Source organism: Synechococcus sp. RedBA-s (assembly GCF_024345495.1).
Taxonomy (GTDB): Bacteria; Cyanobacteriota; Cyanobacteriia; order PCC-6307; family Cyanobiaceae; genus Regnicoccus_A.
Map to the genome: position 1 here is coordinate 53,261 of NZ_JAGQBF010000008.1, position 48,342 is coordinate 101,602.

Annotated in this window: 72 protein-coding genes, 1 tRNA gene and 3 pseudogenes (1 of these 76 running past the window's edge); 45 read left to right on the forward strand and 31 right to left on the reverse strand. The window is 64.1% G+C overall.

Going from position 1 to position 48,342, the window contains the following annotated elements:
• The 3 genes in view from trpA to KBY67_RS04720 are tightly spaced (at most 42 nt apart) and all read right to left on the reverse strand, a layout consistent with a single transcriptional unit that may run on beyond the window.
• Positions 1-95: the beginning of a tryptophan synthase subunit alpha gene (gene trpA, locus KBY67_RS04710; RefSeq protein ID WP_255109273.1), read on the reverse strand. Its footprint begins 736 nt before the window's first position; 95 of the gene's 831 nt are visible here — the first part of the coding sequence; it begins with the start codon at positions 93-95; its stop codon lies beyond the left edge, outside the window.
• 42 nt (positions 96-137) lie between these two features.
• Positions 138-473 (reverse strand): DUF3007 family protein, encoded by a 336-nt coding sequence (locus KBY67_RS04715; protein WP_255109275.1) that lies wholly within the window; start codon positions 471-473, stop codon positions 138-140.
• Positions 470-706 (reverse strand): NAD(P)H-quinone oxidoreductase subunit L, encoded by a 237-nt coding sequence (locus KBY67_RS04720; protein WP_255109393.1) that lies wholly within the window; start codon positions 704-706, stop codon positions 470-472. The genes KBY67_RS04715 and KBY67_RS04720 overlap by 4 nt, the downstream gene beginning before the upstream one ends.
• A gap of 75 nt (positions 707-781) precedes the next feature.
• Between KBY67_RS04720 and KBY67_RS04725 the strand changes: the two genes are divergently transcribed.
• From KBY67_RS04725 to KBY67_RS04735, 3 genes and pseudogenes are all read left to right on the forward strand, one after another.
• Positions 782-865 (forward strand) — tRNA-Leu (locus KBY67_RS04725).
• Positions 866-1,324: 459 nt separating this feature from the next.
• Positions 1,325-1,594: a potassium channel family protein gene (locus KBY67_RS04730; protein WP_255109277.1), complete on the forward strand. Its 270-nt coding sequence runs from the start codon at positions 1,325-1,327 to the stop codon at positions 1,592-1,594.
• A gap of 125 nt (positions 1,595-1,719) precedes the next feature.
• Positions 1,720-2,406 (forward strand): annotated as a pseudogene (locus KBY67_RS04735) (transposase); the annotation flags it as partial.
• 140 nt (positions 2,407-2,546) lie between these two features.
• Here the strand turns inward: KBY67_RS04735 and KBY67_RS04740 are convergent.
• Positions 2,547-2,948: a hypothetical protein gene (locus tag KBY67_RS04740; RefSeq protein WP_315855550.1), complete on the reverse strand. Its 402-nt coding sequence runs from the start codon at positions 2,946-2,948 to the stop codon at positions 2,547-2,549.
• Between the two features lie 118 nt (positions 2,949-3,066).
• Between KBY67_RS04740 and KBY67_RS04745 the strand changes: the two genes are divergently transcribed.
• Positions 3,067-3,468, forward strand: a complete 402-nt coding sequence (locus tag KBY67_RS04745; RefSeq protein WP_255109279.1) for an SOS response-associated peptidase — start codon at positions 3,067-3,069, stop codon at positions 3,466-3,468.
• Positions 3,469-3,646: 178 nt separating this feature from the next.
• On the opposite strand, the gene KBY67_RS04750 is transcribed toward KBY67_RS04745, so the two are convergent.
• Positions 3,647-3,799 carry a hypothetical protein gene (locus KBY67_RS04750; RefSeq protein WP_255109281.1) on the reverse strand — a complete coding sequence of 51 codons (153 nt, stop codon included), beginning with the start codon at positions 3,797-3,799 and terminating at the stop codon, positions 3,647-3,649.
• A gap of 39 nt (positions 3,800-3,838) precedes the next feature.
• Here KBY67_RS04750 and KBY67_RS04755 point away from each other — a divergent pair, with 39 nt between their 5' ends.
• From KBY67_RS04755 to KBY67_RS04765, 3 genes are all read left to right on the forward strand, one after another.
• On the forward strand, positions 3,839-4,261 hold the full coding sequence (locus KBY67_RS04755; RefSeq protein ID WP_255109397.1) for an ATP-binding protein: 423 nt from the start codon (positions 3,839-3,841) through the stop codon (positions 4,259-4,261).
• A 151-nt stretch (positions 4,262-4,412) separates the two neighbouring features.
• Positions 4,413-4,595, forward strand: a complete 183-nt coding sequence (locus KBY67_RS04760; protein ID WP_255109283.1) for a metallothionein — start codon at positions 4,413-4,415, stop codon at positions 4,593-4,595.
• On the forward strand, positions 4,588-4,857 hold the full coding sequence (locus tag KBY67_RS04765) for a CDGSH iron-sulfur domain-containing protein (RefSeq protein ID WP_255109284.1): 270 nt from the start codon (positions 4,588-4,590) through the stop codon (positions 4,855-4,857). The genes KBY67_RS04760 and KBY67_RS04765 overlap by 8 nt, the downstream gene beginning before the upstream one ends.
• Positions 4,858-4,887: 30 nt before the next feature.
• Here the strand turns inward: KBY67_RS04765 and KBY67_RS04770 are convergent, their stop codons facing one another.
• A complete protein-coding gene (locus KBY67_RS04770) occupies positions 4,888-7,167 on the reverse strand; it encodes an ATP-dependent RecD-like DNA helicase (protein ID WP_255109285.1) in 2,280 nt (759 codons plus the stop codon).
• 136 nt (positions 7,168-7,303) lie between these two features.
• Here KBY67_RS04770 and KBY67_RS04775 point away from each other — a divergent pair, with 136 nt between their 5' ends.
• Positions 7,304-8,692 carry a cytochrome P450 gene (locus KBY67_RS04775; protein ID WP_255109286.1) on the forward strand — a complete coding sequence of 463 codons (1,389 nt, stop codon included), beginning with the start codon at positions 7,304-7,306 and terminating at the stop codon, positions 8,690-8,692.
• Between the two features lie 24 nt (positions 8,693-8,716).
• Positions 8,717-8,983: a class I SAM-dependent methyltransferase gene (locus KBY67_RS04780; RefSeq protein ID WP_255109287.1), complete on the forward strand. Its 267-nt coding sequence runs from the start codon at positions 8,717-8,719 to the stop codon at positions 8,981-8,983.
• 629 nt (positions 8,984-9,612) lie between these two features.
• On the opposite strand, the gene KBY67_RS04785 is transcribed toward KBY67_RS04780, so the two are convergent.
• Entirely contained in the window at positions 9,613-9,792 is a 180-nt protein-coding gene (locus tag KBY67_RS04785; RefSeq protein WP_255109288.1) for a hypothetical protein, read from the reverse strand.
• Between the two features lie 226 nt (positions 9,793-10,018).
• On the opposite strand from KBY67_RS04785, the gene KBY67_RS04790 reads away from it, so the two are divergent.
• A complete protein-coding gene (locus tag KBY67_RS04790; protein WP_255109289.1) occupies positions 10,019-10,288 on the forward strand; it encodes a high light inducible protein in 270 nt (89 codons plus the stop codon).
• A gap of 452 nt (positions 10,289-10,740) precedes the next feature.
• Here the strand turns inward: KBY67_RS04790 and KBY67_RS04795 are convergent, their stop codons facing one another.
• The 3 genes from KBY67_RS04795 to KBY67_RS04805 all read right to left on the reverse strand — a co-directional run bounded on the left by KBY67_RS04795 (position 10,741) and on the right by KBY67_RS04805 (position 12,706).
• Positions 10,741-11,520, reverse strand: a complete 780-nt coding sequence (locus KBY67_RS04795) for a hypothetical protein (protein WP_255109290.1) — start codon at positions 11,518-11,520, stop codon at positions 10,741-10,743.
• A 117-nt stretch (positions 11,521-11,637) separates the two neighbouring features.
• Complete coding sequence (locus KBY67_RS14740) at positions 11,638-12,327, reverse strand: DUF1214 domain-containing protein (RefSeq protein ID WP_255109291.1); 690 nt, start codon at positions 12,325-12,327, stop codon at positions 11,638-11,640.
• Positions 12,248-12,706: a DUF1254 domain-containing protein gene (locus KBY67_RS04805; protein ID WP_255109292.1), complete on the reverse strand. Its 459-nt coding sequence runs from the start codon at positions 12,704-12,706 to the stop codon at positions 12,248-12,250. The genes KBY67_RS14740 and KBY67_RS04805 overlap by 80 nt, the downstream gene beginning before the upstream one ends.
• Before the next feature lie 508 nt (positions 12,707-13,214).
• Here KBY67_RS04805 and KBY67_RS04810 point away from each other — a divergent pair.
• Complete coding sequence (locus KBY67_RS04810; RefSeq protein ID WP_255109293.1) at positions 13,215-13,580, forward strand: AbrB family transcriptional regulator; 366 nt, start codon at positions 13,215-13,217, stop codon at positions 13,578-13,580.
• Between the two features lie 129 nt (positions 13,581-13,709).
• Here KBY67_RS04810 and KBY67_RS04815 read toward each other — a convergent pair whose 3' ends face one another.
• Positions 13,710-14,159: a CopD family protein gene (locus tag KBY67_RS04815; protein WP_255109294.1), complete on the reverse strand. Its 450-nt coding sequence runs from the start codon at positions 14,157-14,159 to the stop codon at positions 13,710-13,712.
• Between the two features lie 109 nt (positions 14,160-14,268).
• Between KBY67_RS04815 and KBY67_RS04820 the strand changes: the two genes are divergently transcribed.
• The 3 genes and pseudogenes from KBY67_RS04820 (at position 14,269) to KBY67_RS04830 (ending at position 16,055) form a co-directional block, all read left to right on the forward strand.
• Positions 14,269-15,069 (forward strand): alpha/beta hydrolase, encoded by an 801-nt coding sequence (locus tag KBY67_RS04820; protein WP_255109295.1) that lies wholly within the window; start codon positions 14,269-14,271, stop codon positions 15,067-15,069.
• Positions 15,070-15,303, forward strand: a pseudogene (locus KBY67_RS04825) (AbrB-like transcriptional regulator); the annotation flags it as partial. It lies immediately after the preceding gene.
• A gap of 86 nt (positions 15,304-15,389) precedes the next feature.
• A complete protein-coding gene (locus KBY67_RS04830) occupies positions 15,390-16,055 on the forward strand; it encodes an alpha/beta family hydrolase (RefSeq protein ID WP_255109296.1) in 666 nt (221 codons plus the stop codon).
• A 12-nt stretch (positions 16,056-16,067) separates the two neighbouring features.
• Here KBY67_RS04830 and KBY67_RS04835 read toward each other — a convergent pair whose 3' ends face one another.
• Positions 16,068-16,637: a DUF4236 domain-containing protein gene (locus tag KBY67_RS04835; protein ID WP_255109297.1), complete on the reverse strand. Its 570-nt coding sequence runs from the start codon at positions 16,635-16,637 to the stop codon at positions 16,068-16,070.
• A 319-nt stretch (positions 16,638-16,956) separates the two neighbouring features.
• Here KBY67_RS04835 and KBY67_RS04840 point away from each other — a divergent pair, with 319 nt between their 5' ends.
• A complete protein-coding gene (locus tag KBY67_RS04840) occupies positions 16,957-17,136 on the forward strand; it encodes a hypothetical protein (RefSeq protein WP_255109298.1) in 180 nt (59 codons plus the stop codon).
• Positions 17,137-17,244: 108 nt separating this feature from the next.
• On the opposite strand, the gene KBY67_RS04845 is transcribed toward KBY67_RS04840, so the two are convergent.
• From KBY67_RS04845 to KBY67_RS04855, 3 genes are read right to left on the reverse strand one after another with little or no spacing between them, the layout of a single operon-like run.
• Entirely contained in the window at positions 17,245-17,532 is a 288-nt protein-coding gene (locus tag KBY67_RS04845; RefSeq protein WP_255109299.1) for a hypothetical protein, read from the reverse strand.
• A complete protein-coding gene (locus tag KBY67_RS04850; protein WP_255109301.1) occupies positions 17,529-17,783 on the reverse strand; it encodes a DUF3721 domain-containing protein in 255 nt (84 codons plus the stop codon). The genes KBY67_RS04845 and KBY67_RS04850 overlap by 4 nt, the downstream gene beginning before the upstream one ends.
• Positions 17,784-17,840: 57 nt before the next feature.
• A complete protein-coding gene (locus tag KBY67_RS04855; RefSeq protein ID WP_255109303.1) occupies positions 17,841-18,128 on the reverse strand; it encodes a DUF3721 domain-containing protein in 288 nt (95 codons plus the stop codon).
• On the opposite strand from KBY67_RS04855, the gene KBY67_RS04860 reads away from it, so the two are divergent.
• The 4 genes from KBY67_RS04860 (at position 18,127) to KBY67_RS14855 (ending at position 20,527) form a co-directional block, all read left to right on the forward strand.
• Positions 18,127-18,531 (forward strand): heavy metal-responsive transcriptional regulator, encoded by a 405-nt coding sequence (locus tag KBY67_RS04860; RefSeq protein WP_255109305.1) that lies wholly within the window; start codon positions 18,127-18,129, stop codon positions 18,529-18,531. The genes KBY67_RS04855 and KBY67_RS04860 overlap by 2 nt on opposite strands.
• A gap of 323 nt (positions 18,532-18,854) precedes the next feature.
• Positions 18,855-19,334, forward strand: coding sequence for a DUF305 domain-containing protein (locus KBY67_RS04865; RefSeq protein WP_255109307.1), 480 nt, complete (start codon positions 18,855-18,857; stop codon positions 19,332-19,334).
• 22 nt (positions 19,335-19,356) lie between these two features.
• Positions 19,357-19,581: a DUF302 domain-containing protein gene (locus KBY67_RS04870; protein ID WP_255109309.1), complete on the forward strand. Its 225-nt coding sequence runs from the start codon at positions 19,357-19,359 to the stop codon at positions 19,579-19,581.
• Between the two features lie 148 nt (positions 19,582-19,729).
• Positions 19,730-20,527, forward strand: coding sequence for a hypothetical protein (locus tag KBY67_RS14855; protein ID WP_399213934.1), 798 nt, complete (start codon positions 19,730-19,732; stop codon positions 20,525-20,527).
• Between the two features lie 61 nt (positions 20,528-20,588).
• Here KBY67_RS14855 and KBY67_RS04880 read toward each other — a convergent pair whose 3' ends face one another.
• Entirely contained in the window at positions 20,589-20,783 is a 195-nt protein-coding gene (locus tag KBY67_RS04880) for a hypothetical protein (RefSeq protein WP_255109311.1), read from the reverse strand.
• A 111-nt stretch (positions 20,784-20,894) separates the two neighbouring features.
• Here KBY67_RS04880 and KBY67_RS04885 point away from each other — a divergent pair, with 111 nt between their 5' ends.
• Positions 20,895-21,332 carry a PPC domain-containing DNA-binding protein gene (locus tag KBY67_RS04885; protein ID WP_255109313.1) on the forward strand — a complete coding sequence of 146 codons (438 nt, stop codon included), beginning with the start codon at positions 20,895-20,897 and terminating at the stop codon, positions 21,330-21,332.
• 9 nt (positions 21,333-21,341) lie between these two features.
• On the opposite strand, the gene KBY67_RS04890 is transcribed toward KBY67_RS04885, so the two are convergent.
• A complete protein-coding gene (locus KBY67_RS04890) occupies positions 21,342-21,530 on the reverse strand; it encodes a hypothetical protein (protein ID WP_255109315.1) in 189 nt (62 codons plus the stop codon).
• An 88-nt stretch (positions 21,531-21,618) separates the two neighbouring features.
• Here KBY67_RS04890 and KBY67_RS04895 point away from each other — a divergent pair, with 88 nt between their 5' ends.
• Positions 21,619-21,873, forward strand: coding sequence for a hypothetical protein (locus KBY67_RS04895; RefSeq protein ID WP_255109317.1), 255 nt, complete (start codon positions 21,619-21,621; stop codon positions 21,871-21,873).
• The gene (locus KBY67_RS04900; protein ID WP_255109319.1) at positions 21,870-22,529 is read left to right on the forward strand and encodes a pyridoxamine 5'-phosphate oxidase family protein; all 660 of its coding nucleotides are present in this window, start codon (positions 21,870-21,872) and stop codon (positions 22,527-22,529) included. Before KBY67_RS04895 ends, KBY67_RS04900 begins: the two co-directional genes overlap by 4 nt.
• A gap of 57 nt (positions 22,530-22,586) precedes the next feature.
• Here the strand turns inward: KBY67_RS04900 and KBY67_RS04905 are convergent, their stop codons facing one another.
• Together KBY67_RS04905 and KBY67_RS04910 are read right to left on the reverse strand one after the other, a co-directional pair.
• Positions 22,587-23,033 carry a nuclear transport factor 2 family protein gene (locus tag KBY67_RS04905; protein ID WP_255109321.1) on the reverse strand — a complete coding sequence of 149 codons (447 nt, stop codon included), beginning with the start codon at positions 23,031-23,033 and terminating at the stop codon, positions 22,587-22,589.
• Positions 23,034-23,127: 94 nt separating this feature from the next.
• Positions 23,128-23,691, reverse strand: a complete 564-nt coding sequence (locus KBY67_RS04910) for a DoxX family protein (protein ID WP_255109323.1) — start codon at positions 23,689-23,691, stop codon at positions 23,128-23,130.
• A 350-nt stretch (positions 23,692-24,041) separates the two neighbouring features.
• Between KBY67_RS04910 and KBY67_RS04915 the strand changes: the two genes are divergently transcribed.
• From KBY67_RS04915 to KBY67_RS04930, 4 genes are all read left to right on the forward strand, one after another.
• A complete protein-coding gene (locus KBY67_RS04915) occupies positions 24,042-25,388 on the forward strand; it encodes a DUF6880 family protein (RefSeq protein WP_255109325.1) in 1,347 nt (448 codons plus the stop codon).
• Between the two features lie 89 nt (positions 25,389-25,477).
• Positions 25,478-27,121 (forward strand): serine hydrolase, encoded by a 1,644-nt coding sequence (locus KBY67_RS04920; RefSeq protein ID WP_255109327.1) that lies wholly within the window; start codon positions 25,478-25,480, stop codon positions 27,119-27,121.
• Positions 27,118-28,164, forward strand: coding sequence for an SDR family NAD(P)-dependent oxidoreductase (locus tag KBY67_RS04925; protein ID WP_255109330.1), 1,047 nt, complete (start codon positions 27,118-27,120; stop codon positions 28,162-28,164). Before KBY67_RS04920 ends, KBY67_RS04925 begins: the two co-directional genes overlap by 4 nt.
• Positions 28,165-28,207: 43 nt before the next feature.
• Positions 28,208-28,468 carry a hypothetical protein gene (locus tag KBY67_RS04930; RefSeq protein WP_255109332.1) on the forward strand — a complete coding sequence of 87 codons (261 nt, stop codon included), beginning with the start codon at positions 28,208-28,210 and terminating at the stop codon, positions 28,466-28,468.
• Here the strand turns inward: KBY67_RS04930 and def are convergent.
• Positions 28,465-29,004, reverse strand: coding sequence for a peptide deformylase (gene def / locus KBY67_RS04935; RefSeq protein WP_255109334.1), 540 nt, complete (start codon positions 29,002-29,004; stop codon positions 28,465-28,467). The two genes, KBY67_RS04930 and def, sit on opposite strands and share 4 nt — an antisense overlap.
• A gap of 960 nt (positions 29,005-29,964) precedes the next feature.
• Between def and KBY67_RS04940 the strand changes: the two genes are divergently transcribed.
• Positions 29,965-30,147, forward strand: a complete 183-nt coding sequence (locus KBY67_RS04940; protein ID WP_255109336.1) for a metallothionein — start codon at positions 29,965-29,967, stop codon at positions 30,145-30,147.
• A gap of 54 nt (positions 30,148-30,201) precedes the next feature.
• On the opposite strand, the gene KBY67_RS14860 is transcribed toward KBY67_RS04940, so the two are convergent.
• Positions 30,202-30,843: an IS630 family transposase gene (locus tag KBY67_RS14860; protein ID WP_399213951.1), complete on the reverse strand. Its 642-nt coding sequence runs from the start codon at positions 30,841-30,843 to the stop codon at positions 30,202-30,204.
• On the opposite strand from KBY67_RS14860, the gene KBY67_RS14865 reads away from it, so the two are divergent.
• Complete coding sequence (locus KBY67_RS14865) at positions 30,809-30,961, forward strand: hypothetical protein (RefSeq protein ID WP_399213939.1); 153 nt, start codon at positions 30,809-30,811, stop codon at positions 30,959-30,961. The genes KBY67_RS14860 and KBY67_RS14865 overlap by 35 nt on opposite strands.
• Here the strand turns inward: KBY67_RS14865 and KBY67_RS14870 are convergent.
• Together KBY67_RS14870 and KBY67_RS14875 are read right to left on the reverse strand one after the other, a co-directional pair.
• Positions 30,958-31,122 carry a helix-turn-helix domain-containing protein gene (locus KBY67_RS14870; RefSeq protein WP_399213953.1) on the reverse strand — a complete coding sequence of 55 codons (165 nt, stop codon included), beginning with the start codon at positions 31,120-31,122 and terminating at the stop codon, positions 30,958-30,960. The genes KBY67_RS14865 and KBY67_RS14870 overlap by 4 nt on opposite strands.
• A gap of 12 nt (positions 31,123-31,134) precedes the next feature.
• A complete protein-coding gene (locus tag KBY67_RS14875; protein ID WP_399213941.1) occupies positions 31,135-31,257 on the reverse strand; it encodes a hypothetical protein in 123 nt (40 codons plus the stop codon).
• Between the two features lie 291 nt (positions 31,258-31,548).
• Here KBY67_RS14875 and KBY67_RS04950 point away from each other — a divergent pair, with 291 nt between their 5' ends.
• From KBY67_RS04950 to KBY67_RS04960, 3 genes are all read left to right on the forward strand, one after another.
• A complete protein-coding gene (locus KBY67_RS04950; RefSeq protein WP_255109338.1) occupies positions 31,549-31,860 on the forward strand; it encodes a hypothetical protein in 312 nt (103 codons plus the stop codon).
• Between the two features lie 101 nt (positions 31,861-31,961).
• Positions 31,962-32,312 carry a hypothetical protein gene (locus KBY67_RS04955; RefSeq protein ID WP_255109339.1) on the forward strand — a complete coding sequence of 117 codons (351 nt, stop codon included), beginning with the start codon at positions 31,962-31,964 and terminating at the stop codon, positions 32,310-32,312.
• A complete protein-coding gene (locus KBY67_RS04960) occupies positions 32,309-32,779 on the forward strand; it encodes a hypothetical protein (RefSeq protein ID WP_255109341.1) in 471 nt (156 codons plus the stop codon). Before KBY67_RS04955 ends, KBY67_RS04960 begins: the two co-directional genes overlap by 4 nt.
• Here the strand turns inward: KBY67_RS04960 and KBY67_RS04965 are convergent.
• Together KBY67_RS04965 and KBY67_RS04970 are read right to left on the reverse strand one after the other, a co-directional pair.
• The gene (locus KBY67_RS04965; RefSeq protein WP_255109343.1) at positions 32,765-32,959 is read right to left on the reverse strand and encodes a hypothetical protein; all 195 of its coding nucleotides are present in this window, start codon (positions 32,957-32,959) and stop codon (positions 32,765-32,767) included. The genes KBY67_RS04960 and KBY67_RS04965 overlap by 15 nt on opposite strands.
• Positions 32,960-33,606: 647 nt before the next feature.
• Positions 33,607-34,011 (reverse strand): secondary thiamine-phosphate synthase enzyme YjbQ, encoded by a 405-nt coding sequence (locus KBY67_RS04970; RefSeq protein WP_255109345.1) that lies wholly within the window; start codon positions 34,009-34,011, stop codon positions 33,607-33,609.
• Between the two features lie 56 nt (positions 34,012-34,067).
• Between KBY67_RS04970 and KBY67_RS04975 the strand changes: the two genes are divergently transcribed.
• The 4 genes and pseudogenes from KBY67_RS04975 (at position 34,068) to KBY67_RS04985 (ending at position 36,169) form a co-directional block, all read left to right on the forward strand.
• A complete protein-coding gene (locus tag KBY67_RS04975) occupies positions 34,068-34,583 on the forward strand; it encodes a GNAT family N-acetyltransferase (RefSeq protein ID WP_255109346.1) in 516 nt (171 codons plus the stop codon).
• Positions 34,584-34,613: 30 nt separating this feature from the next.
• Positions 34,614-34,667 (forward strand): annotated as a pseudogene (locus KBY67_RS14880) (hypothetical protein); the annotation flags it as partial.
• A gap of 342 nt (positions 34,668-35,009) precedes the next feature.
• Positions 35,010-35,444: a transglutaminase family protein gene (locus tag KBY67_RS04980; protein ID WP_255109348.1), complete on the forward strand. Its 435-nt coding sequence runs from the start codon at positions 35,010-35,012 to the stop codon at positions 35,442-35,444.
• Complete coding sequence (locus tag KBY67_RS04985) at positions 35,441-36,169, forward strand: peptidase (RefSeq protein WP_255109350.1); 729 nt, start codon at positions 35,441-35,443, stop codon at positions 36,167-36,169. Before KBY67_RS04980 ends, KBY67_RS04985 begins: the two co-directional genes overlap by 4 nt.
• A gap of 16 nt (positions 36,170-36,185) precedes the next feature.
• Here KBY67_RS04985 and KBY67_RS04990 read toward each other — a convergent pair whose 3' ends face one another.
• Genes KBY67_RS04990 through KBY67_RS05000 form a run of 3 tightly spaced genes read right to left on the reverse strand, consistent with a single transcriptional unit; the run spans position 36,186 to position 37,618 of the window.
• Positions 36,186-36,314: a DUF3050 domain-containing protein gene (locus tag KBY67_RS04990; RefSeq protein WP_255109351.1), complete on the reverse strand. Its 129-nt coding sequence runs from the start codon at positions 36,312-36,314 to the stop codon at positions 36,186-36,188.
• A gap of 45 nt (positions 36,315-36,359) precedes the next feature.
• Positions 36,360-36,998 (reverse strand): pyridoxamine 5'-phosphate oxidase family protein, encoded by a 639-nt coding sequence (locus tag KBY67_RS04995; RefSeq protein ID WP_255109359.1) that lies wholly within the window; start codon positions 36,996-36,998, stop codon positions 36,360-36,362.
• Positions 36,995-37,618 carry a glutathione S-transferase family protein gene (locus KBY67_RS05000; RefSeq protein WP_255109361.1) on the reverse strand — a complete coding sequence of 208 codons (624 nt, stop codon included), beginning with the start codon at positions 37,616-37,618 and terminating at the stop codon, positions 36,995-36,997. The genes KBY67_RS04995 and KBY67_RS05000 overlap by 4 nt, the downstream gene beginning before the upstream one ends.
• 156 nt (positions 37,619-37,774) lie before the next feature.
• Here KBY67_RS05000 and KBY67_RS05005 point away from each other — a divergent pair, with 156 nt between their 5' ends.
• Together KBY67_RS05005 and KBY67_RS05010 are read left to right on the forward strand one after the other, a co-directional pair.
• On the forward strand, positions 37,775-38,023 hold the full coding sequence (locus KBY67_RS05005) for a hypothetical protein (RefSeq protein ID WP_255109363.1): 249 nt from the start codon (positions 37,775-37,777) through the stop codon (positions 38,021-38,023).
• A 121-nt stretch (positions 38,024-38,144) separates the two neighbouring features.
• Complete coding sequence (locus tag KBY67_RS05010) at positions 38,145-38,753, forward strand: TetR/AcrR family transcriptional regulator (RefSeq protein ID WP_255109365.1); 609 nt, start codon at positions 38,145-38,147, stop codon at positions 38,751-38,753.
• A 998-nt stretch (positions 38,754-39,751) separates the two neighbouring features.
• On the opposite strand, the gene KBY67_RS05015 is transcribed toward KBY67_RS05010, so the two are convergent.
• Positions 39,752-40,021 carry a quinolinate synthetase gene (locus tag KBY67_RS05015; RefSeq protein WP_255109367.1) on the reverse strand — a complete coding sequence of 90 codons (270 nt, stop codon included), beginning with the start codon at positions 40,019-40,021 and terminating at the stop codon, positions 39,752-39,754.
• 295 nt (positions 40,022-40,316) lie between these two features.
• Between KBY67_RS05015 and KBY67_RS05020 the strand changes: the two genes are divergently transcribed.
• From KBY67_RS05020 to KBY67_RS05030, 3 genes are all read left to right on the forward strand, one after another.
• Positions 40,317-41,357 carry a ligase-associated DNA damage response exonuclease gene (locus KBY67_RS05020; protein ID WP_255109369.1) on the forward strand — a complete coding sequence of 347 codons (1,041 nt, stop codon included), beginning with the start codon at positions 40,317-40,319 and terminating at the stop codon, positions 41,355-41,357.
• Positions 41,354-41,542 (forward strand): hypothetical protein, encoded by a 189-nt coding sequence (locus tag KBY67_RS05025; protein ID WP_255109371.1) that lies wholly within the window; start codon positions 41,354-41,356, stop codon positions 41,540-41,542. The genes KBY67_RS05020 and KBY67_RS05025 overlap by 4 nt, the downstream gene beginning before the upstream one ends.
• Before the next feature lie 350 nt (positions 41,543-41,892).
• Positions 41,893-42,558 carry an SDR family oxidoreductase gene (locus KBY67_RS05030; protein WP_255109373.1) on the forward strand — a complete coding sequence of 222 codons (666 nt, stop codon included), beginning with the start codon at positions 41,893-41,895 and terminating at the stop codon, positions 42,556-42,558.
• Positions 42,559-42,579: 21 nt separating this feature from the next.
• Here KBY67_RS05030 and KBY67_RS05035 read toward each other — a convergent pair whose 3' ends face one another.
• On the reverse strand, positions 42,580-42,876 hold the full coding sequence (locus KBY67_RS05035) for a hypothetical protein (protein ID WP_255109375.1): 297 nt from the start codon (positions 42,874-42,876) through the stop codon (positions 42,580-42,582).
• A 482-nt stretch (positions 42,877-43,358) separates the two neighbouring features.
• Between KBY67_RS05035 and KBY67_RS05040 the strand changes: the two genes are divergently transcribed.
• Positions 43,359-43,820: a hypothetical protein gene (locus KBY67_RS05040; protein WP_255109377.1), complete on the forward strand. Its 462-nt coding sequence runs from the start codon at positions 43,359-43,361 to the stop codon at positions 43,818-43,820.
• A gap of 123 nt (positions 43,821-43,943) precedes the next feature.
• Positions 43,944-44,231, forward strand: a complete 288-nt coding sequence (locus tag KBY67_RS05045) for a hypothetical protein (protein WP_255109379.1) — start codon at positions 43,944-43,946, stop codon at positions 44,229-44,231.
• 85 nt (positions 44,232-44,316) lie between these two features.
• On the opposite strand, the gene KBY67_RS05050 is transcribed toward KBY67_RS05045, so the two are convergent.
• Positions 44,317-44,982 (reverse strand): Fe2+-dependent dioxygenase, encoded by a 666-nt coding sequence (locus tag KBY67_RS05050; RefSeq protein ID WP_255109381.1) that lies wholly within the window; start codon positions 44,980-44,982, stop codon positions 44,317-44,319.
• A gap of 90 nt (positions 44,983-45,072) precedes the next feature.
• Here KBY67_RS05050 and KBY67_RS05055 point away from each other — a divergent pair, with 90 nt between their 5' ends.
• From KBY67_RS05055 to KBY67_RS05065, 3 genes are all read left to right on the forward strand, one after another.
• Positions 45,073-45,276 (forward strand): hypothetical protein, encoded by a 204-nt coding sequence (locus KBY67_RS05055; RefSeq protein ID WP_255109383.1) that lies wholly within the window; start codon positions 45,073-45,075, stop codon positions 45,274-45,276.
• Positions 45,277-45,997: 721 nt separating this feature from the next.
• Positions 45,998-47,014, forward strand: a complete 1,017-nt coding sequence (locus KBY67_RS05060) for a phosphoribosyltransferase (protein WP_255109385.1) — start codon at positions 45,998-46,000, stop codon at positions 47,012-47,014.
• A gap of 120 nt (positions 47,015-47,134) precedes the next feature.
• Complete coding sequence (locus tag KBY67_RS05065) at positions 47,135-47,857, forward strand: triacylglycerol lipase (RefSeq protein WP_255109388.1); 723 nt, start codon at positions 47,135-47,137, stop codon at positions 47,855-47,857.
• Positions 47,858-48,342: the final 485 nt, after the last annotated feature.

The window sequence follows — 48,342 nt, forward strand, 5'->3', positions numbered from 1 at the left end:
AGGAAGGGCATCAGGGCGCAGCGCCCCTGCTGCTGGAGCCCAGCGAAGCGCCGCTGGATCGGGGTGATGGCGAGGGTGGCGGGAGCGGCGCTCATCGGGGCCGTGCGGCGGAGGCGGGCAGCCCTGAGCCTATGGGGTCAGGCTGTGGCGTCGTCCTGCCACTGGCCGATCTCCCGCAACAGCTTCTCCTGCTCCACAGGGGTGAGGGCGTCGAATTCCTTCTGCAGTTCCTCGGTGGTGAGGGCATCGAAGGCAGCGCGGTAGCGACGACGCTGCTCCATGAAACTCATCTTGCCGGTAACCACCCGCAGCAGGTAGGAGCCCGTCCAGCCCATGACCAGCAGGATCAGCAGGGCCTCGGCGGCAATGCCGGCTGAAAAACCCTCGAATCCCGCAGCCTTGAAGCCCGCGTAGCCCACTCCACCGGCGAGGAAAACCCCGAGCCCGATCAGCAGCGCCTGACCCCGCTTCATTCCCCCTGACCCGCCATGCGCAGGTTCAGGAAGGGCGCGAACAGGATCAGGCCGGGGAAGAACAGGAACACAAGGCCGTAGACCGCCGTGCGCTCGATCTTGCCCATCACGGTCCAGCGCTTGTGCATCCAGGCGTAGAGGGCCAGGGGCACCACCACCAGGTAGGCACCGCCCAGCAGCAGATAGGCGCCCAGCACCAGCAGAGTGTCAGGGGAGATCGACCCAAGATCCATGGTCAAGGAGCTCAGCAACCCGGGGAACGGCACGACCGTGGAGGCAATGTGACGCAAACCTAGGATCCCTTGGCCGGGGGCATGGCGAAATTGGTAGACGCAGCGGACTTAAAATCCGCAGACGGCAACGTTGTGGGGGTTCAAGTCCCCCTGCCCCCATCGCTCAGATCGCTCAGATTGCTTACAGGACAGAAGCCGCTGCAAAGTGGCCGATGGACAGGCTGCGGAACTTCCCCCTCACAGGAACGGATCCGGCTGAAGGGCACCTTTACCCAGCAGAACCAGCACGTCCCTGCGGCGTCGTTACGGGCTCAGAAGTTTCCTCAGCCCACTCCCTGCGCCTGGGCTGGTTCAGTTTCTCGCGTCCACGTCATCTGTTCAGACGCAACGCATCAAGCGGGCGTTGGCATGACCTGATGCAGGACTCGGAAGGGGCCTTTGTTCACCTCTACGATCAGATTCAGGCCTTCGTGATGGGGATCAACAACTCCGCCCGGCAGACCACACCAACCAGCTCTGGTGTACTGAATCAGCCCTGACTGACCCAGTGACCCTGAGGTCCGCCTCTCACCTGTTGGCTGCCCTTGCCGTTCTCCTCCAGCCGTCCGCTCCTCCGTCTTGCCATTGGGCTGGTCGGCCCTCTCCTCAGCCGGGGTGCTGCTGATCTGTCTGTTCACGGTGGGGACTCTGATCTGGCTGGCGGAGCACCGCACCAACCCGGACAATTTCCCCTGTCATTCCCTGCGCGGAGCGGGTAATGGCATGTGGTTCGCCCTCGTCACCCTCACCTCCGTGGGCTATAGCGACTGGGCCCCGGTGGCGCCGGCTCCACTCCCAAAACTGGCGCTGATGGATCGTGCGCAACTGTCATGCTTACTCAAAGTCTGAGATAACAGCCTATAAACCATGAAAGTGACTGTCGAGCTGTACGAAAAGGAGACTTGATTAGGTAGCAAGCTCCGTCAGCTGACTTTGTCGCCTAGCCTGGTATGTGCGTACCAGTGGTGACTGCCATGGCCATGAGTCGGATTCAGTTCCAGGCCGGCCTGTCGCTGCCAAGGTTCATCGAGCTCTACGGCACCGAGGAGAAATGCGTAGCCCTTGGGCTTCTGCGAAGCAGTAGCAGCCTTGGTTCAGGCGCGCTGGCCTGATGGCTTCCGTTGCCGCCGCTGTGAGGGCAAGGAGTACGGACTGATCCACGGCAGGCGCCACAAGCGATATCAATGCCGGAGCTGCCGTCATGAGGCCACCCTCACGGCCGGAACCATCCTGGGGGCGACCAAGTTGCCTTTGACCACCTGGTTTCTCGCTTTCTACCTGGTGGGCCAGGCCAAGACACTGGCATCTCCTCACTCGCTCTGAGGCGCCATCTCGGCGTGAACTACCGCACGGCATGGCTGGCTCACAACAAGATCATGCAGGCAATAGTCGGTTGCCTGCATCAATCTGTGGTAGGGAAAGGACGCTATCCCAATGAACTGCCAGAATTCCGTTGGATCAACACGGTGCAGAGCAACTTGAAAACCAGCTTCAGTGGCACCTTCCATGCCCTGAAATTTGGTAAGTACGCTGATCGCTACCTCGGTGCCTTAAACTACCGCTTCAACCGGCTCTTCAACTTGGCAGCGATGACCGATCGTGTGTTTCATGTCATCTGCAGCTGCGGAGCTCGGCCGAAACGTATCTTGAGGAGTGCGGAGCAGCTACCTAATCAAGACCATGGATGCCGCCTGTCGGCCAATGTAAATTCACAAAGTTTTTCTTACAATGTACTCGAGGCTGTTTAATACGATTAAGGAGTGGATATTCGAGTCGAGCTAGATATTCCTAATTCTCAAATCTAATAATTATCACCATACTTCACATCGGTTTTAGCATTCATAAGTTCAACGGTTGTTTGATAACCCTGAGCAACCGTATATTCGTGCTGTAGGCCTATGCTTCTGAGTGCTTCTACGTCGTAGCTTGGAGCAGTAATCCAACTAAAGCCTTTTCCAAAGGTATTGTCAGGGTTAACGACATACCAATGGCATGCAGTGTCGGGAACAGAGACTGAACATTTCGTCCAATCGTTATCCCACTGGGGCACCTGTACAAATGTAAGTATCGCAAATAAGAAACTGAAAATGGCGGGAAACACGGAAAACCAGCAATATTTCCAAATGTAACACGCCCTGGCCTGCCCCGTTTCCTCTTGGTCGGCGCTGATCAACCAGCCCTCAAGAAGCCTCAGACGCTCCAAGGGACCAGCTGCACCCGTACGTGGCTGGTCATGGCTTCCGGCAGGGTGGTTGCCCTGCCAGGGGGCAGTCCACGCAGATTGGGAGCAGCCCAGCCGGATCCACAGGCGTCGCTGATGTGTGGCCGCTACTCGCCTCACCTCCACGATCGATCAGTTGCTGCCAAGGCTCAAGGGTCCGCTGACGGGGGGGTTCCTCGAGCACTACCAGGCGCGTCAGCAAGTGCGGACCGGTGAACCGCTGCTGATCCAGCGGCTGCAGCAGGGGAGGCCTGAGGTGGGCTACGCCCAGTGGGGTCTGGTCCCCAGCTGGCTGAAGGACACAAGCGGCAAAAGCCGCCCGATCAATGCCCGCAGCGAAACCGTGAGTCAGAAGCCGTTCTTTCGCGGTCCGTGGCGCCATCACCGCTGCCTGCTGCCGGCCAATGGCTTCTACGAATGGATACCGTCACCAGAAGGGGAAGGCCATGGCCCCAAAGGGAAGAAGCAGCCCGATGGATGGGAAGAGGGCTGGAAGCGCTGATTGACCTGTGGGATCCCACCGGCTGGGAGGCTATTCCTGTCGACTGGTTGTGATCTGCCCGAGTGGTCAACTCTGCTGTTACCGAGGGGGTTGCATGCTTCAGGAGTTGGATCCGAACCGTTGTGCCGCCTCGGCATAGTCGGCCTCGAACTCAAACCCTCCCTGCTCCAACCCCAGTTCACAGCAGGCCGCTGATCTCGCTGAGGCAGGCCAGCTCGGGTGCCGTGAAGGTCTCGCTCAGCGTCTCCAGGCTGTAGGTCACCTCCGGCTGGTTCACCGGCAGGCCCTTCTGACCGATCGCGGCCACCGCCACCGCATCGAGCCCATCCACTGGCAGGAGCTGGAAGGCCTCGCCAGGGATCCGGACTGGCTGCAGCGAGGCGAGAACCTGCTGTTACTCGGCCCCAGCGGTGTCGGCAAGACCCACATGGCCAGCGGCATCGCCCTGGCCCGGATCGGCCTGGATCAGCCCTGCCGCTTCTATCCCGCCACCGCCCTGGTGCAGGAGTTGCAGAAGACCCGCTCCGACTACGCACTGCCGGCAGCACTGCAACGGCTGGATCGCTACCCCCTGCTGTTGATCGATGATGTCGGCTACGTGCGGCGCTCGATCCTGATCACCTCCAACCAGCCGTTCAGCGCCTGGGAGGAGATCTTTCCCAGCAGCTCCATGACAGTGGCAGCAGTGGGACGGCTGGTGCACCACTGCCGAATCGTGGAGATCAAAGGCGACAGCCACCTCCGAGCGCAGGCCGCCAGCCGGGCTCTGGTCAAAAGCCAGGGCGAGGAGTAATTGTCGCCCGGCGACAGGCTGGTGCCGAACTCGCCAGGTGCTGGTGGAGAAACGCCCGCTGCCGGCAGACCGTGGTGTTAGTTGGCAAGCCGATCCACCGCAGCGGCGCCGGCTCCAGAGTGGGTTCAGCTGCCCTGAGCAAGGAGACGCCATGACCACGACCCTGGAGAGACCAACCACGCTGCAGTGCGCCTGCCCGGGCTGTCACTGCACGGTGCATGGGGACACAGCAATCCGCAGCGACACCTTGCTCTTCTGCAGCGACGCCTGCGCCACGGGGCACCCCAACGGCGAGCCCTGCCACGCCGGCTGCGGCTGCGAATGCCATGGGTGAGCCTGCTTCGCCCTTTGTCGGTCCGATTCCCCTGGAGCTGCCAGCCGGCGTGCACCAGCTCTGCCGCTGCGGCCGCAGCCGCCATGGCTGGTTCTGTGATGGCGCCCACCTCGGCACCGGCTGGGTGTCGCGCGAGCTGCGGCTCGAGCAGGCCAGCACGGTGATGATCTGTGGCTGCGCCCATTCCCACCACTACCCGCTCTGCGATGGCTGCCACGCCAAGCCAGCGGTCAGCAGAACCTGGTGGAAATGGTGGGCCTGAGCGGGTCTCGATCGTCGGGACCGCTGCCGCTCAGCTGAGGCACTCCGCCAGCTTGGTGTAACGCCTACGGCCCAGGTGGTTCTTGACGGCCATTGCCAGGGCTTTCTTCTGGCCCACCAGCACCACCAGCTGCTTGCCTCTGGTGATGCCGGTGTACACCAGGTTGCGTTGCAGCATCGCGTAGTGCTGGGTCAGCAAGGGGATCACCACGGCGGGGTATTCGCTGCCCTGGCTCTTGTGGATCGTGCAGGCATAGGCGGGCACGAGGTTGTCGAGTTCGCCCCAGCCGTAGGTCACCTCCCGGCTGTCAAAACGCACCGTCAATTCACTGGCATCGGCGTCGATCGTTTCCACCCTGCCCACATCGCCGTTGAACACCTCCTTCTCGTAGTCGTTGGCCACCTGCATCACCTTGTCGGCCGGGGCAAAGCGCCAGCCGAATCGCTCCACCTGCTCTGTGGGGTCGGGGTTGAGCAGCTGCTGTAACTCGATGTTGAGCGACCTTGAGCCACAGCCACCGCGGGCCATCGGGCAGAGCACCTGCACCTGGGCGATTGGATCGAGGCCAAAGCGGGCCGGGATGCGTTCGCCCACCACCTTGAGGATCAAGGCCACCGCCTGCTCGGGCGTTTCGGCGGGAAGAAAATAGAAGTCGGTAGTGGCCTCAGCCGGCGGCGGCCGCAGATCGGGGATGGTGCCGGCGTTGATGGCGTGGGCGGTGGTGATGATGCGGCTGGAGGCCGCCTGGCGGAACACCTCCGTGAGCCGGGCCACCGGCAGGGCGCCGCTGTTGATCAGATCAGCCAGCACCTGGCCGGGCCCCACTGAGGGCAGCTGGTCCACATCACCCACCAACAGCAGGGCCGCCTCGGGCGGGAGGGCATCCAGCAGGGAGGCCATCAACGGCACATCCACCATCGAGGTCTCATCCACCACCAGCAGATCGCACTCCAGCGGTAGCTCGGCCTTGCGCTTGAAGCCAAAGGCCGCCGGATCGAACTCCAGCAGCCGATGGATCGTCTTGGCTTCCAGCCCGGTGGTTTCGCCCATCCGCTTGGCGGCCCGGCCGGTAGGGGCGCAGAGCAGGATGCGCAACTTCTTGGCGGCCAGGATGCGCAGGATGGCGTTGATCAAGGTGGTCTTGCCCACCCCCGGTCCGCCGGTGATCACCAGCACCTTGCTGGAGATGGCCTGCTCCACCGCTGCCTTCTGGCTGGCGGCGAGCTCCAGGCCCAGCCGTTGCTCCACCCACGGGACAGCTTTCGCTGCATCGATGGCTCCCCAGAGCGGAGCGCCCACCGCCAGCGCCTGGAGGGACAACGCGATCCGCCGTTCATCGCGGTGCAAGTTGGACAGGAAGATGGCCGGCTCACCGGCCAGGGTGTCGGCCACCACCGAGCCCTCGCTCAGCTCCAGATCCAGGGCGCACTCGATCAGGCCGCTCTCCAGGGGCACCCGCTTGGTGGCGCCGGTCTCATCAAGGGGCCCACTGGGCCGCTCGACGGCCAGCAGCTCACCGGCCAGCTTGAGCAGCTCGGCGGTGGGCAGGCCGCAGTGGCCATCACCGCTGGCCTCCAGCAGGGCATAGCTGACGCCAGCCCTCAGGCGGATCATCGCCTCGGGTTCGATACCCAGCCGGGCGGCGATCGCATCAGCAGTGCGGAAGCCGATGCCGCGGATGTCACGGGCCAGGCGGTAAGGGTTCTCCGCCATCACCTGCACGGCGTCATTGCCGTATGTCTTGAAGATCCGCACGGCCCGGGCGGTGCCGACGCCCTGGCTGTGCAGGAAGACCATGATTTCGCGCACCACCTTCTGATCCGCCCAGGCCTGGCTGATCCGCTGGCCCCGCACCGGGCCGATGCCGGGCACCTCCCGCAGCCGCTCGGGGGCCTGCTCGATCACCTCGAACACCTGATCGCCGAACACCGCCACGAGCTTGCTGGCGTAGATCGGGCCGATGCCGCGGATCATCCCCGAACCCAGGTACTTCTCGATGCCTTCTGCGGTGGTGGGCGCTGAGGCCTTGAGGAAGGAGGCCTTGAACTGCTGGCCATGCTCTCGGCTGTTCACCCAGGTGCCGCTCACCGTCACCCATTCACCGGCGCTGATCTCGGCGGCATGACCTACCACCGTCACCAGGTCGCGGTGGCCGCGCGCCTTGATGCGCAGCACGCAGAAGCCGTTCTCGGCGTTATGGAAGGTGACGCGCTCGATCGATCCGGCCAGCACCTCGGTGGGCTGCGGGCTGGCCGGGGCCGGATCGATAGGAGTCGGGCGTGCCAGAGCAGGGCCATCCGGTGGGTTCACCCTTGCAGAAGGCAAGACAATCAGGGCGCACCGTGTCGGCTGCCGTACTGGGACGCAGAAACAAGGGTTAGAGGCCCCTGGGCATCACGACGTCAGCGCATGGCTGCCAGCCTGGGCACCACTCGGCTGCGGTTGCTTGCCCCTCGTTTCCACCACCCTTCGGCCCCTGCCGTGCACGCCTGCGGTGAGCGGTGTGCTCGAGACCCTTGCCTTCCTGCGAGATCCTGATTTCGCCCGTTCACGCTTCGAGCGCTATGGGGATGTCTACGAAACCAGCCTGCTGGGGCAACGCACCGTGTTCATTCGCGGCGGACAGGCGATCGGCGACCTGTTCGCCCAGGGTGAGGCGGTCCAGGGCTGGTGGCCAGACAGTGTGCGGGAGCTGCTGGGGCCGCTGTCGCTGGCCAACCGCAACGGTGTCGATCACAAGGCCCGCCGTCGGGTGGTGGGGCAGCTGTTCGCCTCTGCTGCCCTGAGGCGGTATAGCCCGGCGATCGTGGCGCTGGTGGAGGCGCTCAACCAGGAGCTGCTAGGCGCGGATGCGCCCGTCGCCCTGGTGCCAAAGCTGCGGCGCTTTGCCTTCAGCGTGATCGCCAGCACGGTGCTGGGCCTCGATGCTGTTGATCGCGAGGCCCTGTTCGTGGATTTCGAGATCTGGTGCCAGGGCCTGTTCTCCCTCCCTTTCGCCTTGCCAGGCAGTCCATTCGCGAGAGCCCGTCAGGCTCGCAAGCGCCTGTTGCTGCGTCTGGGCTCTGTGCTCCAGAAGGCCGAGGCCGCCGCTGCCTCCGGAACGCCCCTCGCCGCCGGCGGCCTCGATCTGCTGGCCGGAGGACTGGATGAAGCCGGTCTCCCCCTGGCCGACGACGACGTGGCGGAGCAGCTGCTGCTGCTGCTGTTTGCTGGCTACGAAACCACCGCCTCCTCGCTGAGTTGTCTGCTTTTGACCCTGCTCCAGCATCCCGCTGAACTGGCTTGGCTGCAGGAAGAACTCGACAGCTTGGCTTGGCCAGCTCCGGAGGGGGAAGCGGTGACCGCCTACGACGCCCTGCGCGCCCCACGTCTTGATGCGGTGGTGAAGGAAGTGATGCGGCTGACCCCGCCGGTGGGGGGCTTCTTTCGCCGCACACGGGAGCCCATCGCCCTTGCCGGTGTGCTGGTGCCGGCCGATCGGGTCGTGCAGGTGAGCATTGCCGCCAGCCAGCGCCACGGCGCAGATCCGGAGGATCTGGCGGCCTTTCGGCCCCAGCGGCATCTGGACGGAGACGAAACAGTGACACTGCTGCCCTTTGGAGGGGGTGAGCGGGTCTGCCTGGGCAAGGCGCTGGCGGAGCTGGAAATCCGGCTGTTGGCGGTGGGGCTGCTCAAACAGCTCACCCTGGAGATGGAGCTGGATCAGGACCTGACGCTGGCCGTCATCCCCAGCCCTTCCCCGAAGGAAGGCCTGCTGGTGCGCCCACGCCGCAGAGTCACTGCTGCCGATCTCGTTCGCAGCGGTGGTGCTGGATCCGATGAGCAGCTGGGGTAGCCCTCAGCCAGAAACTTCCCACAATTGATTGGCCATGGGCTCAACGCCCTGGAGCAGGAAGCCAACCCATGGCTGGACCGCCATTGGCTGCAGAACCTCAACCTTGATCAGCACCTGCCTATGGAATCAGGCAGCGCTGATGCGGGAATGATCGTGGCCGGCTGGCAGTACCAGCAACAGCCGGAGGAGGTGGCCGCCGAACTGCTGCGGGTGCTGCGCCCCGGCGGCCAGCTGATCGTGGCGTTCTCCAACCGGATGCTCTTCCAGAAGGCCCCGGCCCTGGACCGATGACGACGACTGGCATCACTTCGTTCTCAGTTAATGACATGCACCTGGGAAACTGAGAACAACGAGTAACAGTTCTCTACACTAAGGTGGGGAAAAGAGCTTCCATCATTGAACGACCTCCTGGCTGCCGTCAATCTGATCTGTTTTGCGGTCATCGGAGGGGGAGCCTTTGCGTTGATGAGCCAGAATCTGCGCGGCTCCGCTCAGCTGGCTTCCTCTCAGACAAGTAGTTCCAAGCCTAGGCGCCACCCCGAAGCCCCCGAGCCCGGCGAGGAGATGTTGTACGTCGACCTCAGCCGGGAGCGGCTAGAAGATCTGTATCAGCAGGCGTCGTAAGCCGTCGGCAAGTCGGTTAATTGATCAAAAGACTTCCACCGATTTAATCATTTGAAAGCATAGATAAATAAGATTTGTACAGCATTGACTGTGCAAACTCTTTTCTAGCATTAGTTTATATTTAGCCTAAGCCGTCCTTCTATCAACTACCCAGCACGGAAGGCAGGTCAGTGCTGAGGCCAATCGAAAGCTTAAGCATGGCCTATTCCCTATCGGCCATTTCTCCCTCAAGCAAAGACAATGAAACCAATAGGGGGGCACTCAGGGAAAGGCGAGCAGAGTGACGTTTCTCAGTTTCATGTGGAGAGCCTGCAGCCCAGCTGGATTTCACCCTGATCGAGCAGTCGTCCGAGCCTCAGCGCCGTGGCCTCCTCCACTCGGGAGAAGCTGTCTTGCTGATGGGTGAGCCAGGAGAGCTCTTGGGGAGTGATGACCCCGCTGGAGAGAGATTTGAGAAAGAGCTGTCCGACCGTCATGGCTTTTGTAACGGAACGTAAAGAGTCTGCCTGATCCGTGGCCCCGCCCGTGGCCTCTGAAGCCAAAGGCTCTTTCCTCGTTGGCCACCTAACCAGGCTCCGCTTGCAGCTGGGGTCATCCAAGGTTGGCACTAGGGCCTGAGCCGCCCTGCTGGGGTGCAGAAGTTACATGCATCTACATTCCGCAATAATCTGTTACAGTTCTCTCATCTCCTGCGATCGCCTCATGGCCCAAGCCACCGCCACAGCCCCCAGCGCCCTTGATCGCGCCACCATTCGCGGAGCCACAGTCACCACCGAGGAAGGCGGTCGCCTCAATGCCTTCGCCACGGAGCCCCGCATGGAAGTGGTGGGTGCCGAGCGTGGTTGGGGCTTCCATGAGCGCGCCGAGAAGCTGAATGGCCGCATGGCCATGCTGGGTTTCATTGCACTACTGGCCACCGAATTCGCCCTGGGTGGTGAGGCCTTCACCCGCGGGCTGCTGGGCATCGGTTGAATCAACTGCCGAGATTTGTTCGACACAATCCAAAGAAGATTCTAATGGAAAGTTCCCTTTCGATCAGCAGAGAGTTCTTTGTCGAAGCCCATTCAAGGGCAATTGACAGCTGCACGGAACTTTAAGACCTCCGCAAAGTCTCCAAATCACTTCTGAGAGCTTGGCAGCTCCCTGCCCACCCCATTGACTGAGACCCATGCTTTTGCAAGGGTGCTCAGACTTGTGTCGGGCAGTCAGGGCGTCCGCACCGCCCGGGCGGCGCGGATCAAGCGAGAGTCGCGCATCTCCGCGTCCTGCAACATCTATGGCCCGGCCAGCATCAGCAAGCTTGAAGGCAGCCAGTAGGGACATTTCTATCTCTACTTTCTTCGCAGTTCGTGGTGAAAGAAATCACTTTGCTTGCATCAAAGTTGGCGACTGCCAGCTGCCCTCGCCGGGCGGCACACAGGCCACTACTTGGCGCCAGCGTTGTACTGATAGTTGCCCTCAAGCTGGTCGAGAACGACGGTGTTGGGCGGGTTGGAGTCTGCGGCGGCCGTCAGAACCATCTGCTTGTCCAGTTTGCGTGATCTGAACTGCCATCCCGTCGGCAAGGTCAGGCGCTTGCCCAGGGTGGGCAGGTTTTCGATCGTGTTCTTGGGGTCGGCTTTCAGGGACAGGCTGAACATGGTGTAGACGGAGCCCTCGGGAGTGATCAGCTCATACACCGTTTCGCCCGCATTGAAGATCATGCGACTGTCACGTTTGGAGACCAACGGCTTATAGGCTACCGGCGGTCCGGAAACGAACTTGTCGAAACTCGGGACTTCGAAGGTGCCGTCCAGGTTCAAGGGGATCCCGGCGATCACTCTTTGCTTGCAGCCATTCCAGGACATCGCGGTTATGGTGTTCGCCACCAGACGGCGCGGGCCATTGAAGAAGACCCCGTCGCCCCCGAACTCCTTCTTCAATGTATCCCCATTCAGGGCGCGGAAGCGCGCGTCCATCACGTCGTTGGGCGCGGGAAGGGCGTTGCTGAGAGAGTTGAAGTAGTTGCCGATCCCGCCGCTGTTGGGCTGGCGGAACATGAACAGAATCTCGTAGAAGGCTTTGCCGCGCCAGTTCTCAGCCTTGATCGGGCAGGGATCCGTCAGGTTGACGATCGGTTTGGATGCCGGTTTGGCTTGCGCTTGTACGGCGGGGTGCCAAGCCACCAAAGCGACCAGTGCGGCAGCGGCGAAGAAGGCAGGCAAGGCGTTCTGAATACTTTTCAAGATGGATCCTTTCGGTGAGTTCGGTGAGTTCGGTGAGGGTAATCGAGACTGCAATGGGGACGAGCGCTGATCAGAAACCGAGATTAACGAATCCGATCATTGCGCCTGCATCACCGCCGGCGGCTTCCAGCTGCCTTCGCCGGGCGGCAGGATCGACGGCGGCGTGTCCTTCGGCCAGTACAGGCGCATCACCATGTAGATCGGGCCATCCGGCGCGGGCAACCAGTTGGCTTCCTTGTCCTTGCCGGGCGAATCCTTCTGGATGAGCAGCGTGAGCGACCCGTCCGCGTTCTTCTTCATCTTCGGCAGCATTCCCGAGTTGATCAGGTAGCGGTTGATCGGGTTGTCGATCAGCAACTGCGTCTTGCCGTCGTACATCGTCACCGACCAGAACGAGTTCACAGGCGGCAGCTGGTCCTTCGCGAAGGTCAGGGTGTAGCGGTGCTTGCTGCCGTCCAGCGCGGTGCCGGTGCCGTCGGTCTTGGCCAACGGGTGCATGGCCTCGGCGGCGGCGTTGCCGTAAATGCCGGCCATCGCGGCGGCGGCGCGCAGCTCGTAGTCGCCCTTGAAGAAGGTGCGGTCGCCGAAGGCCGCGCCGACGAGCCAGCCGTTGATGTCCTTGCCGATCCTGTCGCGGCGCTTTTCGATCGCCTCGTATCCCTGCTTCACGGCCAGGCCCACCGCCGCCTTGTGCTCGAGCGAGAGGTCATTGAAGTTGAAGGTCTTGCCCAGGCCGATGCCGATGCTGGCGAACTTGGCGCGCAGCTCCTTTTCTTCCGCCACCACGGGCGCGAACTGCAGCAGGAAGTCGAGGGTGACCGCGAAGTCGGTCTTGAACGGGCCCTGGCCAACGAAAGGCGGGAACGCGATGCCGGTGCGGCGGGCGGCGGGCGGCGGGCGGCGCAGGCTGCTTCAGGAAGGCCGAAAGCGGCTCGGCGCGGATGCCGGCCTGCACCTTCTTCACGTTGTTGATATCGGCAGCGTTGAAGAGCTGGGTGCGGAAGATGATCAGGCTGAACTGCGTCTCTGAGCGGAACACCTTGGCGATGCCTTCGGGCTTGTTACCCTTCCATTTGGGGCCAGCGACCAAGTAACAGAGGCCAAGCGCAGCGGCCCCTGCTAAGCAGGAGGTCTTCTCCCCGCTCGTGCCATGAAAAGGATCCATGAACTCGCTTTGCTGGCCGTCTCTGGCGTGGCTTTCTCCCTGGCCGCAGGCAGTGTCTGCCTGGCACGACCGAACCCCGGGGGGATCGGGGGGCCGGCATCCGGGGCAGGTGTGGCTCCTGGGGCAGGGTTCGGTGCGGCAGGGCCTGGCCTCGATCGGGAGCCAGGGGTGGGCGCAGGTGGTGTCGGTGGCCCTGCCTCCGGCGCAGGGGTCCTGCCCGGTGCGGGAGTGGGAGAAGCAGGTGTCGGTGTGGAGGCACGGCCCGTGGAGAATCCAGGTGGTCTCGGTGGGCCTGCCTCCGGAGCCGGGGTTCGCCCTGGAGCGGGCTTCGGGGCACCAGGCGCGGGGATGTACCGGCGCTGATGTAATCAGGCGTATCGAACTGGCCTGCAACGGTGACAGGCGAGGCCTGCGAAAGCTTCTGTTGAAGGGACGGACACCCGCACCTTCATGGTCTGGCAGCCAACATCCTGATCGTTATTGTCAAGCTGATGGATGCAACAACACCATGGCTCTCACCGGATCTGAACTGCTCGCCAAAGTCAAGGAGCTGGGTGATGTCTCCAAGTCGGATCTGGTGCGAGCCGCCGGTTATGTGAGCAGCAAGAAGGACGGCAGCGATCGGTTGAACTTCACGGCCTTCTATGAGGCGCTGCTGGAAGCCAAAGGCGTCAGCTTGGGTGATGGCAACGGCAAAGGGAAGGCCGGCCGCAGCTTGAGTTACGTGGCCAAGGTGCAGTTCAACGGTAACCTGCTGGTAGGCATGGCCTACACCGGACTGCTTGGCCTCAAGCCCGGTGATGAGTTCGAGATCAAGCTCGGCAAGAAACAAATCCGTCTGATTCCTGCGGGCGCGGCTGACGACGAGGAGTGAAGGTAGCTGGGCTGGATCTCCAGCGCTGACAACGGCTTCAAGCTCACCCGTAGTTCCGGCGTCAGCAAGGAGAAGATCTGGGCCATCGGAGTGGCGGCTGGAAGGCCTGGCCGATGGGGAGCGAGCCTCTCAACCCAGCCCGCCCAGGCGGATGAGCGCGCCCACCACCACAAAAGCGATCGCCAGGGCTGTGATGCCACGGATGTGCCAGGCCAGGCCACTGAGGTTGGCGTCTGTGAGGTTGGGGATCAGCCGCAGGCGGGCATGCACGGCCAGTGCCGCGGTAGCGGCCAGCAGCAGCAGCTTGGTGCCCACCAGCATGCCGATCGGGTTCTGTGGGTTGAAGAGCCCCTGGAAGTGGGGAAGGTAGATCCAGCCCATCCACAGGCCGGTGACCACCTGGATGGCGAGAGCGGTGAGGCCCAGCGGCTCGAACGTCTCCTCGAAGGCGCGGATCGGCGCCGCATGGCCCTCGCGCAGGGCGCGGGGCAGCACGCCCAGATCCAGCACCAGATGGCCGCCGGTCCAGACCGTGGCGGCCAGGGCATGCACGATCACCAGCAGCGAGAACACAGCCATCTCAACGAGTGCACGGCAGCTTCCACGATGAAGCCCGTTCGGGCTGTCAGAGCATGAAGGTGATCGTCGATCTGTGTATGGTCCCGTCCAGCGTGGGCTGCTGAGGCCGATGGGCGTAGCACCGATGACTGTGGGTAGGTGGCTGGGCTGGGCCGGCTTGCTGGCGCTGGGCTATGGCGGCGTGTCCCTGCTGGTGTTCCTGACCCAGCGCTGGTTGATTTATTTCCCCCAGCCCGCCGCCGACCCATCCGGCCGGCTGGTGCTGCAGGTGGAGGGCAAGCGCCTGCTGGTGGCCCATCGCTCCCATCCGGGGCCCCGGGCGCTGATCTACTTCGGGGGCAACGCCGAGGACGTGTCCCTCACCCGCGCCGATCTGGCCGCCCTGCTGCCCGACACGGCCCTCTACCTGCTCCACTACCGCGGTTACGGCGGCAGCGAGGGCAGACCCAGCGAAGCGGCCCTGCGCGCCGACGCCCAGGCCCTCTATGCCCACGTGGCCGAGCGCCACAGCGCGGTGGCGGTGGTGGGCCGCAGCCTGGGCACAGGCCCGGCGGTGCATCTGGCCGCCACCCGCCCGGTGCAGCGCCTGGTGCTGCTGGTGCCCTTCGACAGCTTGCTGGCGGTGGCCCGCGGCGCCATGCCGTGGCTACTGGTGGATCTGCTGCTGCTCGATCGCTGGGATGCGGCCGCCGAGGCGCCCCTGGTGCGTGCCCCCACCACGATCGTGGCGGCGGCCGTCGATCGGGTGGTGCCCACGCGCCACGCCGTAGCCCTGCACCGCGCCTTCCTGCCCGGCGTGGCAGAGCTGGTGCTGGTGCCCGACCTCGAGCACAACACCCCGATCCTCAATTCGGCGGCCCTTCGCGCTGCCCTGCAAGGCCAGGAAACTGGCCGTCCCCACAGCCGCTAGCAGGTGCTGCTGGAGGCGAAGGGCGTCAGCCTCGGAGAGGGTGGTGGCAACGGCAAGGGCAGAGGTGGCCGCAGCCTGAGCGAAAGGCCCAAGGTGCGCTTCAACGGCATCCTGCTGGTGACCAAGGCCTACACCGACCTGCTCGATCTCAAGCCCGGAGATGAGTTCGAGATCAAGCTGGGCCGCAAGCAGATCCGCCTGGTGCCGGTGGATGGGGTCGACGAGGAGGAGTGAGAGGCAGCTGGGCTGATCGTTCCCGCTTGGGGATGCGGCGTTGAGGTGATCGGATTGACGCCGGCTGGTTCCGCGAGGATCGAGCCATGAACCCTGACCCTCCGCCCGCGCCCCGCTTGATCGATGGTCCCGATGTCGCGCCAGCCACCGTGCTGCTGGCCCATGGGGCCGGGGCACCGATGGACAGCCCGTTCATGGCGGCTATCGCCGGCGGACTGGCCGAGTCGGGCTGGCGGGTGGTGCGCTTTGAGTTCCCCTACATGGCCCGGATGCGCGAGACGGGCCGCCGCCAGGGCCCCGACCGGATGCCTGTGCTGCAGGAGGCATTCCGCCAGCAGGTGCGGTGGGAGAAGACGGAGCAGCCGGACCGACCGGTGTTCATCGGCGGCAAGTCCATGGGCGGCCGGGTGGCCAGCCTGCTGGTCGATGAGATGGCCGCCAGCGATGGGGTGCGCGGCTGTCTTTGCCTGGGCTACCCCTTCCACCCGCCTGGCAAGCCACTGCAGCTGCGCACCGAGCACCTGGCCGCCCTGAGGACTCCCACCTTGATTCTGCAGGGGGAGCGGGACAGCTTCGGCCGGCGGGAGGAGGTGGAGACCTACACCCTCTCGCCGCAGGTACAGCTGCGTTGGATCCCCAGCGGTGACCACAGCTTCAAGCCCACCCGCAGCTCCGGCCTCAGCGAGGCGGAGAACTGGGCCACGGCGGTGGCCTTGAGCGATCAGTTCCTACGGGAGTTGCTTAGCGGCTGAGCCACTGGCTGCCTACGCCTTGAGCCAGCCCCGCTCATTCACCAACCGCGCCGCTTCCTGGGCAGCCTCGACGCAGCGGTGTGCCCGGCGCTTGGCGTCGTCCTGGCTCTGGGCGCGGAGTAGGTAGCCCTCCATCGCTTCCGGCGTTTCGATCAAGGCCAGCAGGCCCTGGGTTCGGCTACCGATCGAGGGATCGGCCAGAAGCCGGGTGATCAGGTTGAGGTCCCACAGCAACCTGCCTTGGCAACCGGGAGCGAACAGCTGATCCTGCAACACCCCCAGGCACCCCTGCTTGAAGGTATCCAGCTGGCCAGGCCGGAAGCGGCGGCTGTTGGGCAGTCCCTCCGCCGGGTCAGTGGGGAGACTCGCCGGGGCTGGTTGATTCACCTCGGGGCTGTGTTCAACACTCCAGCTCAACCCCGTGCCGGGCAGACCCACTGTGGTGCGGGGGCCGCCTGAGCGGGCCACTGGGATGTTGAAGGAAGCTCCCCGACCCCCGAGCGAAATCAAACTGAGACCGCTCTTGCTGAAGTTGAAGCGCAGGGGGCCCAGGCGGGCAGAGCGGCGGAAGCGGAAGGGCATGGGACCGCACCGGCTCAGGAGCCAAGGGGTAAGCAGATCCTGCCGCCTGCTGCTCGTGCTGCGGTGACTCTTCTCCGAGATATCCCCAATTCGGCCATGGCCCGTTCAAACTAACTGCCCGTTAGTGGTCTCCTTAGCGTGCGCTTTGCAAGTGGCTGCCTGGTCCTTCGCATGAATGGAACGCTCTTGCCTGTGAAGGGGCTCGACACTGCCAGCCAGGAGCTGAGCCCCCTTTGAACCGTCTCGAACAGATTCAATCGTCGGACGATGTTCCCAGGCGGGCTGAACAAGGCCAATGCGTGGTGAGGAGGTCTGACCCATGAGCGCCGCCGTTCTCGCCCCAGGGGCCCGCATCGAGTGCCGCAGCGCCGAATGGATGGTGCGCAGCCTGGGCCGCAGCTCTGACGGCCAGCAGGTAGTGGATGTGGTGGGGGTGACATCTTTCCTGAACCCGGGGGATTATCAGAAGCTCATCTGCCACATTCTGGTCGGAGAATAGTCAGTCTGATTGCAAGCATTTCGAAGGGGTTATGGCCTGTGCGCTCTTCGTAGTTGTTGCGTGTCACCCTCAGATTCCTCGTTGACACCCTCTTGCCTGGCGTCCTGATCAGACGGGTGGCGGGCTGTGCTTCCTCCCGCTCCGGAGCCCCAGCAACAAACCAATCCCAGAGCCGGCGATGAACAGGGTGAGCATGCCGAGGACCGTGGAGTAGTAAGGCTGCAGATTGATGGCACCGAAGTTGCCCGTGTGCAGCTTGATCAGCCAGAAGGCTTCAATCCCGCGGGCCGAGAGGGCCCCATAGAGCGAACCGGAGAGGGCCGTGAGCAGGAGCGGCACTGCCGCCAGGGGCACGAGGCTGCGGTGCAGCCGGCGAAGCAGGTGATGGCGGCTCACTCGTTCTGAAGGGCCTTGTGCAGCACCTGCTCATTGGCGCAGGGCATCCACAGCGTGCCCATCGCAAAAGCGCCCTTGCATTTGAGTTCGGCGGCGCGTTGCTCAGCTTCCTGCTTGGTCTTGAACATGCCCTTCATGTGCGCCGCAGCGGGTGCGGCAACGAGCAGCGGGGCGAAGGCCACCGCTGCCAGAGCAGCCAGCAGGGTCCACTTGTAGGGCTGCTGGAGGGGACTGGTGTGGTGCCGGATCATCGGGTTGTCACGGGGATGGTCAGGGCAAGAATCAGAGGCGGAAAGGGAAGGGTGGAATCACTTCTCCTTGGAGACGGCCTTCTGGTAAACATCGAAGTTCTGGCAGGGCATCCACTCCTTGCCCATCGCAAAGGCGCCGCTGCACTTCAGTTCCTTGGCTCGTTTTTCCGCAGTGGCCTTGCTCGGGAACATGTCGTTGGCCTGGGCGCGGGCGGCACTGGGTGCCACGGCAACGCCTGCCGAGAGGAGGAGAGCCAGAGCGATGGGGTTCACGGAATTCCGGTGATGGCAGAAAGGACTGAAGTCCACTTTAGAGTCTCCCCATAGGTGGAGAGTCAAGTCCATGGAAGCCGTCGGCATGAAGATCGGGGCGCTGGCCGGCCGCAGCGGCCTGCCGGTGAAGACCCTGCGCTACTACGAGGACCTGGGCCTGCTGCCGGCGATCGGCCGCAGCGAAGGCGGGTACCGCCTGTTCGCTGAGGAGAGCCTGCGGCGCCTGGAGTTCATCCGCCGGCTCAAGACCCTCGGGCTCAGCCTGGAGGAGATCCAGGGCTGCCTGGCCGTGCACGACGCCGGCGTCCTGCCCTGTGACGACATCGCAATCCAGCTGGGGCGCCAGATCGAGCGGATCGATGGCCAGATCAAGGAGCTGCGGCAGCTCCGAAAGGAACTGCATGGCCTGCTGGCCGGCTGGCAGAGCGATCCCCCCAAGGAGGGGGATGTGATCTGTCCGAATCTTCAGGTCTGAAGGCTGATCGTGACGTTCGGCCAGCACGGAACGAATGGGCACCGATCCGATGAAGTCATGATCCGGAGCCGCGACCAGATCCCTGCTGCGTGCCCATGCTGAGGACAGGTAGAAGCAAGGGAGCAGAGCTGATGGGCCATCACCATGCCGCGTTGGACCAGACACCTTCGGTGGCGCTGAGGCTCGCGGCCACCGCAGGACTGGGAGCGCTCATTCTGTCGCTGGGAGCTCCAGCGCGCTCAGTGCCGCCCCAGGTGATGGCCCCAGCAGGAAGCGGGATGGGAAAGGGGCTGAGCGGTCCGGGGCGGATGGGTACCCAGACGATGGATCAGCACTTCATCGTCATGATGATTCCTCACCATGACGGGGCGATCGCCATGGCCGATCTCGCCCTCACCCGCGCGAAGCGACCCGAGATCAAGGCCCTGGCCCGCAGCATCAAGGACAGCCAGACGCAGGAGAATGCCCAGATGCGTGCCTGGTACCGGCAGTGGTTCGGCGGTGATGTTCCCAGCTGGACGACCGGAGGAGCCATGGGCATGGGCGGCATGGGTATGGGGATGGGAGGTGGCATGGGTATGGGCACGAGCCTGGCCGCCCTGAAGAACGCCGCCGACTTCGATCGGGCCTTCATCGAGCAGATGATTCCCCACCACCGCATGGGCGTGATGATGGCCTCGATGGCCCAGACCAACAGCCAGCATCCGCAGCTGCGAGCGATGCAACAGGCGATGGTAAAGGCCCAGAGCCGGGAGATCGAGCAGATGACCCAGTGGTACCGCGACTGGTACGGAACACCCTGACACCGACCTGCTGATCGCACTCATGGATCCGTTCTTCATCCTCGACACGCCGAAATCCTTCGAGGCGGCCAGTGCCGCCCTCCAGGAGGCGGTGGTGGACCACAGCTTCGGCGTGCTGGCCGTGCATGATCTGGGCCACACCCTGCGCAGCAAAGGCCTTCCGTTCCCGGAGCAGTGCCGAATCTTCGAGGTGTGCAACCCCCAGCAGGCTTTTCCAGCTGACTCCAATCGGATCCAGAACGCCTGATCCGGCAGCCTTTCGATGTGGCACCGAGGTTGGATCGGCTTGCCGTACTGACAAGCAAGGCAGGCGGCTGTTGAGCGGCCCCTCGGCAATGCCTGCCGGGATCGCGACAGGACGATCCGCGCTGTGCTCCACACTCCAGCTCAGGCCGGTGTCCGGCAGCCCCACGGTGGTGCGGGTGCCGTCACTGCGCGCCACCGGGATGTTGAACGAGGCGCCAGGCCCCCCGCGGGGTGCCTTCCTGTTGGGCATGGGCTCTACAACTGTGGCCGCGGTGGAGAGACAATCAACCTCCAGATTCCCTACGGCACTGGCCGCGCCCACCACCCCACTACAGATCCGCCCCTACGAATCGGCCGACTGGTCGGGGGTGTGGGCGCTGCTGGAGCCAGTGTTCCGTACTGGTGAGGCCTTTCCTCACGATCCGGCGATCAAGAAGGCCGAGGCCAAGCTGGCGTGGATGGAGCAGAACCAGGCGGTGATGGTGCCCATCGCTGCCGCAGGGGCCGTGGTGGGCACCTACTACCTCAGTCCCAGCATAAGATTATGTCGAGAAGAGCATCACCTGAGCAACCATATTCAAACCATTTTAGCCATCAGGTTCGATCAAGCCACGCCACGTCTCAGTAACACACATCAGCCACTTGAGGACCTCTGCACCACCAGGCTATTCACCAGGGTAGCGATTGCTTCCACAATGATCTCCTTCACTCTATCCCTGATGTTCCCACAGCAGCTATCATGGGCAAGCACCGCCGGGACTGTTCACTTGGACAAGATGATTGGGCCTCTGCGGCGAGCTTCGATCTATGGTGTGGTCAGCTATGCGGGGCTTGTTTTGATCAATAATTCTGAGTTGAATCTTTCCAACATGTGGATCGCTTATCTGCCGATGTTTATCGGCGTCTATGTGCTTACGCAGTGGGTCGATAAAAAGATCGGAAGCTGAGGGCCCAGGCCTTGACCATGGCCTGGGGCCTCAGCCAGCCAGCCCACCGATCAGCTCACAGTCAGCGCTGAAGCAGCCAACGCAGCATTGACAGGCCGATGATCAGCCCGACACCAGCGTTCCACAGCAGCGATGGCCGCTGGGAGAGGCGCTGCAGCCAGCGGGGCAGTCGATCGCCCCAGTGCTCCAGCGCCAGCACCGCCAGCAGCAGCAGGGCCACGGGGATCCCGATCGCCAACACCAGCTCAGCCAGCATTCCATCGCTCGCTTCTCTCGGCACCGTACCCAGCTGAATCGAGAGCGGCAGCTACAGAGCGCTGGAAGGAAGGTTGGCCGTTCCCCGGCTGAACTGGACGACCTGGAGGCCATGACAGGCTTCAGGGGTTGGCGGATCTGCCACATGAAGGTGACACCGCTGCGGCTGACGCCAGGTGCAGATCTGCGCCTGGCGCTGGAGAACTGGATGGCCCAGCAGAGCGAGCAGGCCAGCTGCCTGATCAGCGGCATCGGCAGCCTGTCGGTGGCCCAGCTGCGGCTGGCCGGCCGAAAGGAAAGCACCATCCTCCGCGGCGAGCTGGAGATCCTCGGCCTGGCCGGCACGCTCTGCGCCGATGGAGCCCATCTCCACATCGCCATCGCCGACAGCAGCGGATCAGTGATCGGCGGCCATCTCTGCCTGGGTTCTCTGGTGCGCACCACCGCTGAACTGGTGGTGGGGCTGCTGCCGGAGTGGCAGTTCAGGCGGCAACTGGATCCAGCCACCGGCTACGCCGAGCTGCAGATCCGGCCGGTGCCACCCACCTGAGGAGCCTGATCAACCCTCGGCTTCGTCTGCTGGAGGCGGCAGCCGCCGCTCCACCTGCAGAAAAACCAGCCAGGCCACCCCGGCAGTGATGCCACCGGTCCAGTCGCTGCGCAGCAACTCCAGGATTGACACCGTGCTGGCGCCAATGCGCAGGCCCCGTAGAGCAAAACGACCCAGTTTGTCCGGAGTGATGGGCATCGGCTGGGGTATTGACAAGCTCGTTTTGCCACTGACGGAAAGCAGTGGATGATCAGCAGCGCCAGGATTGACCCACTGCTCTGCGCCCATGTTGCTGCCCAGCCCCCTCTGCCCCTTCTGCCCCCTCACGGCCGCCAAGATCGCTGGCCTGCAGGCCACGGTGCTGCTGCTACTCACCCTGCTGTTCAAGGCCAGGATCCAGATCAAGGCCGCATCTGCGCTGGGCTTGGTTCTGCTGGCCCTGCAGACACTGGTGTTCCTGGCCGCCAGTGGCGCCCTGGGCCTGGCGGCCATCACCGCTGGTGCCCTGGCCCTGAACCGTCGCCAGACTCAGGCGGCGTGACGGCACTGCCACCATGGCGGCCGTTGCTGCGCGGGGCCCGCGAGAGGGAAGGTCGATCACCAGCAGCCCGCTGGCTGCAACTCGCCACAGTCGCTCCCGATGGCACCCCACGGGTGCGAACCCTGGTGTTCCGTGGCTGGGCCGATGGCGGCGTGTTGGATCTGCTGACCGACGGACGCAGCGCCAAAGCGGTTGAGCTCCGGCAGCAACCGGCTGTCGAACTGTGCTGGCTGCTGCCCAGAGCACGTTGTCAGTTCCGCCTGCGCGGCCGGCGGCTGGCCCTGCCCACAGACGTCGAGCAGCAGCAGCGTCAACGGCAGTGGCAAAGCGTCACGCGCAGCGGCCGTGCCCTCTGGGGCTGGCCCGCACCGGGAGCGGCGCTGGCCGCCGCAGATCCGATCGGGCCCGGCGGTAGTGAAACTTTCATGGGCAACACGCAACTCTGCGCCCAGTGTCTGGCTTACCGCTCAAGAATTGATCACCAGGACCAGGCGCTGAACAGCAGTTGCAAAGCAGCGAATCCCGCGAGACATGTGGCGGCAAGCAACGGGATGGTGTGCAGCACGAATGAAACCCTTCTGGCTCTCCGGTCTACTCAAGCTCCCCTCACGATCCAGGATCATTCAGCACAAGTGTGGGGAACAACAGACACATAAGCAGATGAAGTTATGTTGTCGAATGCGTCAGGGATCCTTGCTTGGCTAGGGTCGCTTTCAGGAGACAAAGCGTCGATAGAGCCAGCGCACGAAACCACCCACCACAGGCACCGGCTCAAAGGTGGGGCCCACGAAGTCGAAATAATCGCGATGCTCCACGATCATTCCGTTGGCAGCGATGCGCAGGCGGGTGGTGCCTGGATAGATGAACTCGATCCCTTTGATCTTCAGGCCCATCGTCCACTCCACGAAAGCCGTCTCGCCGCTGAGCGCCACGGCGCCGGGTTCAAGAAAGATGTCGTCGCAGCGGCCCATCAGATCATCCTGGGCTGCGATGTAGGCGTCGATGCCGGATCGCTCCTGGGTGGGATCCTGAAAATGGACCGCGTTGTCATAGACAGCACGCCACTGGTCGGCCGTGGGCCCCGGAACGCCGTAGGGCTTGGTGAACAGGGCCTTGAGGGTCTCCTCAGTGAGCGGCGGCGAGAGAAGAACGGCGTTCATGGAAGCTCGGTGAAAGGGCGGACAGGTAAAGGGCAGACCAGTGGATAAACTGAGGTTGACGACTTGATGGCTGGCTGGTTGGCAGGAATGAAGTTCAGCGGCGGCCGGAGTGGGGCGAACCTGCACTGACCTCAGCTTGCACCCTCACCGGGGCGGGTTCTGAGTAGCGGTGACCTGTGAAATCAGATCTGGCCGTATCAACCTCATCGCTGGCCATTGCATCACTGGCCAGCAGGTCAGAGACGATTCCGGCATCGATCGAAAAACGGCCGGGACCATTGAGCAAAATGGCCAAGCTGCCGCCGAGATAGAGCACCACCAGCTCAAGCAGATAGATGTTGAAGCCGCTGGTGAGGATGTGGTGGTAACCCGCCACGGCCATGGTTCCCACCAAGGCCAGGGCGCCGATCGGGGTGAAGAATCCCAGGATTACGAACCACGACCCGAAAATCTCGGAAAGACCAGCCACGTGGGCCATCACGCTCGGAATGGGCATGTGCAGCGGCACCAGGTAGGCGGCGGCAAAGCTCTCCGGGTTGGCCAGCTTCTCCTGGCCGTGGTGAATCATCATTGTGCCGATCGCCAGCCGCAGAACAAGAAGGCCGGTGTTGGTGAGGAGGTCGTTCTTGAGGAAGTAACGGCTCAGAAAGCTGGACATCGGATCAGGAGATAGGTCGGTGCAGGGAGAGGAAAAAGTAGAAGGCGTGGGCCAATGGCACAACGCAGGGTGTCAGTTCTGGGGGCTGGAGGGGCTGGACAGGCTGTAGGCCCAAAGGGTCACGCTGGCGGTCATGAAGCCCAGAAACAGCTCCAGCAGGGTGAGGGTGGTCATGGCTTGGGAGGCGGCGAATCCCCAGCATGGCTCGCCAGATTAAGAAATGTGAGGAGTGCGCCTCCATGGCGGGGAACGTCTGCCCCCGGTTGCCCTGACAGTCGACCTGCGGGCACAGGTTTCTACGCTGAGATCAACCTTTTGGATCGCTCCCGCCAGGCGGCTGCTCTGACCCCATGGCCGGCAAGCGCACCCTCAACAGCGGCAACCTGGAAAGCCTCGGGGCAGCGGTCCTCGCTGAGCTGCTGATGGAGGTGAGCAGCGGCAATGCCGTGATCCAGAGGCGCCTGCGCTTGGCCATCGCCGCCGCTGAGGGGGCCAGCGAAGCGGCTCAGGAGGTGCGCAAGCGCCTGGCGGCCATCGCCCGCTCCGGCACCTACGTGGATGCGCGCAAGCGCAAGGCGCTGCTGGCTGAGCTCCACTCACAACTCCAGGCGATCAGCGGTCCGATCGCCGCCGCCGATCCAGGCCTGGCCATGGACCTGCTGGTGCGCTTCCTGCAGCTTGGCGATGGGGTGCTCGATCGCTGCTCCGACAGCACCGGCGCCGTGATCGGAGTGTTCCGCCAGGCAGCGGCCAGCCTGGGCCCGATCGCGTCAGCTGCCCAGCTGGAGCCCGCCAGGCTGGCGGAGCAGGTCTGTGATCTGCTGACCGACAACGGCTATGGCCAGTTCGATCAGCTGATTCCGGCGGTGGCCGGGGCCCTGGGCGAGCCGGGGTTGCGGCAGCTGGAGCAGGCCTGCCGCGAGCGAGGGGCCATCGATGGCCATGTCGCACTGCTGCAGATCGCCGAATGCCGCGGCGATGTGGACGCCTACCTGGCCCAGTTCAGCGCCAGCCAGCTCAGCTGGCCGAACACCGCCGCCGATGTGGCCAATCACCTGCTGGCAGCGGGACGACCGGAGCAGGCCCTGGCCGTGCTGGATGGCGCTGCCAGGGGGGCGACCACCTGGCACTCACCCGAGTGGGACCTCTCCCGCATCGCTGTGCTGGACGTCCTTGGCCGCGGTGAGGAAGCCCAGCAGCTGCGCTGGGAGAGCTTCCGCAGCACCCTCTCGATTCCGCGGCTTCGCGATTACCTCCAGCGGCTCGAGGCCTTCACGGACGCCGAAGCCGAGGAGCGGGCTTTTCTGGTGGCGGAGGAACACGCGATGCCCCTGCTGGCGCTGGAGTTCCTGGTGGCCTGGCCAGCCCTGCCCCGGGCTGAGCGCTTCGTGATCGAGCACTGGCAGGAGTGGGACGGTGAGGCCTTCGAGGTCTTTGGTCCCGCCGCCGAACGGCTCAGCGCCGACCATCCCCTGGCGGCCATGGTGTTGCTGCGGGCGATGGTGGTGTTTGCGCTGTCGATGGGCCGGGCCAAGCGCTACCGCCATGCCGCCGAATACCTGCAGACCTGCGAGCAGCTCTCCGCCCGCATCCACCACTGGCAGGGGATCGAGAGCCAGGGCAGGTTCATGGACCGCCTGCGGGAGGCCTTCGGAATGAAGTGGAGCTTCTGGCAGTTGATCGACAGGTCGATCTGAGGCCAGAGGCTCCCCCGGGGCATCCAGCCGATGATGGGCTGCGCTCAGGCTGAGCAATTCGGCCCCAGTTCTCTGTCGGGTTCCCTCTGATGCAGGCTCCATCACTTCTGCGTGCGCCCCGGCTGCTGCCGTCGCTGCTGGGTCTGGCTCTGGGCGCTGGTGTGATCAGTCCGGGGTCGTGGTCAGCGGCCCCCGCTGCCGCCTCTGGGCCGCCGCCGCCGCCGCGGCTGGTGACCACGGCCAAGGTGTCGGCGGCGCTGCCGCAGCTCGACGCCCTGGCCACGCGCATCCTGCAGCAGACAGGGGTGCCGGGCCTGGCGATCGCGGTGGTTCACGACGACCGGGTGGTGTTCCTCAAGGGCTACGGACAGCGGCAGGTGGGCACGGCCGGGGCGGTAGATGCCGACACGATCTTCCAGCTGGCCTCTCTTTCGAAACCGATCGCCAGCACGGTGGTGGCCGCCCTGGTGGGCGATGGGCGCGTTCGCTGGGACGATCCGGTGATCGGCGATCTTCCCGGCTTTCGCCTCGGCCCGCCCGCCATCGCCGAGGAGGTGACCTTGCGGGATCTGCTCTCGCACCGCAGCGGCCTGCCCGACCATGCCGGCGATCTGCTGGAGGACATCGGCTTCGATCGAGCCACCATCTTTCAGCGCCTGGGGGTGCTGCCGCTGGGGAACCGCTTCCGGGCCGTCTTCAACTACACCAACTTCGGCTTCAGCGCCGGTGCCATCGCTGCGGCCAACGCCAGCGGCCAGGGCTGGGAGGAACTCTCCAGGGAACGGCTCTATCGCCCGTTGGGCATGGACCGCACCAGCTCCAGCCATGCCGATCTGCTGGCGGCCTCCAACCGCGCTGTCCTGCATGTGCGCGAGGGCCCCGAGGGAGCAGCCAGCCGCCGCTGGCTGGCGCGCCATCAACGCAACCCTGATGCCCAGTCGCCCGCCGGTGGGGTGAGCTCCACAGCCCGTGACCTCTCCCAATGGCTGCGGCTGCAGCTGGCGGGGGGGCGCCTGGGACCGGTGGCCGTTGGCCGGCAGATCGTGGCCGCAGGCGCCCTGGCCGACACCCATCGCCCCCTGATCACCAGCTCACAGGCGGCCAATCCAAGCGTGATCCGCAGCGGCTTCTACGGGCTGGGCTGGAACGTGAGCAGCACCGACCAGGGCGCCGTGCAGCTCAGTCATTCGGGTGCCTTCGAACTCGGTGCCGCCACGGCGGTGTACCTGCTGCCGGGGGAGTCGCTGGGCATCGTGGTGCTCAGCAACGGCCAGCCGATCGGGGTGCCTGAAACGGTGGCGCTGAGCTTTCTCGACCTGGCCCGCTTCGGCACGGTGGAGATCGACTACCTCAAGGCCCTGAGGGGAGTCTTTGCCCAGGTTGCCGCGCAGGAGTATCCGCGGGTGCCCCAGCCACCGGCGATTCCCGCCCCGGCGCGGCCGCTGGGGGTCTACAGCGGCACCTACAGCAACGCCTACGTGGGAGTGATCAGCGTGAAATCTGAGGGCAACGGCCTGGTGCTGGAACTGGGCCCCGAGCGCAGGCCCTACCCCCTCACCCACATCAGCGGCGATACCTTCCGCTACCAGCCCAGCGGCGAAAATGCCGTCGGCCCCAGCGCGGTGGCCTTCAGCGTCGGGAGCGATGGCCCCGCCAGCCGCGTCCAGATCGACATCTTCAGCAGCGACGGCCAGGGAGTCTTCCAGCGCCAGACCTCCAGCACCACCCCATGAACGAGAACCGCCAGCCCAGCGCGATCCCGCCCCAACCGCGCCGGATCCTGATCACCGGAGCCAGCTCCGGCATCGGCCAGCAGGCGGCCCTGCTGCTGAGGCGTGCCGGCCACCGGCTCTGCCTGCCCTGCCGTGATCAGGCCCGCGCGGATGCCACCCGCCAGGCCCTGCTGAAGGGCAGCGGCGGCGATTTCGGCAACGTCAACTCAGGTGGCGATGGTGATCTGGACACCCCCCTCTGCGATCTGGCCGATCTCGAGAGCATCGAGCGCTGCACCGAGGAACTGCTGGCCGCCGCTGAGCCTATCGATTGCCTGGTGCTCAATGCCGGCCTCCAGGACAGCGGCGCCAGCGAGCCGGGGCGCTCAGCCCAGGGCCACGAGCTCACCATGGCCGTGAACCATCTGGGCCACCAGGCCCTGGCGATGCGGCTGCTGCCGTTGCTGGAACGCAGCGAGACCCCGCGGCTGGTGATCACCGCTTCCGAGGTGCACGATCCCACCTCGTCCGGGGGCCGGGTGGGCCAACCCGCTGGCCTGGGCGATCTGGCGGGCCTCAGGGCCGGCGCAGGCTTTTCGATGGTGGATGGCCACACGCCCTTCAGCGCCGACAAGGCCTACAAGGACAGCAAGCTCTGCAATCTGCTCTTCGCCCGTGAACTGGAGCGGCAACTGCGCGGGCGAGGCAGGGCGATGCCGGTGCTGGCCTGGAGTCCGGGCCTGGTGATTCCCCGCAACAGCGGCGGCTTCTTCCGCTACAGCCGCCAGCACAACGAATGGGGCCAGCGGCTGTTCGCCCTGGTGGCTCGCGACATGCTGCGCCTCACCGCCAGCCCCGAACAGGCCGGGGCGCTGCTGGCCGAGCTGGCCACCGCCCCCGCCTACGCCGCCCCTGGATTCACTTATCACGTCAACCGTGTGCTCGCTCCAGGCTGCCTGCGCTTCGAACTCACCGAGCCCAGCCCCGAAGCCCGGAACGACGCCCTGGCTGCAGAGCTCTGGACGGTCAGCGCGCAGCTGCTGGGGCCTTCAGCTCAAGCATGACTGAACTGCCAGGCAGCAGACTCCCCATCACTGCCAACCCGCCATGGGCGTGATCCTGCTCACCGTTCTGACCGTGCTCCTGGGCTACGGACTGGGGAAGAGCGTGCCACGACTGGTGCAGCGCTCAGGCCAGCTGGCGCGGCGGTCCCGTGCCAGCCAGCTGGCCTTCTCGGGCCTGCTGCTCCTGCCCTGGCTGGTGGGGATCGCCCTGGTGCTGCAGCTGCCCCTGCGGCCGTCCCTGCTGCTGCCCGCGATCGGCTACGCGGCAGGGATGTGGCAGGGTCGCCGCAAGCTGGGGCTTTAGCGGCGCAGCGACGCCAGCAGCCCGCTGGCCTGGAGCTCCTCCGTGAAGCCAAAGGTCGTTGGGTCCTCCAGCCGATCAGGGAAGAGCACACCATCGAGATGGTCGCATTCGTGCTGAACGACGCGGGCGTGAAAGCCATCCACTGATCGCTCGATCAGCTGGCCCCGGGCATCGAAGCCCTGGTAGTGAATCCGGCTCCAGCGGCTCACCTGCCCGCGAAGCCCCGGAACACTGAGACATCCCTCCCAACCTGACTCGCGGGCCTGATCGATGGGTGTGACCTCCGGGTTGATCAGCACCGTTTCCGGGATCGGCGGGGCATCGGGATAGCGCGGATTCACGCCGATGCCAAAGATCACCACCCTCAGCGGTACGCCGATCTGCGGAGCAGCCAGGCCCGCCCCATCCTGGGCCGCCATGGTGTCACGCAGATCTTCAATCAAGGCCTCCAATTCAGCGGTCCCAAACTGTGAAACAGGCCGTGACCTCTGGCGCAGCCGAGGATCACCCAGGCGCAGGACGGTTCGTTCGGTCATGGGTGGGGTTTGGAGTGGATGTCTTCGCAGCGGAGCAGGCAATGGAGCTCATCCGCCTGGAGGGATCGCACCAGATTGAGCTGGTTGGCAAACTCCCGGCGTTGGATTCCGTCTGTTGGCTGTATGGAGTCTGGCAACTGTCATCACCCCTCCGTCCTGCGCCACGACGCTGAGCAGCTGCCGCTCGCTCCCGTTCAGGCATAAACCCCTATTGCCATGGCCGGCTGGCCATCCGATTGTTCATTCATCGCTTTCGGAGGCCCAACGATGGATGACACTCCCCCGGGTCAGGTGTCAGGAGCGCGCTGACGATCCGGCCCCTGCTCCAACACTCTCAACGGATTTCTGACTTCCCTGGCGTCTGACACCTCGTTGTCTGGCGCTCTAGTCCATTGCACCGTTCACGAGCATCCGCTCCAGGTGCCCCGGACCATGCGGGACGTCCCACTGGAACCCTGGCCCCAGGCGCCAGCGTCAGCCGCTTCGGCCCCCACAACCAAACTCCTTCAGAGCCCGGTGGCCTCGTCGCCGGGCTTTGTTGTGCTCCGCACTCATCAAGGTGCCGAAGCCAAAGCCGGTCACCGCTCCAGTCATGACAGCGCACGGTCCGAGCGTCGTCGATGGCCAGCGGGCCCTGATGAGGCTGATCGGTCTGCAGCTTTTGTCCCCAGAAGCCGCCCTTCTCAGAGCAGATTGTTGAGCCCATCTCCATCTCAGCCGGGCCGGAGATCGATGCCGAAATCGTGGCGATCAAGCGTGGCGATGCGGCCCCGGCCATGCTCATGGGCCAGCCAGAGCAGCGAAGCGAGGGGCCACATCCACCGGGATCAGCTGGCAAAACTCAGTGAGCAAAGGCCAGGTGGAGACACCAGTGCCGTTGGGGATTGGGCAGCGACCTTCCCTTCAGCGCCGGCGGCGCCAAACTGGGTGAGTTGCAGCTGACCTGAGCAAGGAGAAGCCATGACCGCCACCCTGGACAAACCCACCACACTCCAGTGCTCCTGCCCCGGCTGCCACTGCACCGTGAAGGCCGACACAGCCTTCCGCAACGGCAGCTCGCTCTTCTGCAGTGACGCCTGCGCCACCGGGCACCCCAACGGTGAGCCCTGCCACGCCGTCTGTGGCTGCGAGTGCCATGGCTGAGCCGGCCTGGCCACCGGCAGAGCCGATTCCACTGGACCGGCCGGCCGGCGTGCATCAGCTCTGCAGCTGCGGTCGCAGTCGCCATGGCTGGTTCTGTACTGGCAGCCACGGCCGGCCGGCAGCCCCAAAGAGATGGTGAATGGGGTGGCTGCACGGTGGCTGATGGATCAGCCCAAACCAGCGCTCCACCTGGTTGAGCCAGGAGGCGTACGTGGGGGTGTAGTGCACGTGGAAACGGGGCCGCTGTACCAGCCAGGCGCGGACCTTGACGTGCTTGTGAGTGCAGGAGTTGTCGACGATTAAGTGGACATCCAGAGCTTCCGGGACTGACCTCTCGATCTGGCGCAGGAAGCCCAGGAACTCCTGGTGCCGGTGGCGGGGCTTGCACTGGGTGATCACCTCACCGGTGGCCACGTCCAAGGCGGCGAACAGGGTGGTGGTGCCGTGGCGGATGTAGTCGTGCGTCACACCCTCCACGTAGCCCAGGCCCATGGGCAGCAGCGGCTGGGTGCGGTCCAGGGCCTGGATCTGGGTCTTCTCGTCGACGCAGAGCACCATCGCCTTGTCGGGCGGGTTCAGGTAGAGACCGACGATGTCCCGTAACTTCTCCACAAAGAAGGGATCGGTAGAGAGCTTGTAGCCGTCAGGCTTCCGCGGAGCGGTGGAGCTTCTGTCTGTGCAGCTGCACCGAGGCAGTCTGGAGCCAGCGGTGAACGGTGGTTTTGGAGATCCCGGTGGGGCGGCAGCCAGAGCGCGGGCACTCCACTGGGTGCTGCCATCGGTGGGCTACTCCTTCGGAGAAGGCTTCGCCTAGGTCTGCCGCGCCCGGTTGATCACCTCCGCCACCGTGTCGTCCTCATAGGTGCGAGGCCGTCCAGGGCGGAGCTCGTCATGCAGCCCTTCCAGGCCCAGCTCCCGATACCGCTTGCGCCACTTGCCGACCGTCATGCCCGTCAGCCCCATTCGCTTGGCGATCGCGGTGTTGGTTTAACCGGCACCACAGGCAAGAACGATCTGGGCGCGCTGCACGATCGAATGAGGTAGCGAGCGAGAGCTGGCGATGCCCTGCAGTTGCCGAACCTCGTCATCGCTGATGACCAGCGGTGGCATCGGACGACCAAGCGCCAGGGAGCCCCTCGGATAACACCCCACTATTCTGGATGTTATTTCCGGGACGGCACACTAGGCCGGTGATGGAGGGCTTCACCAAGGCCTTCCGCAAGCCGTTCTAGGTGCCGGAGGAGGCCCCCTCTATCGCCGATTGGATCCTGCAGAAGCAGCATCACGACTGGATCGAGGCTTTCCTGGTGCAGCGCCAGGCCGTCGCCTGAGGTCCGGCCGCCATGTGAGGCAGCGGCTGGCTGTTGTCCCTACGTTGGCGGCGGTTCCGTACAGCTAACGATGACCAGGGTTGTGACTGTTGGTGCCTGCATCGCCTTGGCGCTGCTCGCCGGGTGTGGCCGCCCCGATACCCAGGCCTTGAAAAAGCTGGCCTGCGAGCAGGTAGCCAGCACGATCGATCTGCAGTCAGTGGCTCAGCTCGATGCGCTACGCAAGGCCCTGGGCTTGGCACCGGGCGTTGATCCCATCGAATCCTGCCGCGCCCTTGGCGCCACGATGGGGCCCAGACCAGAGGGCGAGAGCTCTGGCGAAGGCAGCAGCAGCGGGGATGCCGAGAATCAGAAGACCGAGAGCAACGGCAGCCAGAACTGAGCCGATTGATGAACTTCTGCCAGCCAATGGCCAGTTCCTGAATTTGAACCCCTCCCGTTCAGAGCTCGTGCCCTATCAGCGGGACGTTCACCAAGACTCCGATGCTGTTTCCACTCCGTCTTTTAGTTGCTGGTCTTGTCACTGGCTGGCTGGTAGCCGATGGGATCGCAGCGGTTCGTGCGGAAGCATGGAAGGCCTGCGAGTTCAATGACCAGCCCATCGGCTGCCGCGACACCCACTCCCCTGATGGAACGGTGCGCATCGTCTGGCGGGACGGCAAGGCGATGACCTATCGCCTCGAGAAACAGGGCTTCCCGTTCTCCACCATGCAGGATTCGCTCGGTGGGATCTGGGAGCGGCAGATCTTCGTCCAGGGCAATGCCGTGTTCACCAACAAGGCGAACGGCAATCGGATCGTTGTGCCGTTGCGTCCAGAAGCAAACCGGCCATGAAGGACCTCGACGCATTCCTGCGCTGGAACTCCGGCCACCTGCTGGAGAACCGCACCCGCGGTGCCTATGCCGAATGGTTGGTGCACCGGGCCCTGGGCCTCGATCCAGGAGGACACCGCGTCGAATGGGCCGAGGTGGATGTGACGGATGGCGCGATCACCCTCGAGGTGAAGTCGGCGGCCTATCTGCAGGCCTGGGAGCAGGAAGGGCTGAGTGTGATCAGCTTCCCGATCGAGCAGCGGGTCGCCACCGCCTACGTCTTCTGTCTGTTGGCGGAGCAGGACCCCGAGCTGGTGGACCCGCAGGACCTCCGCCAGTGGCGGTTCTGGGTGGTGCCTACCGGCAAGCTGCACGGCGAACGCAAATCGATCGGCCTGCAACCGCTGATTCGGGCCTACGGGGAAGGCATGAGCTACGAGGAGCTCCCGGGCCGCATCGAGGCGCTGCGGCAGTCAGAGCTGCAGTAGCCAGCGCAGAAGCGATAGAGCAATGATCAGACCGATGCAGCCGTTCCAGATCAGCGACGGACGCTTGGAAAGACGCTGCACCCAGTGCGGCATTTGATCGTCCCAGTGCTCCAGCGCCAGCACCGCCAGCAGCAGCAGGGCCACGGGGAGTCCGATGGCCAGCACCAACTCACGCAGCATTCCATCGTTCGCCTCTATCGACACCGTACCCAGCTGGATCCAGAGCGACAGCCAGTTGGCGGCCCTGACCTGAGGGTGCGAATCCTCCCGCTGAGCCGTCAGCGCTGACTCGCCAGCCAACCCCTCCAAATGGCGACGGCGAGGCCTGCGAGGCCTTGCGCCGAACAGGCCGCAAGAGTGGTACGGGAACAGGTACTCCTGGAAGCCGCTGCAGCCTGAAAAGAGGCGTACTTTGGAGTTGAGGGGAGGCCCGGTAGCCAACCCGACCCTCACCCTCCAAGAGAGTCCGGCGAGGGATCACCCGAGCCGGTGCGCAAAACGGAGGTACGCCCAACATGCGAGGCATCCATCGTGAACTTGATGGCGCAGCGCGAACGCCATCCCGTAACCGCAGGGAGCGATAGGCCAGTTCTGTTCCCCGCGTGTTCAAATCCCGGGCTGCATAACCCGGGCCCAGATCACAGCCGTGAAGGTCAAGCCCCGAGCCTCTCTTCCCGGAGACGTGATCCCATCCCTTACCTGCCAGGCCCCAGACAGGCCATGCGTGAAGTACAGACACCCGATCGGAACAAGCCCCAGATGCCAAGGCGATGATCCGCAACCGGTGCTAAGGCGCCCCCCACGGGGCGCCTTCCGTTATGGGGTGATCAGGCGACCAGCACCGTCACCACCACCGAGCGCTCCTGGCGCGGGCCATCGAACTCGCAGAAGAAGATGTTCTGCCAGCGCGACAGGCCCAGGTGCCCGTCGATCAGCGGGATGGTTTCCGACGGCCCCACCAGACCGGCTTTGAGGTGGGCATCACCGTTGCCGTCCTGGGCGTCATGCTTCCAGACACCTTTCGGGATCTGCTGGCGCAGGAAATCGATCACGTCCTCCTGAACGCTCTCATCCCAGTTCTCCTGAATCATCACAGCCGCGGTAGCGCCCTGGGCGTAGACATGCACCAGCCCATCGGCGATGCCGCTGCGCCGCACCACCGCGGTAACGGCCTCGGTGATGTCCACCAGCTCCTGGGCCCGTTGGGTGGCGAAGTGCAGCAGCTCACGCATGGCGGCAACAAAAGGCGAGACAATCACAGCCCTGATGATCGGCATCCCCGGCCCCGGTGGCATCCCCGCTGCAGATCCGCCCGTTTGAGCCCCCCGACTGGCCTGGAGTGTGGCGACTGCTGGAGCCGGTGTTCCGCGCCGGGGAGACCTTCCCCCACAATCCAGCCATCACAGAAGTCGAGGCCCGCGCACTGTGGGTGGAGCAGAGCCAGTCCGTCATGGTGGCCATCGGTGCCACAGGGGCCGTGGTGGGCACCTACTACCTCAGGCCCAACTCCCTCGCCCTCGGTGCCCATGTGGCCAACGCCGGCTACGTGGTGGCCGAGCAGTGCCGGGGGGAAGGCCTCGGCAGTCGTCTCTGCCAGCACTCGCTCCAGGCCGCCCGACGGCTGGGGTATCGGGCGATGCAGTTCAACCTGGTGGTGAGCACCAACACTGCCGGCATCCGCTGCTGGGAGCGCAACGGCTTCCGCACTGTCGGCACCGTGCCAGGGGCGTTTCGCCACCGGCAGCTGGGCTACGTCGATGCCCTGGTGATGATCCAGGGACTCGTGGAGGGGCCGAGCGCATGAAGGTGGTGCCGCTGCCGGTTGCAGCCAGGGGTGGACCTGCGCCTGACCCTGGAGCAGCTGCTAGGGCAAGAGGGGGTGCAGGCCGGCTGCCTCATCAGTGGCATCGGCAGCCTGTCGGTGGCCAGGATCCGCCTTGCCGGCCAGGGTGTCCGGCGACGATTAGGTAGGCGCGGCGGTGCTCCTCGCTGTCCTCGACCCCGATCGCCGCGAAGAGCTTGCCGATCGTGCCGGTGGGTGTCGAGTGCCCTGGAACGCTGCGGGGCCTGCCCCATCATGACTAAGGGCGCGTCCTGCTGCCGTCAACGCGGTGGGGCCGCCAGGATGTGCAGAATCTCACCTCGGCGGAGGCGCGGCTGCCGGAAGAGGTGCTCCTGTTCCTGCAGGCCAGCCGTTATTGCGAGAGCGATCTCCTCACCGCCCTGGCCGTTGGTCGAACGGGCGCTCACCGGCTGGGGGCGGGTGCAGGCGATCAGCGATGCCGTGCACCGCCATGTGCGCCTCAACTACAGGCGTTCAAGCCAAACCAAATCGGCTCTAAAGACCTATGCTATGAAAGCAGTGTGGGCGTGTGCCAAGATTTCGCCCATCTGGCAATTGCCTTCTGCCGCTGCAAACATTCCAGCTCGCTACTATACCGGTTACCTGAGGGAAATCGAGGTGCCGCCGCCCCACTCGGCTATGGACTTCGCTGGCTGGTTCGAGGTCTACCTCGGCGGTGGCGGGCATGTGTTCGACCCGCATAACAACAATGCGCGGATCGAGCGGATCCTGATCGCCCGCGGCAGGGATACGGCCGATGTGTCACTCACCACCAGCTTCGGTCCCTCGACACTGCAATCCTTCCAGGTGTGGATCGCATGACCTATTGCGTGGGGGTGCTGCTTCAGTCCGGCATGGTCTTCGGCTCGGATTCACGCACCAATGCGGGTGTGGATAATTTCGCCACCTTTTGCAAGATGACGGTGTTCGAGCGCCGCGGCGATCGGGTGCTCGTGCTTCTCAGCTCCGGCAGCCTGGCCGGCACCCAGGCGGTGATCAGCCTGTTGCGCCAGCGGGCCGACGAAGGCGATGGGAGCGACAATCTGTGGACGGCGCGCACGATGTTCGACGTCATGGTGTTGGTGTCGGATGTGGTCCGCAAGGTCCAACAGCGTGATGCCGCCCACCTGGAAGCCTCAGGGAGTGGGTTCAATGCGTCGTTTCTGGTGGGCGGCCAGATCAGGGGCGAAGCGCCGAGGCTGTTCCGGATGTATGCCGAGGGCAATTTCATCGAAGCCAGCGCAGACACACCATTTCTGCAAACTGGCGAGGCGAAATACGGCAAGCCGATCATCGACCGGGTGATTCACTCCGACACCTCGCTGGCGGAAGCGGCCAAGTGCGTGCTGGTGTCATTCGATTCCACCATGCGCAGCAATCTTTCAGTGGGGATGCCGATCGATCTGATCGCCTACGAGCGTGACAGCCTGGCCATCACCCAACGCCGCCGCTTCAGCGAGGGCGATGCCGAGTTCGCGGAGTTGAGCAGCGCCTGGGGTGTGGGTGTGCGCCAGGTGTTCCGCGACTTACCGGATGTGCATTGGTAGCGGGATACGTGGTGGGTCAGGGCGCCATGACCAGCGCCCGGTGAATGCCATCCCAGAACTCCCTGCGGGCCGCCACAGCTCGATCGGCCATCGACTGGACTGCCTGAAGTCTGGAGGGGGAGCGGCCGCAGAGAGTGCTCAGCATCGCCAGGGCCCCGCTCCGCGTTCCCAGATGACGGAGTCATCGCCATTAGTTCCCTGCAGCAGGATCTCGATCCTCTGCGGAGGATTGAAACCGAAGCAGCTCGGCCTCAAGATCGGCGATGCGCTGCCGCAGTGGCCGCACCGCATGCTCCACCTCCAACGCCGTGAAGCGGGGCGTGATGAATTGCGGGCAGTTCCAGTCGAAGCCGTCCAGCTCAATGCGAAAGAGGCGTTCCAACTCACCTGCCCCCGAATTCTGCAAACTCAACTGCGAGCGGAGGTCGGGATCGGCATCCAGCGGCACCACCTCGGCGGTGCCATCGAGCTTCAGACGCCGGCGGTTGGGGTAATCCATCAGGAACAGGGCAAGCCGCGGATCACCACGCAGGTGCCCCGTGGTGAGCAGTTGCCGGTTGCCTCCGTAATCAGCAAAGCCAAGGGTTCGCTCATCGAGCACCCGCAGAAAACCCACCGGACCGCCGCGATGCTGGATGTAAGGCGCCCCAGCTTCGGTGAGGCTGGCCAGATAGAAGCTGTCACGGGCGCTGATAAAGGCGATCTCCTTGGCACCGAGACGATCGGGCTCCGGAGCGTCCGGCACGCCGTAGCTCTTCTGACCATAGGCCTGCTCCTGGGCCTCCCCCACGGCGGGGGTGAGATGACGATGGAGGTAGTGCTGGCTCATGGCTGGGTTTCCGCGGCGGCTTCCAGCCCCGTCATCGGCACGTAGCCCGGCAGAGCCTGAATGCGTCCGATCCAGGCGCGCACATAGGGATAGGGAGCCAGATCGATGCCGCCACCCCCCGAGAGGGCCACATAGGGAAACACAGCGATGTCGGCGATCGTGGGACGATCCAGCTCCAGCCAGTCCCGATCGCTCAGGTGCCGTTCCAGCTGATCCAGAATGAAGGCGGCTTTCTCCTGGGCGCGTTCAATCGGAATGGCCTTCACACCGAACAGGTGATGCAGGCGGGCACTCTCGGGACCCTGCCGCACTTCGCCGGCAGCCGTGGAGAGCCAGCGCACCACCCGGGCCTGCTCGAGGGGGCCGATGGGAAACCACTGGCCATCGCCCTGGCGAGCGGCCAGATACAAGAGGATCGCCTGGGCGTCGGAAAGGGTGTTGTCGCCATCGTCCAGAACGGGCACCTGGCCGAACGGATTGAGCGCCAGAAAGGGCGACGACTTGTGCTCCCCCTGCATCAGATCGACACGTACCCATTCGTAAGGGACGCCGAGCAACTCGAGCAGCAGGCGCACCTTATAGCTATTGCCGGAGAGTTCGTGGCCGTAGAGTTTGATCATGAAACCGAAGAGTAGTGAGGAGAATGTGGAGAGCGTGCAAAAAGCCTGAGGGTGAACATCATCAGAGGGGAAGGAGATTTCCGATGGCCCAGCGCGCATCGGCCGCGACCTTGATGCTCTCTGGTCGTCGGCCTGCCACTGGGGCGTTGTGTTGCCATGTTCGCCGTTGTCAAAGAGATAAAGCCTGTCGTCCGTCACGATGTAGGTGAGTGGGTCGTCGTGAAAACGCCGCATGTTGTTGTCCGAAGCGAAGCGCTAGGTGACCCCGGCGTGCTCCGAGGAGTGTTCAGACCATCCGGGCAGGGGCTGGCCGTCGAAATAGGACACCGCGTCATAGCCCTCAAGGGCAAGGAAGTGCTCGTCGTGACTGACCGGATGGGACGCGCCAGACGTGATGGGTGCTGAAGACATAGGACCAAGGGAACGGGTGACCAGAGGGCCCGCCAGCGAGGACAGACCCATCTGTCTTAAACAGTAGCAGACCTTTCTGTCTACCGGCTAGCCTGTCTGAAATTGAAGCATGACCATGGCTGAAACAGGTGCTGCCGGAAGGACTTCCACCAAGCGGGAGGCTCTGCTCAGCACCGCTTCGGAGCTCTTCTCGCGCCAGGGCTACCGAGCCGTGGGCATCGACACGCTCCTGGCCGAGGCCGGCGTGGCCAAGATGACCCTCTACAAGCAGTTCGGCTCAAAGGAGGAGTTGATCGCCGCCGTGCTGGAGCGCTTGGCCGGCGAGATCGGCACTTCACTCACCGCCAGGCTGGCGGCCGCCAGCGGAGGCAGCCGCGGCCGGGTTCTGGCGGTGTTCGACTGGCTGACGGACTGGGTGCGCTCACCGGCGTTCCACGGGTGTCTTTTCATCAAGGCGGCCAGTGAATACCCCGATCCAGGCGATCGGCCCCGGCAGGCGGCCGAAGCCTTCAAGGCCGGCTGCCGCGAGCTGCTGGAAGGGCTCTGCCGCGAACTCGGCATCATCGATCCGGCCCGCCTGGCCCGGCAGCTGCACCTGCTGCTCGAAGGTGCCCTGGTGCTCAGCTTCATGGAGCGCGATCCCCGGGCCGCCGGCGATGCCAGAGACGCGGCGGCAATGTTGCTCGATGCCGCCAACCGAGAGGAGCGGGAGGGCGGCGGCTGAGATTCAGTCGTTGAGCAGATCGAAGATCGCCTTCTGAAGATCCGGCGGCTAATCCAGTTGATCGAGCACCCAGGCCATCACTGTGGCCGTTTCCTTCGTCAGGGAGAGCCGCTCCCCTGGATTGATGAAGACGAATGCCTCGTAGCGGGCAGCTGGGTCACGATGGAATCTGAGGACGTTGCGCCGACCGAGCATCTGGAGCCAGCCAGCCAGTGGGTTGCGAGTAGTTCGGCTGAACTTGTGCGTGGGGTTGGGCTCAACGACACCCCGCCGTTGGCGACGTCACAGCCAATCGTCAAAGTGAAGAGATGATCAGCAAATCGTCAGCCCGCGACAGAACATCGGGGATGGGTTGACGCATGGACATCATCCAAGATCAATGAATTGGAAGAATTGAGAAGTGGCGGATGACGCTGAAAGTCGCCTTGAGGAAGAAACTTCGCCAGTGAGGGCAGGCAGCCACCCAAGACTCTCAGGCCTTGTAATACAAAACTTTCTCCCATGACAAGTGTTCCGCTAGGAATGTCAAAGAATTTAATTCCAGAGGATTAAGTCAAAAAACGCATAGACAAAGAAGACATGAGCGATAGGATCTCGATCCCAGAGGCCGTGAACCGCCAGCCAACCGGGTTCGGCAACGCCACTGGATTCGGCAAAATCAGTGGCGAGTTCTTCAGCCTCTCGTCGGGAGTTGATACCACCCCACTCTTTCAGGGCCTGGACGGAGATTTGCGCAACTGCCCACACTGGGGCTTCAGTTTAAGCGATCAGATCACAGCGATCAGATCACGATGGCGAACAAGAACGGGGTGCAAGAGACAGTCAATGCAAACGATCTTTTACACTGGCCTCCAGGGCACAGCGCAAAAGTCAACTCAGATGCAAAAATTGTCATGTTCAGCCCACAAAACGAACATAGCCATGTGATCAATCATATGATTGAGAAGGCAACGGCATGCCAAATCTGAACTAGACAATGCGGGTTCAGCCATCATGCATCAGCCCTTCAGATCAGGAAGTGGGCCATCCAGGAGATCGTTCTGAGGAAGCCCACCTGGCTCAAGGATAACGAACGATTCGGCGATGCCCTGCTGTTGGGCCAGGTAGTCGGTGCAGGTGGATGTTCCGAGACCGTCACCACCAATGGGATTACAGAAATCATCCATAGCCATGGAGCCCGAACTGGCACAGGCCGTGAGTGAAAAGGCCAGGGCCAAAACGATGGGGGCAATGAAAGCAAAGATCACTGACATCGACAGAGCAGGCAAGGTTCAGATTGACGTGGTAGACATGTCGCGGTGGACATGACATGACGCGCTGGCAGCATCTGGGCCCGAAGAGACAGGCCTGATGATGGCAAGAACATCGCACAGCCGAATCGACTCACGAACAGGACGCACCCCCAGGTTTACAAACACTTGACTCCAGACGACGAGATGTCCCGGCGGCAGTTGAACAATGGTTCACGGGGCTGGTGGTGACAGCGGCCGTGATCGAGGGGGGGCAGTCGTATCCATGGAAAGCCTTGCTAGAGCAGGGATGACATGTTATTGACGTTGTGTCATGGCGTTGCCGGCAGGCAGCCTTATCCAGCTCACTCCACAGGGGCTCTATTGCCCGGCAGCCGGCGCATGGATCGATCCCTGGCGGCCAGTGGCGAATGCCCTGATCACCCATGCCCACGCCGACCATGCCCGCTCGGGTTGCGGCGCCTACTGGGCAGTGGGCAGCGGCGAGGCGGTGCTGCGCCAGCGTCTGGGGGCCGGCATCACGTTCACCAACCTGGCCTATGGCGCCGAGCTGCGGATCGGCGAAGCTGTGGTGTCGTTCCACTCCGCTGGACATGTGCTCGGCTCAGCCCAGGTGAGGATCACGGCGGGGGGTGAAACCTGGCTGATCAGCGGCGACTACAAGCGCTGCGCCGATCCCAGCTGCGCGCCGTTCGAGCCGTTGTCTGCCGACGTGTTCATCACCGAGGCCACCTTCGGCCTGCCGATCTACCGCTGGCGGCCGGGCCGCGAGGTGACGGCCGACATCCTGCAGTGGTGGCGGGGCGCACCGGAGCGGCCATCGCTGCTGTTCGCCTATGCCTTCGGCAAGGCGCAGCGGCTGCTGGCGGAACTGGCGGCCCTCGGGGTCGACGAGGAGGTGCTGCTGCACGGGGCCGTGCAGGCGTTGATGCCCGCCTACCGCCAGCAGGGGATCACCATGGCGCCCACCCGACCCGTGAGCGACCTGCCGCGCAGCGAAAGCCTGGCGGGGAAGCTGGTGATCGCGCCACCCTCGGCCTACCGGTCGGTGTGGATGAAGCGGTTCAAGGATCCCCAGACCGCCTTCGTGAGCGGCTGGATGGCCGTACGCGGTGCCAGGCGGCGGCGGGGCTTCGAGCGCGGCTTCGTGCTGAGCGATCACGCCGACTGGGACGGCCTGCTGCGCACCGTTAGGGATACCGGCGCCCGCCAGGTGTACGTCACCCACGGCAACAGCGACGGCCTGGCCCGCTACCTGCGGGAGGTGGAGGGAATCGCGGCGGAACCACTGGGACGGGCGTTCGAAGCAGAACGCAGTGAGGATGGAGACGGAGTCGATCCGAAGCCAGCATGAAGCGACTGGGACGAGGGCTGCTGGGCGCGCTCGTGGGGTTTGTGCTGAGCACGCTGATCAGCTATGTGCTGGTGGCGCAGTACTCGCCACGACATGACCGGGAACTGGAGGCGGCGATGACCAGTATTTTCTTCTTCGGGCCGGCGGGAGCAGGCCTGGCTTTCTTGGTGGGGTTGCTGTGGTGATGGACGGCATGTCTGGCCACAGCGTGAAGGCTGGCCCACTCCTTCACCCTGCCTCCCAAGGCCTGCCGATGACTGTTCAAGAGCAGCCAGTACAGTCGTGATGTGATGAGAGCCGCCGTTTCAATTCAGAACAAAGCGATCCAGGTTGATCACTCTGCTCCTGGCCGGCACGATCGAGCCCACGATGATTGTCCTGGCATCGTCTTCAACAACGCCTGCGATGATGCCACCGGCGACCCAATCGCTCGTTAAACGAATGATTGCATGTACGTTCACAGTTGCCAAGCTGGTGGGCGCCCCGTGGCATAAGATCCGAGTCAAAATCAACCTGAGCGGAGACTTACCCTTTTATGGCCACTGTTCTGATCACCGGCGCCAATCGCGGCATCGGCTTTGAGTACTGTAAACAGCTCGCCTCCCGTGGCGATTCTGTTGTGGCCGTCTGCCGCCATCCTTCTGCTGATCTGCAGAATCTTGGCGTACGGATCGAGGCGGGAGTGGATGTCACCGATGAGGCGTCGATCACTGCCCTGGTGGAGCGGCTGCAGGGTCTGCCGATCGATGTGCTGATCAACAATGCCGGGATTCTTGAGAGAACCACGCTGGAGGATCTCAATGTCGAGAGCCTCCGCCGTCAGTTCGAGGTGAACGCGATCGCTCCGTTGCGCTTTACCCGTGCATGTCTGAGCCAGCTTCAGCCAGGCTCCAAGGTGATCCTGATGACCAGTCGCATGGGGTCGATCGAAGACAACACCTCCGGCAACTCCTATGGCTACCGGATGTCCAAGGTGGCGCTCTGCATGGCGGGAAAATCCCTCTCGATCGACCTGAAGCCCCGCGGTGTTGCCGTTGGAATCCTCCATCCCGGCATGGTGAGCACCGGGATGACAGGGTTCACATCCCAGGGGATTGCACCGGAGGATTCCGTGCGAGGGCTGCTGAATCGGATCGATGACCTCACACTGGAGAATTCGGGAACCTTCTGGCATGCCAACGGTGAGGTGTTGCCCTGGTAGCCCATCCTGGAGCCGGGGAACTCAGTTCTGGCTGGCAGTCAGGGCCTGAAGCGCCATGGCCACATGTGCCTGCAAAGCGCCGATCGCCATCAGTTGCCGCGGGCTGCGTCCCTTGGCCAGGGCTCCATTCCTCTGCTGAAGCGCCTGCAATAGCCGTTCGCTCACCAGTCCGTAGCTACGCAGCAGCTCCTCGAGTTCATCACTCCGGTCCTCTTCGCCACCACACTCAACCATCGAGGCGTCGGGAACGGCTGCTTGCAGCAGCGTGATCAGTTGCCGGTGGCTGATGGCATGGGGAACAGAATTGGTGGCATCCATGAACAAGCAAAGGTTGAAGACTTGTAAATAGAGACTATCGGGATCCCCAGCAACTGGGAATCACTCGGCGTGTAGTGATCACCCGACCTGGCGCTTACGGTCTGCGCCCGATGCTTCAACCCGCCAGCATTTGCGTAGCGATTGCTCACTGTCAACCGCAGCTGACGCCAGTCATTGCAAGGGTCGGAGTGCCCCATGGGCAGGAGCGGCTGCGGTGATTCGTTCGGGCAGCACCCAGGATCTGACCCTGAAGCGGTCTCACGAGCTCGCCCCACTGATCAATCACACCTGAGCGCACCGCTGTGAGTTAAACCACCTGCAGCTTCTGGATGCCTTGCCCACGACCAGCAGCACTGCTGGCACTGGCTTGAGGGCCTCGAGGGGCAGGTGGAGGAGGTGATCCCGTGAAGATCCTGGTCGTTAGCGGCCGCCTCTGGGATGGGGCCTGCGCGATGTGGGCTGCCGGCTTTGGCACGTGAGCGATGAGTGAGGATCCCACCCCGGCGCTGTCGGTGGAGATCAACGCCCTGAGCCGGGTCGATGATGGGATCGTCGACTACACCGTCAAACCCAGGGCCCAGGTGGCTGGTCAGCAGCTGCGGAATCTCGCCCTGCCGAATGGTGTGCTCGTCACCCTGATCCTGCGTAGCCGGCTCCAGCCCTGGATTGATCGGCTTGTTGATCCAGACCCCGACGAGGCCTCGCTGCCGGTGGGACTGGTGTTGGCCTTCAACGCGGCGGCCAGCTTTGAGCAGCTGCATCGGTTGTTTGGTGTGGCCATCCCGGCGGAGATCGGGCCGGACGCCGCGGCCCAGAGCCTGGCTGAGCTCCTGGCAAATACGGAAGCGGTCAGCGAGGTTCACGTTGGTTCTTTTGGCCTCCGAGCAGGAGCTGATCAGGATCTGCTCACCGCTTGCTGCCTCGCCGAAACACCGCTCCAGTGAAGTGGCAACTGAGCCACAACAGTGCCAAAGGTTTCGTCCTGAGACCATCCTGACGGTTGCATTCCCTCTGCGAGTGGGGTGCGCCGCCACTTCTAATCAGGCGATTCCTCCGGTTGCATCGCCATGGTCAGAGTTGTCCCGATTGGTGCCTGCATCACCCTTGCGCTGCTGACTGGATGCGGCAGCCCAGATCTCCCGGCCCTCAAGAAGCTGGCCTGCGAGAAGGCGGTCAACACGATTGATCTCCAATCGGTGGCTCAGCTTGATGCACTGCGCAAGGCGCTGGGCCTGGCACCAGATGTTGATCCGATCGCTGAATGCCGTGCCCTGGGGGTGATTGCAGAGCCCAAAGCGCCAACCGACAGCCAGGGCACCGGGGACAACAACGGGGCGGGTGAGAAGGAGAACTGATCGCCTCCCCGCTGCCCCCTCTTCGACCCAACTCGCAGCAGGTCCAGCCGGCACCAAGGACGCCAGGATTGCGCCGCTTCCAGGATCACTCCCCCCAGCGGCGCAACAGGTTGGTGTAGCTGCGGCTGATCAGATCGAACACGTCGCTCTTGCCCTCCTGACGGAAGAGCGCCCGGCGGGCAGTGTCGAGCTCGAACAGCAGTTCACGCTGGTCGGCGCCGCGAACCCGACTCTGAATCCAGCCCACGGCCACCAGACGCTCCCCCTGGGTCACGGGTTCGACGCGATGCAACAAGGTGCTGGGATACACCAACGCATGTCCGGCCGGAAGCCGCAGCGCCTCCTCCGCCGAGGGCGATTCCAGCACCAGCGCACCTCCCTCGTACCCGGACGGATCGCTGAGGAAGAGGGTGAAGGAGAGATCACTACGGCCCTCCGCCATGAAGGCGTTGTCCACGTGGCGGCCATAGCCTTCACCGGGCCCTGAACGGCTGAACAGCAGCCCATGGACCCTCACAGGCAGGGCTGCCGACTGGACCAGGGGGTGGCGCAACAGGGGCTCCACCACCCGTGGAGTGAGCTGGCCCTGCAGATGTGAACTCCGATCCAGCTGGCGGTTGTTCTTGACCGTTCGTGCATGCCAACCGGCGGTCTCCACGCCAGGCCTCCAGGCATCGGCCTCAGCCAGCAGTTCCATCCGGAGATCCACCACCTGCTGGGCCTCCAGAAGAGGTTCAAGCGCGAAACGCATGGACTGTGACGAATGGCACAACAGGCTGTGGCAAATGCACGGACGGCCAGGAGCCGCGACCCGACAATGAAACACCATCCGAGTCCTGCCATGGCCCGCTCCAGCCTTGCTCTGTTCCTGGCCACCGCTGGCTTGGTGGCCGGCACTGTGGGCTGTGGACGCGCCCCCGAGCCCATGGAGGGCGGGGAAGACAGTGGCGAAAAAATGGAAAAGACCGTTCCAGGCGCTAGCCCGATCGAGAAGAAAGAAGAAGGTGGTGAGGGCGGAGAAGGTGGGGAGGGCGGAGAAGGCTGAGTCGACATCAGCCGAGCCCAGAGCCTGCTGAGCTCGGCTTTTGTCTGGGCATCGTCACGAACAATGAGCCGAATCGCTCCGAGGGTGACTGAAAACCATCCGAATCATCCCTGAGTTCCGTGGCGGCGGAGTTGGTGTCAACAGGGCTGAAGCTTCATGGAGGTGGAAAACCTCGGCCGTCGTCGCTCCGGCAGGGATGTCGAACAGCGCCCGGTGAACCCGAAGCCCGGCTGGAGCCTCGGGTTCGTCAAGGTTCATCACCGATGAGCGCGTCTCCTGAAGAGCTCCGCATCAGCCGCAGGGCCAGGTCAGTCGATGCGACCGGGAGGGGACTCGACACCGGCTGCCCCCTCGAGTTCAGCCTCGGTCAGTCCAGTGAGGTCCTCCCTCAGGTCCTGGAGTGCGCGATCGGCTGATTCGGGGGACTCCAGGTCATCGTCGCTGGGATGTGTGGGGTCAAGTTCATGGCAGGCATCGGGAGGGTGGGGGATCGGAGTACTTGTCCTGAACCGTATCCACGATGGCCTTCGCAGGCCGCGGCCTCGGACGGTTCCATGCAGCACCCCCGCCACTCCCGTGGCTAGGAAAGGGAAGCCTCAAGGGCATGCTGTGAGCCGTTCCACTGTCAGCGAACGAGAGGTCATCGTCCAGTCGGCAGGGGTAGCGCTGGCAGGCAGTCTGACGCGTCCGGATCCGTCAGCCGGGCTGGTGCTGTTCGCCCATGGCAGCGGCCAGCAGTCGCTTCAGCCGCCGCAACCGCCACTTGGCGAGGGGGCTGGTGGAGGGCGGGCTGGCCACGTTGCTGTTCGATCTGCTCACCGCCGCCGAGGAGCGCATCGATGACCAGGACCGGTCGTTGCGCTTCGACATCCCCCTGCTCAGCCGGCGCCTGATTGGGGCGATCGACTGGGCCTGCAGCCAGCCATCTGTTCGAGGAGCCCGGAACCCTGGAGCAGGCCGCCCACCTGGCCCGCACCTGGTTTCTCCGGCATCTGAGAGGGGCCAGGCCCTGAAGGCCTCCCGATCCCTCACGCCTCCTCACGACATGGCTGTTCGACCTCCTCTCTGGACCAACCGCCACCAGGCGGGTCTCGCTCTTGTGGACGCCTTCGCTGATCGCCAGGGCCGCGCTCACGACACCACCCTGCTGGCGCTGCCGAGGGGGGGGGTGCCGGTGGCGGCGGCCATGGCCTCTCGCCTGGGGCTTCCGCTGGCGACCTGGTCGGTGCGCAAGGTCGCCGATCCGGCCTGGCCGGAGCTGGCGATCGGTGCGGTGGCCGCCGGTGGGGTGGTGGTCTGGCGCAACGGAGAGGGCGCACTTCTGCGGGCGACCACCGCCACCACCCACGGTTGGCTGCGGGCGCAGGAAATGGAACTGAGGCGCCGGCAAGAGCTCTTCGGAGACCCGCCGGGCGAGCAGCTGCGGGGCCGTCATCTGATCGTGGTGGACGACGGCATCGCCACCGGCATGACCATGAAGGCCGCCCTGCTCTCCCTGCGCAAGCTGGAGCCGGCCTCGCTGGATCTGGCGGTGCCGGTGGTCGATCGCGACGTCGCCACCGAGCTGAGCCAGCTGGTGGATCGCCTGGTGGCGCTGGCCCTCGTGGACGATCTCCAGGCCGTGGGTCTGTGGTATGAGCACTTCGAGCAGCTTCGGGACGAGCAGGTTCTGGCCCTGTTGAAACAGACGCCCCCTGCACGGGATCAGATCCCGCCGGGGACCTCAACCAGGGCCTGAGGCCACCCATAGACCCGGCTGGAACTGGATCCGGTCCATGGCCAAGGCCATCAGGCGACGATGGCCAGAGCCCCAGCCGAAGCCTTCCAGGACGACCTGGCGACCCTCCGAGCTCCGCCCATGCCCCGACAACCGATCGTGATCCTCGGTGGCTTCCTGATCAGCCCTGAGGCCTACGCCCCGATGGTGGACCGGCTCAGGCATCTGAGCGGACAGCCGGTGAAGCTGGTGCCGGTGGGTAAGGCCGAATGGCTGCTGACTGTGTTCTCCTTCGCCTGGGCTCGGATCCTGGATCGGGTGGCCACGACCGTGACCGAGCTGGCCGCGCGCTCTCCCACGGGCCGGGTGACCCTGATCGGCCACAGCTCCGGCGGAATCATGCTGCGGCTCTTCCTCGATGATGCGCCGTTCCAGGGCCGCAGCTACGACGGCAAGGCCCTGGCCGACACCCTGGTGATGCTGGGCAGCCCGCACACGGCGCTGAAGGCCACGGTGTTGCGCCGGATGGTGCAGCGGCGCCTGCCGGGTTCGCCCTTCGCCGATCGGGTGAGCTACGTGTCGGTGGCGGGCGATCTGGATCTGGAGAGCGCCACCCCCATGGCCCGGCGCCTGGCGCCCACGGCCTATCGCAACAGCAGCGGCGATGCCGCGGATCGCGGTGATGGCCTGGTGCCGGTGGCCTCCGCCCTGCTGGGGGGCTCCACGCCGCTGGTGTTGCCAGAGGTGGCCCACGGCGGCGCCTTCGGGCCCTGCTGGTACGGCTGCCCGGAGGTAGTGGAGCGCTGGTGGGCCCTGGCTCAGGAGGCCGGGTCGGGCAGCTCCCCCTGCGGCACGAACCGGTAGCTCCGGCGCAGCTCCGAGCTCAAGCGTGACCGCTGCCACCAGGGTGCGGGCCCACCGAACCTCTCGAAGATGGTGCTGGAGCCGTGAGGCCTTGCTGAGGCTGCGGAGGATCAACCAGTCGACACCGACAACCGCATTCCTTCTCACCCAAAGAGGCAGCGTTCCGCAACTAGATCGACAGCGAAGCGCCCAGATTGCGGGATTAAAAAGCTGCTTGGCCTGCTGAATCCTGGGCAGAGGAAGAGCCAGCGATTTGCGTTGCCTGCGGGCCTGCCTGGCCCGATGAAACCAAGGCGGTTCTGGTCAGAGCACTATGAGGTGGACGGCTTTTACTGGACAGATTCGGCCCCTGACATCGTTAACTCCGGGCGGGAGGAACAGGGTTTGGTCTCAGTGTAGACCTCTTGGGGAGTTTTGCCTCCCAAGGAGCTGTGTGGTCTTACATGGCCATACCTCCAGAAGAAGCGGGCCAGGCTGATCTCGGC

Coding starts and splice junctions, on each gene's coding strand:
- KBY67_RS04985 (WP_255109350.1), top strand. CDS start 35,441: ATGACCTATTGCGTGGGGGTGCTGCTTCAGTCCGGCATGGTCTTCGGC.
- KBY67_RS04885 (WP_255109313.1), top strand. CDS start 20,895: ATGACAGGCTTCAGGGGTTGGCGGATCTGCCACATGAAGGTGACACCG.
- KBY67_RS04970 (WP_255109345.1), bottom strand. CDS start 34,011: ATGCGTGAGCTGCTGCACTTCGCCACCCAACGGGCCCAGGAGCTGGTG.
- KBY67_RS05050 (WP_255109381.1), bottom strand. CDS start 44,982: ATGCGTTTCGCGCTTGAACCTCTTCTGGAGGCCCAGCAGGTGGTGGAT.
- KBY67_RS05000 (WP_255109361.1), bottom strand. CDS start 37,618: ATGATCAAACTCTACGGCCACGAACTCTCCGGCAATAGCTATAAGGTG.
- KBY67_RS05025 (WP_255109371.1), top strand. CDS start 41,354: ATGAAGCGACTGGGACGAGGGCTGCTGGGCGCGCTCGTGGGGTTTGTG.
- KBY67_RS14875 (WP_399213941.1), bottom strand. CDS start 31,257: ATGCCACCGCTGGTCATCAGCGATGACGAGGTTCGGCAACTGCAGGGC.
- KBY67_RS05045 (WP_255109379.1), top strand. CDS start 43,944: ATGGTCAGAGTTGTCCCGATTGGTGCCTGCATCACCCTTGCGCTGCTG.
- def (WP_255109334.1), bottom strand. CDS start 29,004: ATGACCGAACGAACCGTCCTGCGCCTGGGTGATCCTCGGCTGCGCCAG.
- KBY67_RS05065 (WP_255109388.1), top strand. CDS start 47,135: ATGCCCCGACAACCGATCGTGATCCTCGGTGGCTTCCTGATCAGCCCT.
- KBY67_RS05040 (WP_255109377.1), top strand. CDS start 43,359: ATGAGTGAGGATCCCACCCCGGCGCTGTCGGTGGAGATCAACGCCCTG.
- KBY67_RS04840 (WP_255109298.1), top strand. CDS start 16,957: ATGAGCGCCGCCGTTCTCGCCCCAGGGGCCCGCATCGAGTGCCGCAGC.
- KBY67_RS04990 (WP_255109351.1), bottom strand. CDS start 36,314: ATGCTGAGCACTCTCTGCGGCCGCTCCCCCTCCAGACTTCAGGCAGTC.
- KBY67_RS04950 (WP_255109338.1), top strand. CDS start 31,549: ATGACCAGGGTTGTGACTGTTGGTGCCTGCATCGCCTTGGCGCTGCTC.
- KBY67_RS05005 (WP_255109363.1), top strand. CDS start 37,775: ATGTTCGCCGTTGTCAAAGAGATAAAGCCTGTCGTCCGTCACGATGTA.
- KBY67_RS04920 (WP_255109327.1), top strand. CDS start 25,478: ATGCAGGCTCCATCACTTCTGCGTGCGCCCCGGCTGCTGCCGTCGCTG.
- KBY67_RS05020 (WP_255109369.1), top strand. CDS start 40,317: ATGGCGTTGCCGGCAGGCAGCCTTATCCAGCTCACTCCACAGGGGCTC.
- KBY67_RS04850 (WP_255109301.1), bottom strand. CDS start 17,783: ATGATCCGGCACCACACCAGTCCCCTCCAGCAGCCCTACAAGTGGACC.
- KBY67_RS04760 (WP_255109283.1), top strand. CDS start 4,413: ATGACCACGACCCTGGAGAGACCAACCACGCTGCAGTGCGCCTGCCCG.
- KBY67_RS04790 (WP_255109289.1), top strand. CDS start 10,019: ATGGCCCAAGCCACCGCCACAGCCCCCAGCGCCCTTGATCGCGCCACC.
- KBY67_RS04930 (WP_255109332.1), top strand. CDS start 28,208: ATGGGCGTGATCCTGCTCACCGTTCTGACCGTGCTCCTGGGCTACGGA.
- KBY67_RS04925 (WP_255109330.1), top strand. CDS start 27,118: ATGAACGAGAACCGCCAGCCCAGCGCGATCCCGCCCCAACCGCGCCGG.
- KBY67_RS04805 (WP_255109292.1), bottom strand. CDS start 12,706: ATGGATCCTTTTCATGGCACGAGCGGGGAGAAGACCTCCTGCTTAGCA.
- KBY67_RS04865 (WP_255109307.1), top strand. CDS start 18,855: ATGGATCAGCACTTCATCGTCATGATGATTCCTCACCATGACGGGGCG.
- KBY67_RS05030 (WP_255109373.1), top strand. CDS start 41,893: ATGGCCACTGTTCTGATCACCGGCGCCAATCGCGGCATCGGCTTTGAG.
- KBY67_RS04720 (WP_255109393.1), bottom strand. CDS start 706: ATGGATCTTGGGTCGATCTCCCCTGACACTCTGCTGGTGCTGGGCGCC.
- KBY67_RS05010 (WP_255109365.1), top strand. CDS start 38,145: ATGGCTGAAACAGGTGCTGCCGGAAGGACTTCCACCAAGCGGGAGGCT.
- KBY67_RS04715 (WP_255109275.1), bottom strand. CDS start 473: ATGAAGCGGGGTCAGGCGCTGCTGATCGGGCTCGGGGTTTTCCTCGCC.
- KBY67_RS04815 (WP_255109294.1), bottom strand. CDS start 14,159: ATGGCTGTGTTCTCGCTGCTGGTGATCGTGCATGCCCTGGCCGCCACG.
- KBY67_RS04870 (WP_255109309.1), top strand. CDS start 19,357: ATGGATCCGTTCTTCATCCTCGACACGCCGAAATCCTTCGAGGCGGCC.
- KBY67_RS04955 (WP_255109339.1), top strand. CDS start 31,962: ATGCTGTTTCCACTCCGTCTTTTAGTTGCTGGTCTTGTCACTGGCTGG.
- KBY67_RS04785 (WP_255109288.1), bottom strand. CDS start 9,792: ATGACGGTCGGACAGCTCTTTCTCAAATCTCTCTCCAGCGGGGTCATC.
- KBY67_RS05060 (WP_255109385.1), top strand. CDS start 45,998: ATGGCAGCGGCCAGCAGTCGCTTCAGCCGCCGCAACCGCCACTTGGCG.
- KBY67_RS05055 (WP_255109383.1), top strand. CDS start 45,073: ATGGCCCGCTCCAGCCTTGCTCTGTTCCTGGCCACCGCTGGCTTGGTG.
- KBY67_RS04940 (WP_255109336.1), top strand. CDS start 29,965: ATGACCGCCACCCTGGACAAACCCACCACACTCCAGTGCTCCTGCCCC.
- KBY67_RS04765 (WP_255109284.1), top strand. CDS start 4,588: ATGGGTGAGCCTGCTTCGCCCTTTGTCGGTCCGATTCCCCTGGAGCTG.
- KBY67_RS04895 (WP_255109317.1), top strand. CDS start 21,619: ATGTTGCTGCCCAGCCCCCTCTGCCCCTTCTGCCCCCTCACGGCCGCC.
- KBY67_RS04915 (WP_255109325.1), top strand. CDS start 24,042: ATGGCCGGCAAGCGCACCCTCAACAGCGGCAACCTGGAAAGCCTCGGG.
- KBY67_RS05035 (WP_255109375.1), bottom strand. CDS start 42,876: ATGGATGCCACCAATTCTGTTCCCCATGCCATCAGCCACCGGCAACTG.
- KBY67_RS04905 (WP_255109321.1), bottom strand. CDS start 23,033: ATGAACGCCGTTCTTCTCTCGCCGCCGCTCACTGAGGAGACCCTCAAG.
- KBY67_RS04810 (WP_255109293.1), top strand. CDS start 13,215: ATGGCTCTCACCGGATCTGAACTGCTCGCCAAAGTCAAGGAGCTGGGT.
- KBY67_RS04965 (WP_255109343.1), bottom strand. CDS start 32,959: ATGCTGCGTGAGTTGGTGCTGGCCATCGGACTCCCCGTGGCCCTGCTG.
- KBY67_RS04860 (WP_255109305.1), top strand. CDS start 18,127: ATGGAAGCCGTCGGCATGAAGATCGGGGCGCTGGCCGGCCGCAGCGGC.
- KBY67_RS04820 (WP_255109295.1), top strand. CDS start 14,269: ATGGGCGTAGCACCGATGACTGTGGGTAGGTGGCTGGGCTGGGCCGGC.
- KBY67_RS04855 (WP_255109303.1), bottom strand. CDS start 18,128: ATGGACTTGACTCTCCACCTATGGGGAGACTCTAAAGTGGACTTCAGT.
- KBY67_RS04995 (WP_255109359.1), bottom strand. CDS start 36,998: ATGAGCCAGCACTACCTCCATCGTCATCTCACCCCCGCCGTGGGGGAG.
- KBY67_RS04835 (WP_255109297.1), bottom strand. CDS start 16,637: ATGCCCTTCCGCTTCCGCCGCTCTGCCCGCCTGGGCCCCCTGCGCTTC.
- KBY67_RS04890 (WP_255109315.1), bottom strand. CDS start 21,530: ATGCCCATCACTCCGGACAAACTGGGTCGTTTTGCTCTACGGGGCCTG.
- KBY67_RS04830 (WP_255109296.1), top strand. CDS start 15,390: ATGAACCCTGACCCTCCGCCCGCGCCCCGCTTGATCGATGGTCCCGAT.
- KBY67_RS04910 (WP_255109323.1), bottom strand. CDS start 23,691: ATGTCCAGCTTTCTGAGCCGTTACTTCCTCAAGAACGACCTCCTCACC.
- KBY67_RS04880 (WP_255109311.1), bottom strand. CDS start 20,783: ATGCTGGCTGAGCTGGTGTTGGCGATCGGGATCCCCGTGGCCCTGCTG.
- KBY67_RS04960 (WP_255109341.1), top strand. CDS start 32,309: ATGAAGGACCTCGACGCATTCCTGCGCTGGAACTCCGGCCACCTGCTG.